The organism is Pseudoclavibacter sp. 8L, assembly GCF_902506465.1.
Lineage (GTDB): Bacteria > Actinomycetota > Actinomycetes > Actinomycetales > Microbacteriaceae > Pseudoclavibacter.
Genome location: NZ_LR733185.1, coordinates 624311 through 678541 on the forward strand (window position 1 = coordinate 624311; position 54231 = coordinate 678541).

Consider the following 54231-nt stretch of genomic DNA (forward strand, 5'->3'; position numbering starts at 1 on the left):
GTTCGGGGCGGAGCCGGGATGCGCGGGGCCGGGCCATCCCGTGCCGCCGAGAGCGGACTTGTGGTCGTTTCCCGCGGGTCTTGACGACCACAACTCAGCTCCCGGCCGCGGCGTTCGCATCGAGGGCCGGGATGAGGTCGGGATGCGCGGGGCGGGGACGGGTTCGGGTTGGAGGTCGGGATGCACGGGGCCGGGCGTGCGAACCTTGCCGCATGCGCGCATCCACCTGGACTCCCCTCGCGATCGTCTACCTCCTGCTCGCCATCGTCGGCGGAGCCGTGACGTGGACGTTCAACGTCATCGCTGGCATGGAGGGCAGCGCCTTCATCGGCGACTACTTCGGCAGCGGGCCCGCCGTCACGTCGATCGTGATCGACGTGCTTGTCGCCGCCACGGTTGGCGTCGTCTTCATCATCGTCGAGGGCCGCCGCCAGGGCATGCGGCGCCTGTGGGTGTACATTCTCTGCTTCGGCGTGGCCTTCGCGTTCGCCCTGCCGCTGTTCCTCGCGATGCGTGAGCGGCACCTGGCATTGGGACGGGCGGTCAGCGAATCGGGCGGGGTCGACGAAGACCCCAGCCACCCATAGCCGATAGCTTCGACCGGTCACGCAAAGGCCACGGAGGTTCTGCTGCTTGGCTCGTCGTGTTCACGGACAAGCGAGACGGAGGAACCGGATGAAGAACGCGCTCTGGTCGATCGGCGGCGTCGCCGGAAGCGTCGCGTACGTGCTGCTCGTCGGGTACCTGACGATCCAGGTGAGCGGACTTGCCGGCGGGGCGGTGTTCGGCCTGGACAACCGGCTCACCGGCGTGACAGAACCCGGCCCGGGACTCCTCCAGCTCGCGCTGATCGCCGGGGTCAGTGGCGTCACGCTCCTCATCCTCACCCGGGCTGTGCGCAATCTGGGCCCTGCCTCTCGCTTCGCGCTGCGACTTGGCTTCGCGGCCGCAACGGCGGTCCAGATCGTTGCGGCGTTCGTCATGCTCTCGCAGCGCTTCGAGGTGCTGGACCTCAACACCGGGCCGGCACCATGGGTCGAGGGCTGGCTGGCCAAGGGCGGCACGGCCTCCGTCGTCCACCTGATGCTGATCGTGGCGGTGGCGCTGCTGGTTGCCGAGCGCGCGCGAGCCGCGGTCACGCCGCCACGCACTGCTCCGCAAGCCAGTTCTGAGCCAGCGCAGGGGCTTCACCCGTGAGCGCGGAAACGTCCGGCTGGATGGGCTCTGGCATGACCGCGCCGGTTCGGTCCGTGTAGCGGGAGGTGGTGAGGAGGATCTCCGATCCGTCGGCGAGCATGAAGCCGTCGACGCCGGTCGCGAGGCCGTTGCTCTTCTCCCCGAAGGTCATCACGTTGCTCTGCCCGGTGAACGCGGCCAGCACCATCTCAGCGGCGGAAGCCGTGTAGAAATCCTGCAGGACGGCGATCGGCTTGCCGGCGAAGACGCTTGTGTCGACGTCCACTTCTGAGTCGAAGCGCAGCTCGTAACCGTCATCTGAAGTCGCGCTCTCCGTAGTCACGGTGATCGCGCCGCGCGTGCCATCCCGATCCACGAACCCCGCGACGGCACTCGTGTCGAAGAGCGGCGAGACTGCGCCGAGCATCGGGAATGCGCTGCCGCCCATGTTGCCGCGCAGGTCCACGACGAAGCCGCACGTCTCCGCGTCCGCGAGCGCGGCCAGCCCCTCGACACCGGCCCGTGCGTACGCTTCAGCTGGAGCACCGTCATGCCCGATGGCCGACACGGTGATCGTGACGGTGCGCCCGTCCGTTGCCTCGACCAGCGGCGGGGCGCTCGGTGCTTCCGCATACAGAGCATCCCGTTCGTCCGCGGGGAGGAACCTCGCGTGCCTTCCCCCGGCATCGCTGGCAGCTGCCGCGATGAGTTCGTACGCCTCCTCGAGGTCTGCAGCCTGCGCGCCCGCCGCGATGAGGGCATCCCGTTCGAGCGACCAATCTCGGCCCGAGTAGAGGCCGTGCTCTTCCAGGATGAGTGCGGCCTCTTCGACGAGCGCGGCGGGGCTCACTGGCATGGGCGGGCTGGGCGTCGGCTCCGGAGCTGCGGAGCACCCGGAGAGCCCCACGGCGAGTGCAGCAACCACGGCAAGCGAGACGCTGGCGCGCAGACTTCGCGTGCCTTGACCTCCGCGGGCGACGCTGCTCATGCATCCACCCTACGATCTCGTTGATTCACGACAGCGGGGCCGCGGCGAGCCACATAAGTCCGGCTTCTCGCGACCCCCCGCTCCTCACTGAGAACGCTTCACTGGTCGATGGAGGCCATGTTCGCGTCGTCGTGCCTCGCGCCCGCCGCGGGCTCGAGCGCGTCGAGGCGGGCGATCTGCGACTCCGTGAGCACAATCGCGTCGGCGGCGGTGTTCTCCTCAACGCGGCTCACGCGGCGTGTGCCCGGAATGGGGGCGATGTCATCGCCGCGCGTGAGGATCCAGGCGAGCGCCGTCTGGGCTGGCGTCGCGCCGATCTCCTCGCCGATCGCACGAACCTCGTCGACGATGCGCAGGTTGCGCTCGAAGTTCTCGCCCGTGAACCGTGGGTTCGTCGTGCGCCAGTCGTCGTCCGCGAAGTCGGCGACCGAACGGATCTGGCCCGTGAGGAGCCCGTGGCCGAGCGGTGAATACGGCACGAAGCCGATGCCGAGCTCGCGGAGCAGCAGAAGGATCTCGGCCTCCACGTCACGCGTCCACAGCGAGTACTCGGTCTGCAGGGCAGAGACGGGATGCACGGCGTGCGCCCGACGGATCGTCTCCGGGGATGCCTCGGACAGCCCGAAGTGCAGGACCTTGCCCTCGGCGACCAGCTCGGAGATGACCCCCGCCGTGTCCTCGATGGGCGTGTTCCGGTCGACGCGGTGCTGGTAGTAGAGGTCGATGTGGTCGGTGCCGAGGCGGCGCAGCGAGCCCTCGACGGCGGCACGGATGTTCGCTGGGCTGCTATCGACACCCGGCTGCCGCCCGGCGTGCGAGTAGAGGCCGAACTTGGTGGCGATCTTGACCTGGTCGCGGCGCCCCTTGATCGCCTCGCCAACGATCTCCTCGCTGAGGAAGGGGCCGTAGATCTCTGCCGTGTCGATGTGGGTCACGCCGAGCTCGAGGGCTCGGTTGATGGTCGCGATCGATTCGGAGCGGTCGAGTTCGCCCTCGCTCGTGTAGGTACCCGCCATGGTCATGGCGCCGAGTCCGATGCGGGAGACCTCGAGGCCTCCAAGAGTGATGTGCTTCATGGAGAGCAGTCAAACCTCATCCATCGACGGCAGCGCGGCCCTGGTGTGAGGTGCACTGACAGGGCCCCTCTGCGCAGCGAGCTGCGGCGTAGGGTCGCTGGCATGGACATCCATGACGACCTGAGCGCGTTCCTCACCTCCAGGCGAGCGAAGCTCACGCCGTCGCAGGCGGGGCTGCCCGACTTCGGTGGTCGACGCCGCGTTCCCGGGCTGCGCCGCGAAGAGGTCGCGCTGCTCGCGGGGATGAGCGCCGAGTACTACAAGCGACTCGAGCGAGGCAACGCGGGCGGTGTCTCCGAGGCCGTGCTCGACAGCGTGAGCCGTGCCCTGCACCTCGACGAGGCCGAGCATGCGCACCTGCACGAACTGGTGAGGGCGGCCAATGAGGGCATGCACCCGCAGCGACAGCGCCGCACCAAGAAGCAGCAGCTCAGCGCAGCCATGCAGCAGACCATCGACGCGATGTCGACGGTGCCCGTGTTCATCCAGAACGGCAGACTCGACGCGATCGCGACCAACACGCTCGGTCGGGCACTGTTCGGCCCGATGTTCGAGGATGCCCGCACGCCTGTCAACGCGGCCCGTTTTCTCTTCCTCGACAGGCGTTCGCATGACTTCTACCGCGACTGGGAGAACAACACGCGTCAGATCGTGGCGCTCCTCCGCTCCGAGGCTGGCCGCTCCCCGCACGACCGCAACCTCAGCAACCTCGTTGGCGAGCTCTGCACTCGCAGCGAGCTCTTCCGCAGGCTCTGGGGAGCTCACGACGTACGCGAGCACCGCGACGGGCTGAAGCGCGTGCACCACCCCGTCGTGGGCGACCTCGACCTCACCTACCAGAGCATGGATCTCGCCTCCGACCGCGGACTGCTCATGCTCGTGTTCTCGGCAGAGCCGGGGAGCGCATCCCACGAGCGCCTGCAGCTGCTGTCGAACTGGGCGGTGACGCATGCGACGGACATAGGCGCGGATTCCTCAGCACGCACAACCTGAACAGGGGGGGTCAGGACCACGACGCTGCCGCGTCGCGCGGCGTCCCAATGAGGCCACCTCCACCGGGGCGTGGCCTGAGCTCGACGCTAGCCCATGGACCATCCTGCTGCCGAGCACCCGGTCTCGCGCATGAGCGCGGGCCTGTGCCAGGATCTGACCATGAAGCACGTGACGAAGCTGTCGGCTGTCGCCGCCGCGATTCTCCTCCCCGCGGCGCTCGCCGGGTGCACCTCTGGCCCCGCGGATGACGCGCAGGCGGCCCCGGACACCGGCACCTCGAACACCGCGGCGCCGACCTTCGCGGACCTCACGGCGAGCCCCGCCAACACGAAGGATCTCCCGGCAGACCTTCCCGACTCCGCGCTCGACGGGGCAGACATCGAGTCGATTCGGTGGGTCGGCGAGCACGAGGGAACCGACGTGTGGCTGGCCGCACCGGTCGACGGCAGCGAGTTCGACGCCTGCATCCTTGCGTTCCCTGACGCGCAGAACTGGACAAGCGGATGCGGCGGCGGCGTCTCGGGGCCCGACCAGCGCTGGTACGTCATCGTCCCCGACGGGGAGGCACCACCCGAGGGCAGCACGGCTCTCTCCGAGAACGTGTACGTGCAGAGCGAGTGAGCGGGCCGGCCCCACGGCCGGATTCTCGGCCGACGTCATCCGCTCTCGCCTGACATTGTCGGTGGTCGCCGTTAGCGTCGCAGCATGAACATCATCCTCATTCCCGGCTTCTGGCTCACGGGCGATTCCTGGGCCCCCGTCACACCGGCCCTCGAAGCGGCTGGCCACGCCGTTCATCCTTTGACCCTGCCTGGCAAGGGCCCCGGCGAGGACCCGGCCGGCGTCGGCCTTCGCACCCACATCGACGCCGTCATCACGCTCGTCGACTCGCTCGACGGCGACGTCGTGCTCGTCGGGCACAGCGGCGGCGGGGCCGTGGCCTACGGCGTTGTGGATGCACGACCCGAGCGCGTCGCGAAGGTCGTGTACGTCGACTCCGGCCCGCTCGCAGACGGTGGCGTCATCAACGACGAACTCGAAGCGTCCGGCGTCACCCTCCTGCTGCCCGACCGCAGCGCCTTCGGAGAACCCGAGCTGGTCGACATGAGCGAGGAGGTCTGGAAGCGGCTCGAGGCCATCGCCGTGCCCGAACCCGCCGGCGTCGCGACCGAGAAGCAGCAGCTGAGCGACGAGCGCCGTTACGACGTGCCAGCAGTCGTCATCACCAGCACCATGCCAGAACCGTTGCTGCGGCAGTTCATGGAGGGCGGACACCCCTACGTGGCGGAACTCGCTCGTGCACGCTCAGTGCGCATCGTCGAACTCCCGACCGGCCACTGGCCCCAGCTCACGAAGCCCGCAGAGCTCGCCGCTGCCGTCGTCGACGCCGTGACGGGCTGACAACGACGAGAAACCGCATCCCGAGCACCGGCGGGTCAACTTCACCGGGTCGATACAGGCGGGTCGACGTGATCGGGCCGAACACGGAGGTGGGGAGAAGAAGACGAGGCTAGAAGAAGATCTGCAGGGCGGCGAGCAGCGCGACTCCGCCCAGGACTGTCACGAGCACGGTGACACCGATGCGCGTCTGCGGACGTCGCCGCGAGCCGATGCTGCTCGATGTCTGCGCGAGCTGCGTCGCGGCTATCAGCTCCGGTGACCCTGCCGGCGGAAGCTGCTCCGTCACACTCGCCGGGTCGGACGCAGGAACGTCGATCGTGTAGTCACTCGGGTCGACCCGCTCCGGCAGACGCTCGAACCTGCCGTTCACTGCACTGCCCATGCCGCTGCCTCCGCTCCATCACCACCCGCGCCGCTTGCCGCGTCCGCCCCACGCTATCGAGCCCAGGTCCGAGAGCCCCGGGAGCTGCCGCTTCTGTCCGGCACCCGAACCTGCGAGAATCCGCGCATGCGCACATGGCTGCTCCTGGCCGCGGCGATCTCGTGCGAGGTCACCGCATCCCTCTCCCTCAAGGGGGCACTGGATGCTCCCGCTCTGTACGCGGTCGTCGTCGCCGGGTACCTGGCTTCGTTCGCGTTCCTCGCACTCGTGCTCCGCGCCGGCTTGCCCCTCGGCGTCGCCTACGGAATCTGGGGCGCCCTCGGGGTCGCCCTGACCGCACTGCTGTCGGCGGCGCTCTTCGCCGAACCGCTCACCGCGCTCATGGGCCTCGGCATCGTGCTCATCATCGGCGGCGTGCTGCTCGTCGAGCTGGGATCGCAGCGCGCGCACGACCGCGCCGAACGACTGAAGGTCCAGACGCAGAGGGCCGATGAGGTGTCCGCGTGACGCTCGGCTGGCTCTTCCTCGCCGGCGCGATCCTCACCGAGGTCGGCGGCACACTCTCCCTGCGGAAGACCGTCGACGGCAGCCGCCTCTGGTACCTGCCCGTCGCCGCCGGCTACGTGACCGCCTTCACACTGCTGTCGCTGACCTTGGCGCAGGGAGTACCGCTCGGCGTCGCCTACGGCATCTGGGCGGCCGTCGGCGTCGCACTCACCGCGGTGCTCAGTCACTTCATGTTCAAGGAGCCGTTCACGTGGATGATGGCGGCCGGCATCGCTCTCATCGGTGCCGGGGTGCTGCTCGTCGAGGTGGGTGGCCAGCACTGAGCACGGGCCACCTCACGCTTCAGCTTCGGGCTGATGCGGCGGCGGCAACCGCTTCGACGGTGAGCGGCGGGCCACCCTGGGATCGGCGCTCCACGATCGGGAATGCCGCGCCGTTCAGCACCACCACGGGGGTGGCGAGCGAGCGGACCCGGGCACGCACGGCCTCGAGATCCACCTTGACGATCACGTCGCCAGCCGCGACCACGTCACCCTCCGCTCGCTTGAGGTCGAACCCCTCACCATGCAGGTCGACGGTGCCGAGGCCGATGTGCACGAGAACCTCGAGCCCCTCGGGCGTCGTCACGCCGAACGCGTGGCCGGTCGGGAACAGTGCCGTGATGGTTCCGGATACGGGACTGCGGAAGTCGCCGGACGTCGGTTCGACCGCGAAGCCGTCACCCATCGTGCCGGCGGAGAACGCTTCGTCCTCGACGTCGGAGAGGCGAATCACCGCTCCTTCGACCGGGGCGAGGACGTCGATGCGCCGGCCTGCCACCCCTGCCCCACCGGTCTGACCAGCCGCGGCCGCGGAGCCCGCGCGTGCTGCCTCGTCGCCGAGCAGCTCAGTCTCCTCGTCGCCCTGACCTGCGTTGTGCTCGGCGAGGAGCGCCGGCGTGAAGCCCCAGAAGTAGGTGATCAGGAAGCCGGAGATGTACCCGGCGAGGAGCCCGACGACGTACGCGAGGATCGCGTATCCCTGCCCGTTGTCGCTCTGCAGCAACGGCAGGAGCGCCCACCCCGACGGGCCGATCGCCGTCGCGCCGAAGGCACCCGCGAACTGGTTGAAGGCTCCGGCGACAGCACCGCCGACCGCGCCGCCGAGGCAGGCAGTGAGGAAGGGGCGACCCAGCGGCAGCGTGACCGCGTAGATCAGCGGCTCCCCGACGCCCAGGATGCCGACTGGGAGGGCACCCTTGATCGTCGTCCGCAGGGACGTGTTCCGGTTCAGCCTGAAGTAGATCGCCAGCGCGGCGCCAACCTGGCCCGCTCCTGCCATGGCGAGGATCGTGAGCAGCGGTGTGAAGCCCACCTGCTCGATGAGCGTCGCGTGGATGGGGATGAGCGCCTGGTGGAGGCCGAGCATCACGAGCGGCAGGAAGAGCCCGCCGAGCACGAAGCCTGCGAGGAGACCGGAGTTGTCGAGCAGCCAGATCGCGCCGGTGCCGATCGCAGTCGCGATGTTGCCCGCGACGAACATGAACACGAAGATCGTTGCGAGCCCTGAGATGAGGAGAGCCAGCGTCGGCGTGACGAGGATGTCGATGGCATCCGGGATCTTCCCGCGCAGACTGCGCTCGATCCAGGCGCAGAGCCCGGCGGCGAAGATAGCCCCGATGACGCCGCCCTGCCCGGGTGCGAGCACGATGTCGCCCAGGACGGGGAGGCTGTACTGCACGTCGCTGATGCCGGCGAAGACGATGATCGCCGCGACGGCGCCACCGAGCGCGGGTGTGCCGCCGAACTCCTTCGCGGCGTTGATGCCGGCGAAGATCGGCAAGAACGCGAAGAACGCTGAGCCGATGACGGTAAGGGCCGGAACCACCGCTTCGACGAACTCCGGGGCCGTCCCGACCGTGACCCAGTTGACGAGGAGCCCGCGGACGGCGGCGACGATGCCGGCTCCGATGAGCGCCGGGATGAGCGGCACGAAGATATTGGCGATCTTGCGGATGAAGTTCTTGAAGGGGGTGTTGTTGCGCTGCTTCTGACCAGCCTTGATCGCCGCGCCACGCGCGGCGAGGGCCTCGGCGTCAGCACCCGAAGCGCCGAGCGCTCGACGGAAGCCGTCGGTCACCTTGGTGACCTTGCCTGGTCCGAGCACAACTTGGTAGGTGTCGTCATCGACAACGCCCAGGACGCCGGAAAGCGACGTGATCGCGCCGTCGTCGACCAGGTCGCGGTCGACGAGGGAGACCCGCATCCTCGTCATGCAGTTCTCGACGCCGGCGATGTTGCCGGGGCCACCGAGCAGCTTCAGCAGCTCGCTGGCGAGATCGTCGTTTGCGCTCATGGGCATCCTCTTCTCGCGACGTTGCTCGAATTTTGAAGAACAGTACCAGGATGAACGAGGAAAAGGTAAAAAAGTTCCCCATCGGTGCGAGCCAGCGCGATCCACCACGGAGCGACGGAGCCCTACGACCTCGCTCACTCTCGTCGAGGGCCCTCAGCCCCGCGGGACCGCCCGATGCGTCTTCTCGATCGCCGCGACAGAACCCTCGTAGTCGACCTGCGCGACCCCGGTGAAGACGCAGTCGACGACCATGAGCTGCGCGATGCGACTGCCGAGCGCTGCGGAACGCAACGGGGTCTCCCGCGCAGCGGTGCGCAGGACGATGTCGGCGAGACCGGCAAGCGATGACCGCTCATGGTTCGTGATCGCGATCGTCGTCGCCCCCGTCGACTTCGCGATGCGGAGGAACTCCACCACCCCCGCGGTCTCGCCTGAGTGCGAGATGGCGATCGCGACGGACCGATCGTCGAGCACAGCCGCGGCAGTCCATGCTGCGTGGGCTTCCGGCCACTCGAGGGCGATGCGCCCGATTCGAGAGAGCTTGCGCTGCAGGTCGACACCGACCACGGAGCTCGCCCCGATCCCGTGGATGTCGACACGGGCGGCACCTGCGATGGCCGCGACGGCAGCCGCCAGGGAGTCGATATCGAGAACCTCGGCGGTGTCCGCGATCGAGAGCGTCTCGTTCATCGCGATCTTGACCACGACGTCGGCGAGCGAATCACTCGGTGAGATGTCTGCCGCCGGGGCAACCCCTCCGCTCGAGGCGAGGCGCTCTCGCAGGTTCTGCTCGGTGAGGTCATGGCGCAGATCGCGGAAGCGCGCGTATCCGGCACGTCGCGTGAACCGCACGACCGTGGTCGTCGAGGTGTCGGCGAGCTCCGCGATCTCTGCCATCGACTTCGACGCGAACCCTTCGGGGTCGGCGAGGAGCGCCTCCGCTATGCGACGCTCCGATGGCCGGAGCGAGGGCAGCAGCGCCCGGAGCTCGACCAGTACGGTGCGAGAGTTCGCTTCAGTGCCTTGGGTGCTCACGATCCACCTGCTTTCCGAGGACAGCGTAGCGAGGCTCGACCGCACCCCGTCGAGGAAGTTTATTTACTTACCTATCGTGCGTCGTGTACTTTCATAACTCAGGGTCGCATGGTGGCGAGCCAAGGATCGGAGACGAGCATGCCAGACACAGAGATCTCGACACTCGCGGCGCTCTCCACAGAGGGGCGCAATCCGCGCAGCATGGAGCTCGACACACTCGAGACCGAGCAGATCCTGCGCCTCATGAACGACGAGGACGCGACCGTCGCCGGCGCTGTCCGCGCAGCACTCCCCGTCATCGCGCAAGCCGCCGATCGCATCGCCGAGGCGCGGCGTGCCGGCGGGCGACTCATCTACCTCGGGGCTGGCACCAGCGGCCGTATCGGCCTTCTCGACGCGGTCGAGTGCCCACCGACCTTCGGCACCTCCCCCGAGGATGTCCTCGGCGTCATGGCCGGCGGGTCGCAAGCGTTCGTGCGCGCCGTCGAGGGCGCCGAGGACGACCCCGAACTGGCTGAGCGGGAACTCGATGCGGTCGCCCTGCGGGCAGAGGATATCGTCGTGGGGCTCGCGGCGAGCGGACGCACGCCGTACGTCATCGGCGGGCTCAGGGCCGCCAGGCGCCGCGGCGCCGCGACCATCTCCATCGCCTGCAACGCAGGTGCGCCCATCAGCGCGGAAGCCGATATCGCGATCGAGGTCGTGACCGGACCTGAGGTCCTCACGGGGTCGACCAGGCTCAAGGCGGGGACCGCCCAGAAGCTCGTGTGCAACATGCTCTCGACGGCCAGCATGGTCCGCGGTGGCAAGGCCTACGGCAACCTCATGGTCGATGTCCGCCCATCCAACGCCAAGCTGGTCGACCGGGCTCAGCGCATCGTCGCCGAGGCGACGGGGGCGTCGCGCGCCGACTCCGACGCTGCGCTCGCATCGGCGAGCGATCACGCGAAGACCGCCGTGGTCATGCTGCTGGCCGACTGCGACGCGCAGAGGGCCGCCGCCCTGCTCACCGAGGCCGAGGGAAGCGTGCGCCAGGCAGTCGAGCTCGCCGCAGGCTGAGCCCGGCGACCGAGAGCTGAGAACCACCGCGCACAGGTCGACGGCCCTACTCGTCACCTGGCGTCGAGGCCCACCAGCTCCGCGCTGCGCTTCCACAGGCCCTCGATGAGGTCCTCGTCGAAGATCTGCGGATTCACGTTGGTCGCGTGGTGCCGCTCGTCGTAGTACTCCCCCGCCTGCCAGGTCACGCCGGGCTGCCCGGCGATGAACCACTCGAGCGTTTCGCCGCCCTTGGCCGCGCTGATCGTGAAGAGCTTCGCGAGCGGTGTGCGATAGAGCAGGCGCATGAGGCTCGTCGAGTCGGAGGAGAAGTTCGTGCCGACGACCCCGGGGTGGAAGGCGACGCTCGCGACAGGCCGCCCTGCCAGGCCTCGGTGCAGCCCCTTGGTGAAGAGGATGTTCGCGAGCTTCGCGTCGCCGTAGGCCTTGTTCGCGCTGAAGCGGGCGTCGTTGTTGAGGTCGTCGAGGTCGATGCGGCCCATGAGCCGTGCCGCGATGCTCGCCGTGTTCACGACGGCCCCCACGGTGACCTGGTCGAGCAGGAGGTTCGTGAGCAGGAACGGCGCCAGATGGTTGACCTGCAGGGTCAGCTCGTGGCCATCGACGGTGCGCGTTCGGTCGCCGAAGATGCCGCCGGCGTTGTTCGCGAGCACGTCGATCGGGCCGACCTGCTCGATGAGTCTCGCCGCGAGCTCCCGCACCTCGTCGAGGTGGGAGAAGTCGGCGACGAAGCGCTCGGCCCCGATCGCGTCGGCGACGGCGGCTGTCTTCTCCGCGTTGCGCCCGACGACGACCACGCGCCACCCCTTGGCCGCGAGGGCCCGCGCCGCCGCAGCTCCGATCCCGTCCGAGCCGCCCGTGATGACGACGGTGCGCGCCTCAGCCACGAGCGTTCGCCTCCAGGACGCTCTCGAGTCGCGTGATGATCGCCTCGAGCCCGAACTGGAAGGCCAGCTCGAGGCGACGCGACGGCTCGAGCGACGTCGTCACGCCGTGGAGGACGGGGTGCGCGACTGGGTCGGCCGACCATGGAATGGCCGGGGAGGCCGCATCCACGACCCGCCCGAACGTGAGCCCTTCGAGCACGGCGATCGCGACGAGCGCCTGCTCGTCGGTGAACCCCACCGAACGGAACGTGATCGCGATGGCCTCGTAGACGTCGAGCGTCTCCTCGTCGCTCACGGGCTCCTGCACCATGATCGGCAGGGCGAGCGGATGCTTCGCGAGGGCCGAGGTGTAGTCCTTCGACCATCGCCTGACCTGGTCCTGCCAGCTCATGGCGGCAAGCGCCGCGAGGTCCTCGTCGGTGGCATCCTCGAGCCCGATCGCGAGCGACAGCTCCGTGCTGATGAGGCTGCGGATGCCGTTGACGATGCCAGCCCGCCCGTGCACGTGGTGATACATCGACGAGGCGCTCACGCCGAGCTCCTTCGCGAGGACCGGGATGGAGAAGTCACCCTTTCGGTCGATCTGGTCGAGCGCAGCCAGACAGATCTTCTCGGGCGACAGGATCGGTACCCGCGGACGCGCCATGGTCACACTCCCAGTTCTCGATCCACGGCAGAGCGTGGAGATGGATCGGTCTAGAAGACTATGACGCTTCGCGCGCGCTCGCCTCTCCGCATCGCATCGAACGCGTCGTTGACGTCGCTCAGCTGGATGCGTTCGCTGATGAGCTTGTCGACGGGCAGGCGTCCGGCGAGGTAGAGCGCGGCGAGCTTCGGGAAGTCGCGGCCGGGCACCGTTGAGCCGTAGTTCGTGCCGATGAGGCGCTTGCCGGTCTCGGCGAGCATCAGGGCGTCGATCGAGACCGGCGCATCGACCGGCGGGAGTCCGACGATGACGGCGGTGCCGCCCGGAGCGATGAGGCTGGGCAGGGACTCGATGGTCTGCACGCGTCCGATCGCCTCGAACGCGTATTCGGCGCCTCCACCCGTGATCTCAGCCACCTGGGCGGCGAGGTCGGGCCCTGGCACGATCGTGTGGGTCGCCCCGAGCTCGCGGGCCGCGGCGAGCTTGTCCTCGTTGAGGTCGATGGCGATGATGGGGTTCGCTCCCACGAGGTGCAGCCCCATGATGATGCTCTGCCCGACGCCACCGGCGCCGATGACAACCGCTGACTCGCCCGCGTCGACGGAGGCGTCGTTGACGACCGTGCCGATGCCGGTGGCGATCGAGCAGCCGATGAGGCTCGCGACGTCGAACGGCACCTCGCGGGGAACCTTGATGGCCGCCGATTCCGGCACCACCGCGTACTCGCTCATCGTGCCGGCCGTGAGGTACGGGTACACGGGTTCGCCGTCGAGCGACAGGGGCGTCGTGCCGTCGGGGAGGAGGCACTCCTCGCTGCGGCTGCCCGTGCACACGTAGGCGCGACCGCTGAGGCAGGCGGTGCACCGGCGGCAGGGGTAGAACCAGCTGAGGATGACGTGGTCGCCCGGCTCGACGTCGATGACGCCCTCGCCGACGGCGATGACCTCGCCCGCGCCCTCGTGCCCCATGACGGTGGGCGATGGCAGCTGCCAGTCGCCGTCGAGCACGTGCCGGTCGGAGCCGCAGACGCCTGACGCGCCGATCTTCACGAGCACGGTGCCCGGCCCCGGCTCAGCGACCTCGATCTCGCGGATCTCGAGCTGGTTGCTTCCCTCGAAGTGAACTGCCGCTTGTGCGCGCATGGTCAGACCCCTTTCCGGGTGGTCGTGTGGTGAGTGGACGTGGCTTCCGTGTCCGAGAACGCGCCGACGCCGCGGCGCCGGTAGAGCAGCTGGGCGAGCAGCAGGTACACCCCGCCCGAGAGCACGGTGGCTGGGGCCGAAGCGGTGAGGATCAGGAACAGCGGATGCGTCTCGAGCGTGACCGGGTTGTAGATCCACAGGTAGAACGCCGCACCGACGACGACCGAGACGATGCCGGCCCAGTTGACGCCGCCCGTGAAGTGGTAGGCGCTCTCGCCTCGGAGCCGGTAGAGGTCGGGGAGGCGAACCCACTGGCGTCGGAGGACGAAGTAGTCGGCGAGGATCGCCCCGCACATGGCGGCCAGGAAGGCTCCGGAGATCGTGACGAACACCATGAACTGCTGATACATGAAGTCGGGGAAGAACGTGAGGATCGCCGGGAGCACGAAGAACGACCCGCAGAGCAGCGGCCAGGGCACACGCCCGAGGAGGTTGCCGCTCGCCTGCCTGATCGCGAGCACCGTCGAGTAGACGATGGAGGACATGCTCGTGATGTTGGCGAACGAGATGAACAGCAGCATGAACGCGCCGAGGATCGGACCGCCGAGGGGGAGCATCCACACCGTCGGGTCAGAGTCGCCGAGGGTGAGCGCCGCGGCCATGCCGACGACCTGGGCGACGAGCGTACCGACGATGAGGCCGGTGAACGCGGGCCAGAGCGCGGCCTTGGGCGAACGGGTCATACGCGCCATGGAGCCCATCACGGGGTACCAGGAGAAGCCGACGGCGACGTTGAACTCGACCGCGAGCATGAAGTTCAGCTGCGATTCCTCGAACGGAGCGAGGGGCTCGGCTGCGAAGAGCGCCTCCCAGGACGTGTTCGAGACGAGGAAGAACAGCATGAAGACCGTGACGAGCACGAGGCCTGGGGCGACGAAGCGGTTGAGCTTGCCGATCGTGACGGGGCCGCGCGACAGGATGAGCCACGCGATGAGGATCGCGACGAGACCGACAACCGTGACGAGGAGGCTGCCCGAGCCGAAGTCGGTGCCGGCGGCACCGTTGGCGACCTGCGTGACGGCGCGGCCGACCATGATGGCGAGGAGCGAGGACCAGCCCATCTCGGTGACGAGGATGACCGTGAAGACGAGCACACCCACGCCGATGAGCCCGAAGACGGGGCGGAGGATCGTGTACTGCTCGACGCCGAAGCGTGCGCTCGCCGCCGTGGCGGCTGGCACCATGATGCCGAGGCCGATCGCGTTGCCGATGACCATCGCGGCGATGCCGTCCTGGAAGCCGACGAGCAGTGCGGTCGAACCGCCGACGAGGAACGCCCAGGTCGCGATCGCGAGGCTCAGGTTCACCCAGCTGTAGTCCCAGCCGGACCAGATGCGCTCCTTCTTGAGGAGCGGGAGCGAGCCGAACGTCGCCGCCTGGTCGAGTTCGGCGGATGCACCCTCGACCTTTCGCCCGACGCCGCCGCTCACAGGATCACCACGAGGGCGCCAGCGGCCACGAGAGCGACGCAGGTGAGCACGAAGAGGCCGATGTCGCGGCCGCTCAGGGGTTCGTGCGCGATGTCGCCGGCTTCGGCGGTCGCGATAGAGTCGAGTCGTCTCGCGAGATCTGCCGTGATCTCCGGGTCGCGCATGTCCATGGGTCCAGCCTTCGTCGTCGAATCCAGAAGAACCGAATTACTTTCGGTTTCGGCTATCCTGAGGCTGCTCCCCCGACCATGTCAAGAACTACTTTTCGAGAGACACGGCACGCTCGAGATCCGAGCGACCACGACGACGATGTGAGGCTGGCAATGGCGCTGATTTCCGTACTGCAGGCACAGGGCGCCGTCGGCGCCGTCGAAGAGAACCTCGAGCTCCTCCGCTCCTTCGCCGGGCGAGCGGCCGAGGCAGGCACCGAGATCCTCGTCACACCCGAGCTCTTCGCCACCGGCTACGCGCCAGAGCGGGTCGCCGGCGAGGACGGCTCGGCCATCCGCGAGCAGATCGCACGGATCGCCGCCGACTCCGGCATCGCGATCGTCGCATCCACGGTCGAGCACACCATCGAGCGCTCAGCCGGGTTCGCCGCCAACGCCACGACCGAGCGACGCTTCATCTCAGCATCGCTCTTCGCGAGCGACGGCAACGAACTCACCCGCTACCGCAAGTCGAACCTCTTCGGCGCTGAGGAGCAGCGGGTCTTCGACCTGGGGGATGCCGCCGCCGAGGTCGTCGAGGTCGCGGGCCTCAGGGTCGCGCTCGCCATCTGCTACGACATCGAGTTCCCCGAGATCGCGCGACGTGCCGCGGTCGCGGGCGCGGAGGCACTGCTCATCCCGACGGCCGTCCCGTCGACGGGCGACGTCGCGGGCGGCCAGCCAGGGCACTCCTACAACGCCGAGGTCATCTCGACGCACATGGTGCCCGTGCGGGCCCTCGAGAACGGGCTGTACATCGCCTACGCGAACCACTCGGGTCCGGGATTCACGGGGCTCAGCTGCATCGCGAGCCCCTACGGCAACACCCTCGCCATGGCCGGCCGCGACGACGCCGAGTTGCTGAGCGCTGAGTTCACCTCCGCTGAGGTGGCGAAGGCCCGCGAGGTCAACACGTACCTGAAAGACCTCCGCGACCTTCGCTAGCCCCGCACTGCTCGGCCAGCTGCACGCCTACCGGTCGCTCGTCGGCCCGATCGGCTCGGACGCCGAGCCGTCCTGGGTGTCGGGCCGCGCCGCATCCCTCGACCGTCGGCGGACCGCCGTCTCGCGGCCCAGCTGCCGCCCGCCGAAGACGACGAGCACGAGGCCGACGACGAGCGACGCGATGCGCACCCAGACGGGAAGATCCGCGATGAGCGCCGGGCCGGCGAAGATGAAGGTGGCGGCAACGAAATACCAGACTGCAACTTGCTGGGGAGCGGCTTCCTGCTGGGGCTTCATGCCCACAACCCTACGAGCGGCAACTGGACGCGACGTCGACGAGTCGGCTGCGGGTGTCGGCCGCGGGTGTCAACCGCGGCCACGGGTTATACGGTCCTAGGTCAGGTGCGGCGCGTTAGCATCGGGGATGCTTCAGCGAACCCTCGGCCGTACCGGCCGCCCCGTGTCCATCGTCGGCCTCGGCACCTGGCAGCTCGGCGCCGACTGGGGTGACGTCGACGAGCACGCAGCGCTCGACGTCCTCAGCGCCGCCGTCGAGAGCGGCGTCACCTTCTTCGACACCGCCGACGTCTACGGTGACGGTCGGAGCGAGACGCTGATCGGGTCGTTCCGACGCGAGAACCCGAACGCCGACGTCTTCGTCGCCACGAAGATGGGACGCAGGGGCCCGCAGGATCCCGCCGAGTTCACGCTCGCCAACTTCCGGGACTGGACGGACCGCTCGCGCAAGAACCTGGGCGTCGACACCCTCGATCTGGTGCAGCTGCACTGCCCGCCGACCCCCGTGTTCTCCAACGACGCCGTCTACGACGCGCTCGACACGCTCGTCGCCGAGGGTGCGATCGCCGCCTACGGTGTCAGCGTCGAGACCGCTGATGAGGCCCTCGCCGCGATCGCCAGGCCGGGAACCGCATCCGTGCAGATCATCTTCAACGCGTTCCGCCTGAAGCCGCTCGACCTCGTGCTGCCCGCAGCGCGCGAGGCTGGCGTCGGCATCATCGCCCGAGTGCCCCTCGCCTCCGGCCTCCTGAGCGGCAAGTACACGAAGGACACGACCTTCTCGGACGACGACCACCGCACCTACAACCGCGACGGCAGCGCGTTCGACGTCGGAGAGACCTTCTCAGGCGTCGACTTCGGCACCGGCGTCGAGGCGGCCCAGGCGTTCGCCGCGGCACTTCCCGAGGGCATCTCCCCCGCCGCGGCGGCCATCGCCTGGGTTGCAGCGCAGGACGGGGTGACGAGTGTCATCCCCGGCGCACGCAACCGAGCGCAGGCGGAGTCGAACGCATCCGCCGCCTCGCTCGAGCTGCCCGCAGATCTCGACGCGAACGTGCACGAGATCTACGACCGGTTCTTCCGCCAGACGGTCCACGCCCGGTGGTGACCCGCCCCGCGGGCGGCTCCACTGCGGGGCCGCCCCGCGCGGGCTAAGCGGACGCCGCAGCTGCAGCCGTGCACTTCGGGCAGAGGCCGAAGATGTCGACCACGTGCCTCGCCTGCGTGTAGCCGTGCTTCGCGGCGACGCTCGACGCCCACTGCTCGACGGGGTCGGCCGTGATCTCGACGGCCGCTCCGCAGTTGCGGCAGATGAGGTGGTGGTGGTGCTCGCCCATGACGCAGGCGCGGTAGACGACCTCCCCCTCGGCGTTCTGCAGCGAGTCGGCTTCCTCGCTCTCGCTCAGCGCGCCAAGCGTGCGGTACACGGTGGCCAGCCCGATGCGCTCGCCAGCCGCCGACAGCCGCTGGTGCAGCACCTGGGCACTCACGAACTCCGACGACTCGGCCAGAGCGCGGCGCACGGCCTCGCGCTGACGAGTGTTCCTCTTGACGGGGGCCGCGGCAGCACCGGCGGTCGCGCCGCCCTCACCGTTCGTCTCGTCGCTCATATCAGCCGACCATACCGGGGGCGGATGCGCGTTGCGAGACGCCCTGCGCGAACCGGTCGACGACGCCCTTCGCGAGGAGCGCGATGACGAAGATCGCGACCGCGGTGAGCGCCATCGACCCGCCGGCCGCGAACGACAGCGACCGAGACACCTGCAGGCCGACCACGGCGGCGGTGACGCCGAACGCGCAGGACAGGGCGAGCATCCACCCGATGCGCTTCGTGAGGAGCCTGGCCGCCGCCGCGGGCGCAGCGATCATGGCGATCGCGAGGATGGAACCGATCGCCGGCATCGCGACGACCACCGTGAGCGTGATGAGCGCCAGCGCCACGAGATCCCAGGCGCCCTCGCGGAAGCCGGCCGCGCGGAAGCCGCGGGCATCGAAGCTCGAGAACAGCAGCTGCTTGCCGAAGAGCGCGTACACACCGAGGACAATCACGAGCGCCCCACCGAGCAGCCACACGTTCGTGGGGTTCATGGCGAGGATCGACCCTGTCAGGTACGAGTCGACCCGCACCGACTGGCCGCGGTTGAGCGACGCGAAGAGCATGCCGAGCGCGTAGCCGAAGCTCAGGATGATGCCGGCCGCCACCTGCTTGCCCTGCCGCGGCACTCGCGAGAGCGCGGCCATGAGCGCCACGAGCAACAGGCTGAAGATGGATGCGCCCGCGACGATGTTGATGCCCGCGACGGCCGCGAAGACACCGCCGGGGAACGTCGCGTGCGTGAGGGCGACGGTGTAGAAGGCACGCTGGCGCAGCAGCACCAGCACGCCGACGAGACCGCTGAGGAGGCCGACCAGCGTGCCCGTGAGCAGCGCGAGAGCGAAGTAGTCCATGGCTACGAGACCACCCCGGCAGCGGATGCGGGGGCACGGTCAGCAGCGGTGGCGGTGCCTCGGCGGCGGGCGGCGGCGGCGAACGCGGTGAGCCTGGTCACGACGACCACCACGAGGTACAGCGCGACGAGCACAAGCACGAGCACGGCGCTCGGGGAAGCCTGGATGCCCGCATCCAGCGACAGCCAGAGGCCAGCCCAGAGGCCGACGAGCCCGCAGCCGACCGACACGAGGAGCGAGACCACGGCGATCGCCCAGACCCGACGCGTGACGAGGCGAGCGACGGCGACCGGCACGATGAGGAGGGCGAGCACAAGCAGGTTGCCGACCGCGCGCGCGGCTGCGACGACCACGAGCGCGATCGCGATGTTCAGCGCCAGCTCGTAGGCGAGCACCCGCATGCCGGAGGCCTGCGCCTGCTTGCGGTCGAAGGAGACGAGCAGCTGCTCCTTCCAGGTGCCGAGGACCAGCAGCACGGCGGCGCCGCCGAGCACGCAGATCGCGACGATGTCGGCGCTCGAGACCGTGAGGAGCTGCCCGAAGAGGAGATGCTCGAGCCCTGACGCGTAGTCGACGCTGCGCGAGACGATGACGATGCCGAGCGAGAACGCACCGGCGAGGACCACCGCGATGGTCGCGTCGGAGCCGATGCCCCGCGCCGAGGCGATGGTCAGTGCAACCGTCGCGATCAGGGCCGCGATGCCGGCGCCGACGTAGACACCGTCGGTGCCGGCCGCGATGAAGCCGATCACGACGCCGGGGAACACCGAATGCACCAGGCCGTCGCTGAGGAACTCGAGGCCGCGGAGTGCCAGGGCCGTGCCGACGATGGCACTCGCGACCGCGAGCACGATGATGGCGACGGCCGCGCTCTGCACGAACGGCAGCTGCAGCAGGACGGAGAGATCGGTCACACCCGGGCCCGCTCGTGGTCGTCGCTGTCGTCGCCGCCCGGCGCGCAGACCGTGCCGTGGGCGCCGCCGTGCGCCTCGGTGTCGGCGGACGTGCCGGAGAACGCCGCCGCGAGCGCCGCGTCCGTCAGCGCCTCCGAGATGGGCCCGCCCGCGATCTGCCTGCCGTTGAGCAGCAGCACGTGGGAGCACACCTCATGCGCGAGCTCGAGGTCGTGCGTGGAGACGACGATGCCGACCCCCGTCTCGCGGAGGCGGCGCAGGGTCGCGATGAGCGCATCCCGGTTGGCACGGTCGAGGCCGTTGAACGGCTCGTCGAGGAGGATGAGCCTCGGCTCGGTGGCGAGCGCCCGAGCGAGCAGGCCGCGCTGCCGCTGGCCACCCGACAGCTCACCGAAGGTCGTGTTGGCGAGCTCGGTCAGCCCGACCGTCTCGATGGCGCGACGCACGATCTCGCGGTCAGCGGCCCGCGGCCACCGGAGCAGCCCGATGCGCCGGTAGCGGCCCATCATCACGACCTGGCGCAACGAGACGGGGAAGTCGGGGTCGATGTGCGTCGACTGCGGCAGGTAGCCGACCTCCGACGCACGAGACCCCGGAGCCGAGCCAAGCACCTCCGCGGTGCCGCTGGTCGACAGGAGACCGAGCAGCGACTGCAGCAGCGTCGACTTGCCTGCGCCGTTCGGGCCGAGCAGCGCGACCGCGTCGCCCTCCCCCAACTCGAAGGACACACCGGTCAACGCAGGCGCCTCCCTGCCATAGGCAATGGAGGCGTCGCGGTACGAGACGAGCGGGGTTGGATGCGTCACTGCTGCGCGAGCACCTCAGGCACGTCGGTCGCGGTGGCGCCCCAGGATTCGATGATCATCTGAGTATTGTGCACCGTCGCACCGACATAGGTGCCCGTCGGGGTTCCCGGCTCGCCGAGCGCATCCGTCGCCAGCGCCTCATCACCCGAGAACACCTTCGCTCCGGTCTGCGCCGCGATGGTCTCCGCGTTCTGCGGGGAGAGCTGCGTCTCGGTGAAGATGGCCTTCACGTTGTGCTCCTTGATCTCGGCAATGAGGGAGTCGATCTCCGCGGCACTCGGCTCTGCACTGTCGTCGAAGCTCGGCATGATCGAGCCGACGAACGTGATGCCGTACTGGTCGAGGTAGTAGTGCAGCGCGTCGTGGTTGGTGACGACGACTCGCTCGGCCTCGGGGACGGCGTCGACGTTCGCTGCGATCCACGTGTCGAGCTCCGTCAGCTCGGCGTCATACGCGTCTGCGTTCGCCTGCACCGTGGCGGCGTCGATGCCGGGGAGCTCCTCGAGGTGCGTGGCGATCTCGGCCGCCATGAGCTTCGCGTTCGCCGGCGAGGTCCACGTGTGCGGGTTGCCCTCGGCGTGCTCATCCTCGGCGTGCGCCTCGCCCTCGGCGTGCGCCTCCTCCTCGTGGCTGTGCTCTTCGCCCTCGGCGTGCGTGTGCTCGTCTTCGGCGTGCTCTTCCTCACCGTGTTCGTGCTCGTGGCTGCCCGAAAGCATGACGTTGGCCGAGGCATCCACGACCTCGCCCGCGTAGCCGCTCGACGAGACGGCCGCGTCGAGCCACTCCTCGAGTCCAGCGCCGCTCGAGACGACAAGATCGGCCGAGCCGAGCGCGACGAGGTCGGCAGGGGTCGGCTCGAAGCTGTGCGCGCTCATGCCGGGCTGCAGCAACTGCGTGACCTCGACGTTCAGGCCCTCGGTGAGCTCGCGAGTGAAGTCGGCGACCTGCGTGGTGGTCGCGACGACGGTGAACGACTCGCCCTCCGCGGTGGGCGCCGCGGTGCTGTCGGTGGCCGCGGTCGGACCGGAGCAGGCCGCGAGCGCGAGAGTGGACAGGCCGGCGAGGGCGATGAGGGCAGGAGAGCGAAGGTTCACCCGTGGAGTGTAATTCGTACTGAGAATCAATGTCAATTGCGCGGGCTGGGAATTGTGGTCGGGCAGTGCGGTGACTCCCGGCAGCTGCCCGTCGGCTCGGCGGCTGGGTGGCTGGGTGCAGAGTTGTGGATAGACGCTGCTACACCCCGCGCCAACAACATCCCGCCACAACTCTGCGCAACTCGATGTGCGTGGACCCCGGTCCGCCCTCACCTCACGGGCCGGCGGGCCCAGCCCGCGCCCCGGCGACTCGGCGGCTCGGCAGCCCGGTGGCCCGGTGGCCCGGTGGCTCGGTGGCTCGCTGGCCGGCGTCCCGGTGCAGAGTTGTGGATAGACGCTGCTGCACCCCGCGCCAACAACATCCCGCCACAACCCTGCGCAACACGATGTGCGCGGACTCCGGTCCGCCCTCACCTCACGGGCCCACGGGCCGGCGAACCCAGCCCGCGCCCCGGCGACTCGGTGGCTGGGTGGCTGGGCGCAGAGTTGTGGATAGACGCTGCTGCACCCCGCGCCAACAACATCCCGCCACAACCCTGCGCAACACGAGGTGCGCGGACCCCGGTCCGCCCTCACCTCACGGGCCGGCTAGCCCAGCCCGCGCCCCGATGGCTCGGCGGCTCGGCAGCCCGGCGGCTCGGCGGCCCGGCGGCTCGGCGGCCCGGCGGCCCGGAGGCTCGGCGGCTGGGTGGCTCGGCAGCCCGGTGCAGAGTTGTGGATAGACGCTGCTGCACCCCGCGCCAACGACACCCCGCCACAACTCTGTGCAACGCGGTGAGCACGCATCCCAGGAGCCAGCGCAACCACTGACCAGAGTTGTGACGAAGTGCGCCTTGGCGGAGGCGGAACTGCGTCCAGCCACAACTCTGGCCGCGGTAGCAGCGGGGGCGGGGACGGGCGCGCGGACGCGCACGACCGGGGCCGAGCGCGGCTCAGTCGAGCAGCAGCGCAGGCTCCTCGACGATCGTCGCGACGTCGGCGAGGAAGCGGCTCGCGACGTCCCCGTCGACCAAGCGGTGGTCGAACGATGCGCCGAGCGTCGTCACCATGCGGGGGCGGACCTCGTCCTCGAACACCCACGGCTTCAGCTTGATCGTGCCGAGCGCGAGGATGCCCACCTCGCCGGGGTTGATGACGGGCGTGCCCGTGTCCATCCCGAACACCCCGATGTTGGTGATCGTGAACGTGCCGTCGCGCATCTCCGTCGGCGGCGTCTTCCCGTCGCGGGCGCGGTAGGTGAGCTGCTCGATGGCCTGCGCCAGCTGGTGCAGGGTCATGGCGTGCGCATCCTTGATGTTCGGCACGATGAGCCCGCGCGGGGTCGCGGCGGCGAGGCCGAGGTTCACGTAGTGCTTGACCGTGTACTCCTCGTCGGTCCACGCGGCGTTGACCATCGGGTTGCGGCGGATCGCCCACATCACGGCGCGCGCCACGATGAGCAACGGCGAGACCTTCACGCCGGCGAAGTCGGGCGACGCCTTGAGGCGCTTCACGAACTCCATCGTGCGTGTCGCGTCGACGTCGGTGAAGAGCGTCACGTGCGGTGCCGTGAACATCGAAGAGACCATTGCGTTCGCTGTGGCCTTGCGCACGCCCTTGACGGGGTGCTTCTCCTCGCGGACCTCGCCCCAGATGGGGGTCTCGAGGTTCTTGAAGACGCTCGCCTGCTGCGCGTGGCGGATGACGTCGTCGCGGGTCGTTTCGCCGGCGAGTCCGGTCGGCTCGACCTGCGACAGGTCGACGGCCAGGTCCTTCGCGAGCTTGCGGATCGGGGGCTTCGCGATGATCGGCGACGCGGATGCGGCGGGCACCGAACCGGGGCGTGCCTGCGTCCGTGCCGCCCCAGATGTAGGGGCGGGAGCCTGCGCGGCTGGGCGGTGCGACGGCTGGGCCGGTGCGGGGATCTGCGCGGGGCGCGTCGGCTGGGCTGGTGCGGCCGACTTCTTACGCCGCCGCGTGGTGGGCGCGTCACCGAGTCCGTAGCCGACGAGCACCGAGTTGGCGCCAGACTCGGCGCCCTCGCTGGAGACGGTGGAAGCCGCATCCGCCTGTGCCGCATCGAACTCGAGGTCGGCAGCCGGGGCCTCAGGAGCCGCGGCGGGCGCCTCGGAGCTACTCGAGACCCCAGCGGTCTCGATGGAGAGGATGTGCTTGCCCACGTCGACGGTCTGGCCCTCGCTCGCGAAGAGCTCGACGACGCGGCCCTCGAAGGGGCTGGGCAGCTCGACGATCGACTTGGCCGTCTCGATCTCGCACAGCGTCTGGTTCAGCTCGACGCTGTCGCCGGCCTTCACGTGCCAGGAGACGATCTCGGCCTCGGTGAGTCCCTCCCCGACGTCGGGGAGTTCGAAGTTCTCGGTGCTCATTGGTGTGCTTGCCTCTATCTGTGCGGGCTTGGTTCAGTACTCGAGCGAGCGGTCGACGGCTTCGAGGATGCGGTCTGCGTCCGGCAGGTAGCTCGCCTCGAGCTTCGCTGGCGGGAAGGGAACGTTGAAGCCCGACACGCGAAGCACGGGCGCCTCGAGCGAGAAGAACACTCGCTCCTGCACGGTCGCGGCGATCTCGGAGCCGATGCTGGCATTCGAGGGGGCTTCCTGCGCGATGACGAGGCGACCCGTCTTGCGGACGGACTCCACGATCGGCGCGTAGTCGATGGGGCTCAGCGAGCGGAGGTCGATGACCTCGAGGCTGATGCCCTCGGCCTCGGCGACCGCTGCCGCCTGCAGCGCTACCGCGGTCATGGCGCCGTGCGCGACGAGCGTCACGTCGGTGCCGACGCGGGCAACTCGGCTCGCGTGCATCCCGGCAGCGGGGGCGGCGAGGCTGACCTCGCCCTTCTGCCAGTACTTGCTTTTGGGCTCGAAGAACATGACGGGGTCGTTGCTCTTGATGGCCTGCTGGATCATCCAGTACGCGTCGTTCGGCGTCGACGGGGAGATGAGACGGAGGCCGGCGGTGTGCGCGAAGTAGGCCTCTGGGCTCTCCTGGTGGTGCTCGACGGCACCGATGTGCCCGCCGTAGGGCACGCGGATGACAACCGGCATCTGCAGGCGGCCCTCGTTGCGGTTCGTGAGCTTCGCGAGCTGCGTCGTGATCTGGTCGAAGCCGGGGAAGATGAAGCCGTCGAACTGGATCTCGCACACGGGCCGGTAGCCGCGCATGGCGAGGCCGATGGCGGTGCCGATGATGCCGGACTCCGCGAGCGGGGTGTCGAGCACGCGGTTCTCGCCGAAGTCGCGCTTCAGGTGCTCGGTGACGCGGAAGACACCGCCGAGCGTGCCGATGTCCTCGCCGAGCTGCACGACCTTGTCGTCGTCCTCCATGGCGCGGCGCAGGCCGGCGTTGATGGCCTTCGCGAGCGGCATGGTGACCGTCTCCGGCGCATCCGTCTCCGACCCGGGCGTTGTGGTGCTCGTGGCGACGTCGGTCATCGGGCTGCCTCCTGGCTCGCGTTGTCGTCGAAGGACGCCTCGTATCGGCGCAGCCACTGCTTCTCTTCCTCGAGCTGCGGATGCGGGTCGCTGTACACGTTCTCGAACATGGAGTCGTTGTCGGGCTCTTCGATCTCGAAGACGCCGCGGCGCACGTCGGCCGCGTAGTCCTTCGCTGCCTCGTCGACGCCGGTGAAGAAGTCCTCGCCCACGTCCTGCGCGCGCAGGTAGGCGCCGAGGCGGGCGATCGGGTCGCGGCGGCGCCACGACTCCTCCTCGTCTCTCGTGCGGTACTTGGTGGGGTCGTCCGTCGTCGTGTGGGCGCCCATCCGGTACGTCTCGGCCTCGATGAAGCCGGGGCCACCCCCGGCGCGCGCCCGCTCGAGGTGCGCGCGTGTCACGGCGAAGCTCGCCATGACGTCGTTGCCGTCGATGTGCGTCGAGGGCATGCCGAAGCCGCCCGCGCGCTTGTAGAGCGGGTTGTTCGCCTGCACCGAGACGGGCACGGAGATGGCCCATTGGTTGTTCTGCAGGAAGAAGACGAGCGGCACCTGATAGCTCGTCGCGAAGATGTAGGCCTCGTTGGTGTCGCCCTGGCTGGTCGCGCCGTCGCCGAAGTACACGACGCTCGCCTCGTCCTTGTCGAGGTCGCCGGTGCCGGTGGCGCCGTCGAACTTCTGGCCGAGCGCGTAGCCCGTCGCGTGGAGGGTCTGCGAGCCGATGACCAGCGTGTAGGGGCGCACGCCGTGGCCTTCCGGCGACCATCCGCTGTGGGTCACGCCGCGCAGCAGGCGCAGCACGTCGACGAGGTCGACGCCGCGCACGAAGGCGACGCCGTGCTCGCGGTAGGAGGGGAAGACAGCATCTTGCGGGCGCATGGCGTAGGCGGAGCCGATCTGGGCGGCCTCCTGCCCCTCGGCCGGGACGTACAGCGACAGCTGTCCTTGGCGCTGCAGCATGGTCGACTCGCGGTCGAATGCCCGCACGTAGCTCATGTCGCGGTAGGCGCGCAGGTAGTCCTCGGTGGTGAGCAGCTCAAGCTGCTCCAGGAAGGGCTCGGCGGCCTTCGTCGGCTTCACCTCTCCCTCTGGAGTGAGGATCTGCACGGTCTCGTCGCCTGGAGTCACGTCGTGTGGCGCCTTCCTGCTGTTCCGATCTCGCAGGCGGTTGCCCGAGATTTCGCCAGTCTAGTTCTCCACCCCATGGCCGTTCAGGAGAAATCCTCCAACAGTTCGGGCCAAGCCTGCACGGCATCGACGACACGAAGCGGGTGAACGCCCCAGCCGCTTCACCGCAGGATTGGGGAGAATGGGGGCATGCGAGCCATTCTGAGCATCCTCATCAACGCCGTGGCCCTCTGGGTCGTGACCCTCATCCTGCAGGCGCATGTCCAGGTCATCCCGTTCGAGGAGTCGACCTGGGGCGTCATCGGCACGCTCGCACTGTTCGGACTGATCTGGGGCGTCGTGAACGCCGTGGTCGGTGGGGTCGTGCGTGTCGTCGCGTTCCCCCTCTACATCCTCACGCTCGGCCTCATCTCGTTCATCGTCAACGGCTTCCTGTTCTGGCTCGTCGGGGTCATCAGCGACAGCATCGGCTTCGGCATCGAGGTCTCCGGTTTCTGGTGGGCGGTGCTCGCAGCGCTCATCATGTCGGTGGTCACCGCGGTGCTCGGCGGCTGGGTGCGCGGTGCCGACTCGAAGCTCAAGAGCGATGAGCGTCGCCGTCGCGAAGCCTGATCGAGGCATTCAGATCTTGATGTCGTCTGGCTTGAGGTTGCTCGTGATGGGCGCGAACTTCTCCTCGATGAGCCGACTCGCCTCGTCGATGGCCTCGCTGGGCTCCGGCAGCGGGTCGAGCCGGTCAACCGTGTAGAGCCTCGACTCGTCGAGCTCGAAGCCGTCGTAGACGTCGAGGAGATCCGTGCGCGCCGCCTCGAGTGAAGGCACCCTGCTCGCGTCGGCGATGCCGGCAGTCTCGAGGTAGCGCGTCTGCGCGTGGGCCGCGAGCGGGTCGTCGTCGAACGGAGTCACCGCATCGGCATCGGCGAGCACGACCGTCGAGTCCTCACCGTCCGGGGCGAGACCCTGCAGGCCGACGATCGGGTCTTCCCGGTGCTGGATCTCGATGATCGGGGCTCGACTTCCCGGCGACCCGCCCTCGCCGCGCCCATCGTCTTGCTGGTGCTGGAGCTGCGCCCTCAGCCGCTCGGCGTCGATGGGACCCCCGATCGAGACGAGGCCCTTCGTGTCGAACTTCCCCAGCCCGGCGATCGACGCCGCGACGAGCGCACCCTGCGAGTAGCCGGCGAACACGACGGCATCGCCCGGCTCGATACCCGCCTCTGCCATCGCCGCGAGGACGGCAGACACCGACTGCGACTCGATCCCCGCATACGCCGCGAGGTTGCCGGCCAGATCGAAGGGGTTCCCCGTCGTGCCGTACGACTGGTTCGAGGTGCCCGTGATCGCGACCTCGTAGAGCTGGGCTCCGGCCGCGTCGACGTAGCTCGTGACGCGGACCTGCGGCCCTCCGTCGACCGAGGGCGGGATCGCGGCGACCAGCGGCTGGAGTCCCGTGGGAGCGGCATCCCGGCCATCGAGCGGAGCACTGGTGCGCCCCACCCGGAAGCGATCGCTGGGGGTCAGCCCGGCCACACCAGCCGCGGCGAGCGCCCACGACACGAGGTTGCTGCCGTCGGCGCCGGGGACCGGCGGGAGACCGAGCATCCCGAGCGCGAAGTCATCGGCGTTCTCGACGGTGACGCGGATGAGCTCCTGCACCCGCGGGTCGCTCAGAGTCGGCGCCTCCCCCGCAAGAGCCGCGAGCGCCGCGATTCCAGCCGCCGGACCGAGCAGCGCGACCGTCAGCGGCAGCGAGCGGCCGAGGAAGTTGGCAGCGCTTGCGCCCGCTGCTTGGACAACGGCCGCAGAGACCGCCTCGGCCCGCTCGTACAGTTCGGCGGCAAGCTGGATGCGCTCGCCGAGTGAGGACAGCTGGGTTTCGAGCGGCGCCCCTCCGAAGAACGCGACCTCGCCCTGTGCCGCTGCTGCGGCGAACGTGAGACCCGAACCGCTCAGCCATGCCGACGGCGGCATCCACTCCTGACCGGCGAGGATCGTGCGGAGCGCTTCGAAGTCGACGGCGAAGAGCCCAGCACGGGCGGCGACGGCGCGGACGTCGCTCGGACCGACGACGACAACCTCGCCGCTCATCGGGCTCCCAGCGCCTCGAGCTCGAGGGTCAATGCCCCATGCGCTCGGCGGTACTCATCCTCGGCGAGCTCGGCAGCGGTCGCGACGAGTCCGATCGCGTCGGCGAGGAGCTCGGCCTCGATGGCAAGGCAGCGCTGGGCTGGCGAGCTCCACGCGTCGGAGACCGCGAGCAGCCTGAGGCCCGTGCAGATGTCGGTGGTGCCCGAGCCGAAGGCGTGCAGGGCGCGAGCGTTGTCGAGGGCGATGAGCTGCAGGGCCCGGATGATCTGCTCCCTCGCGGCATCGACGAACGGCAGCGTCTGGCCGATCGTCGACGGCGTAATGGGAACGAAAGACGTGGTCTCTGGCATTCGCGGTGGTCCTCTCCTGCGTCGATGGCTCCGATCCTGAGGCGGCAGGAGGAGCAGCGACGGATGCACGCCCACGGGTGTGGAGGGACGCGCATCCACAGGCCAGATGCCTGCAGAGTGCGGCTTCGCTCCGACGGGCAGCGAAAGAGCGGGTGAACACGCACGCGAACCGGTGCTGAATGCGTGACAATGGGCGTCATGGCGAAAAACAGCAAGGACGCGGTCTTTCGCATCATCTTCGTCTGCACCGGCAACATCTGCCGCTCCCCGATGGCGGAGGTCATCTTCCGCGACATGGTCGAGCAGATCGGCCTCGGCAGCGCCGTGAGCATCAGCTCGGCGGGAACCGGCGAATGGCACGTGGGCGAGAAGGCGGATCCCCGCACGCAGTCCGCGCTCGAGCGGGCCGGGTTCACGGCCGAGAACCATCGCGCGAAGCAGTTCGAGGTCGACTGGTTCGACACGTTCGACCTCATCATCACCTTCGACCGCGGCCAGCGGCGCATCCTCAAGGCATGGGCCTCCGACGACGAGCAGCGCTCGCTCGTGCAGCCCCTTCTCACCTTCCACCCGGCGCCCCCGGGCGGGATCACGGAAGTCCCAGACCCGTACTATGGCAACGATCAGCTCTTCGACCACGTGCGCGACATGATCACGAGCGCGTGCGAGGAGCTTCTTCGTCAGATCGAGCCGGTCGTCCGGGCTGCGCTGACGGCGCGCGCCGGATCGTCCTCGTCCCAAGGAGCACAATGAGCCCCCTCCCTCCCCAGATGCTGAGCCCCCTCGACTCGCGCTACCGCAAGAGCGTCGAAGGTCTCGGCGAGCACCTCTCCGAGGCCGCGCTGAACCGTGCCCGCGTGCACGTCGAGGTCGAGTGGCTGCTGTTCCTCACCGACCGTGAGATGTTCGGCTCCCACAAGATCGATGCAGACAAGGCCGCAGCTCTGCGTGCCCTCGTCACCGACTTCGGCCAGAAGGACATCGACGAGCTGGCCGAGGTCGAGGCTCGCACCCGTCACGACGTGAAGGCCGTCGAGTACTACGTGCGCGCCCGCCTCGAGGAGCTCGGGCTGAGCGAGCTCGCCGAGCTCACCCACTTCGCCTGCACGAGCGAGGACATCAACAACCTCTCGTACGCGGTCACCATCCGCGACGCCGTCACCGACGTCTGGCTCCCCGCGGCCTCCGGGCTCGCGGACCGCATCGCGGAGCTCGCCGTCGAGCTGCGGGATGTGCCCCTGCTGTCGCTCACGCACGGCCAGCCGGCGACGCCGACCACGCTGGGCAAGGAGCTCGCCGTGTTCACGCACCGGCTCCGCCGCCAGCTGAAGCGCGTCGAGGGAACCTCGTACCTCGGGAAGTTCGCCGGCGCGACGGGCAACTTCGCCGCGCACCAGGCGGCGAGTGCCGACACCGACTGGGAGACGCTCGCCGACGAGTTCGTGAGCGGCCTCGGCCTCACCTGGAACCCGCTGACCACGCAGATCGAGTCGCACGACTGGCAGGCGGAGCTCTACGCCGACGTGTCGCGTTTCAACCGCATCCTGCACAACTTCTGCACCGACGTGTGGACCTACATCTCGCGCGGCGTCTTCCGTCAGATCCCGCAGGCCGGATCGACGGGCTCGTCCACGATGCCGCACAAGATCAACCCGATCCGCTTCGAGAACGCGGAGGCGAACCTCGAGATCTCGAGCGCTCTCCTTGACTCGCTGGGCTCGACGCTCGTCACCTCGCGCCTGCAGCGCGACCTCACCGACTCGAGCGCGCAGCGCAACATCGGTGTCGCGTTCGGCCACTCGCTGCTCGCGCTCGACAACGTGACGCGTGGACTCCGCGAGATCGCCGTCGACGAGGAGCTGCTGGCGAACGAGCTCGACGGCAACTGGGAGGTGCTCGGCGAGGCGATCCAGACCGTCATCCGGGCCGAGATCGTCGCGGGTCGTTCATCCATCGCCGACCCGTACGCCGTGTTGAAGGACCTGACGCGCGGCCGCCGCATCGGCAAGGCCGATCTCGTGGAGTTCGTGACGGGCCTCGACATCGGCCAGGAGGCGAAGGATTCGCTCCTCGCCCTCACGCCCGGCAGCTACACGGGCGCCTCGTCGCGCCTCGTCGACCACCTGAGCTGAGCGGGCGGGCAGAACGCCCGCTGGTTCTCCAGCTACTTGCCGGTGGGGGCCTCGTTCGACGTCGTCTCGTCGAGCGGGGCCTCTTCTGCATCTGCGGGGAGCGCGGATGCGGGTTCCTCGGTCGCCGCTGCCTGCTCAGGTGCGTCGATGCGCTCTGAGGGCTCCGTTCCAGCTGCAGCCTCGTCGACGACGGGTGTCGTCTCGTCTGCGGCCGCCGCCTGCGTGGCCGCGCGGCTCTGCTCGCCTTCGTCGCTGCGGGAGACGCCCTGCTCTGCATTCTCGAAGCGGTCGAGGTAGATCTCGTTCTCGGGGTTCGGCGAGTAGGAGAGCACGAGCATCGCGAGCACGAGGATCGAGACGATGAAGGCGACACCGGCGAAGATGATGCCGAGCAGGAAGTCCTGTGTCGTGAGCAGCAGGATGAGGAGCACGAAGCCCGCCATCACGGCGGAGATGCCGAGCAGCTCGAAGGGCTTCATGAGCGCGCGGCGCTTGGGTTGTGTCACTGGGGAATCAGGCTTTCTTGGTGAGTTCTGGCTTGGCGGCTGGTGCATCCGCGAGGATGCCGCGGAGGGTGATCCCCTCGATGACCAGCAGCACGCCGAGCACTGCGAGGTAGGCGCCGACGTAGCCGACGGTCTGCACGGATGCGGTGAGGGTGCCCTCGACCTGCTCGATTCCGCCGTAGTCGACGCGGAGGTCTGGCGGGATGATCGCGACGAGGAGTCCGAGGAGCACGGTGACGGCGCCGGTGATGAGCACCTCGCGCGAGAAGAACTTGGTGGCGCGTCCGACGCGGGCGCTGATGAGTTCGAGCGCTCCCGTGACGAGGGCCCAGGTGGCGACGGTCGCGATGAAGGCGGCGGCGGTCGCGTGCTCGGTCTCTGCGGTGCCCATGAAGAGGGCGAAGCCTCCGGCGAGCGCCGAGACGACGGTACGCGCGAACGTGAGCGCGCGCGCCGGGTGGTCCTTGAAGCCGACGGCTTCGAAGCCGATGAGCACGCCGGATGCGAGGGCGAATGCTCCGAACGTGATGAACCCGAACGCCGCAGAGTGATCCTGCGAGAAGGTGATGACGGCGGCGATGATGAGCGCGGGCACGGCGCGGGCGATCATCGACATCCACAGGCGTTCCGGGACTGCTGTAGGCCCCACTTGCATCGTCATCGTTCGCTCCTCACGATCTGCCGCCAGTCTACCCAGTCGGTACCGCACGGCTCCCCGGCGCGGGACGACGTCACCGTGTTGCAACCTGGCAGCCGCCAGGGCCACGTCATCTGCGCTCCGCTGCGACCTCGCTCAGCGGACGTCGACGAGTCCGCCGCGGATGCCCCAGAGCACGACCTGCAGGCGGTCCCTTGACGCGGTCTTCTGGAGGAGCCCCGCGAGGTGGTACTTCACCGTGGTGGGTTCGACGAACAGTTCACCGGCGATCTCCGCGTTGGACAGGCCGCGCGCGAGGAGCCGGAGCACGTCGAGCTCCCGCTCCGTCAGCGCGACCTCCGTCGGCGGGGCGGGCTGGGACGCGGGCCGCCGCCGTTCGGCGAATTCGTGGAGGATGCGCCGGGTGAGGCGCTGGTCGAGCGTCCCGTGCCCCGCGGCGACCGAGCGGACCGCGGCGAGCAGCGTCCCCTCATCCGCGCCCTTGAGGAGGAACCCGGCAGCCCCGGCCTCGAGCGCCGCGAACACATCAGCGTCGACGTCGAAGGTCGTGAGGATGAGCACCGCAGCGCCGAGCGAGGGTTCTGCAGCGATCATCCGCGTCGCAGCGATGCCGTCGGTTCCGGGCATGCGGATGTCCATGCAGACCACGTCGGGGCTCAGCTCGCGCGCGAGCCGAGCCGCTTCTGCACCGTCGGCGGCTTCGCCGACGACGTCGAAGTCGGGCTCCGCGCCGAGGATCACCGACAGCCCGGCGCGGACGACCGCCTGGTCGTCGGCGATGAGGATCCGGATCATGAGTTCTCCCCGTCTCGGTTCGCGCTTTGGCCCGCGCCGCGGATCGTGAGCGCATTCCGCCACCCGCCGGCGCTCGTCGGCCCTGCGCTCAGGGCAGCGCCCACGAGCTCGGCTCGTTCGGCCATGCCGGAGAGTCCGTACCCCCGCTGCGCGGGCGCGGGCGGCCCGACCGCATCCGGTACGCGCCCGGTTGGCGCGTTCGCGACGACGATCTCCACCCCGCCGTCATCGAATCGCACGCTGACCTCGCTCCGCGCACCCCGGGCGTGACGTGCCGCGTTCGACAGTGACTCCTGCACCATGCGGTACGCGGTGGCCTCCGTCAGCGGGCCAAGTGGCCGAGACGCACCGGTGACACAGAAGTCGACAGCCTGGCCCCGCTCCCGCGCGGCATCGACGAGCGTCGCGATCCCCTCCAGGTTCGGGGTGGGACTCGGGCGATCAGGGCCGCCTGTGCGCTCATCGTCGTCGCTTCGCAGCAGACCGACGGTCCGCCGGAGATCGACGAGCGTCGTGCGTGCGTCGTCCTGGATGCCCTGCATCATGGCCCTCGCCCGGTCGGGGTCCGAGCGGGTCAGGGTGGTTGCCGCTTGCGCGCTGACGATGATGCCCGACAGGTGGTGGCCGGCGATGTCGTGGAGTTCCCGTGCGAGCGCGGTGCGCTCCGCCCTGAGTTCACCGCGCGCCCGCTCCACCTGTCGCTGCTCGGCCATGCGCGCCTGCTCGCGGAGCGCATCCGTCAACCGCTCCCGCCCGAGCACGTAATCGGCGATACCCGCGGGAAGGACGTAGAGGAGCAGGATGCGCAGGAGGAGCGTTGCGGTGAGGATGAGCGGCGCCTCGCGTGACCCGAGCAGCATCGCGACGCCACCGACCGTGGTCGTCGCGGCTGCCCCCACGCCGAGCGCGATGAGTGCCGTCCTGCGGGGCAGCTGCCGAACGACCCGGTATGAGGCGATGCCCACCGCGAGTGCGCCGATGCCGAGCTCCCCGGCCGTCGTGCCGAGGATCGCGAGATCGATGCCGACGATCGCCCCGAACACGGGCAGCGGGCGGAAGCGGCTCGGCCACAGCAGCAGCGCTTGGACGGCGAGGAGCGCTGCCAGAGGAAGCGGGGACCCGGTGCCGGGGACCGACGCGAAGATCGCGCGATCCCAGGTACCGATCGCGAGGAATCCGAAGGCACCCGCCAGCACGAGGAGACTGGGCGTCGCAGACCAGAGGGCGCCGATCACGGCCGAGTTCCGCGGCGATGAGCGCATGACCCGATTCAACCACGCCGCGTGGTGGCCACGGACGAGGCCACCACCCAACGGTGAACGCGTCATTCGCTACCGCCCGCAGAGCATCTCGTCGAGGGCGTCAGTGATCATCCGGTACTGCGCGAGAAGCTGCTCGTTGTCGACGGGCGACACGACCGCCCAGGGCAGCGCGGTGACGGCGATCGTCACGGCAGTACCGTCCGGGCCGACGGCGTTGCGGGTCTGGGTTCCGGGGATGTCTCCCCCGTGCCCCCAGGCGACTCCGCCGCAGGACAGCGGGTAGCTCTGCATGCCCAAGCCGTACGCGGCGCCAGGGGTCAGTTCGTTGCTGGCGGAAACCGTCGTCTGCATCTCCGCGAGCGCCGCCGCGCTCATGAGCTGGCCGTCGAGGAGGGCGCGCATGAACGTGTTGAGCTCGGACGGCGTCGACACGAGCGCGCCGGCGGCCCAGCCGAACGCGGGGTCCAGGTCGGAGATGTCGCGAAGGTCGCCGGCCGTCTCGGCGTGGTAGCCGCGGGGGTGCTGGCCGCGCAGCTGCCGTTCCCCCGGCGCGGGCAGATAGGTGTGCTCAAGGCCGAGCGGCGCGGCGATGCGGTCGTCGATCTGGGTGGCGAGGGCCCGTTCCGTGACCGCCTCGATCATGAGCCCGAGCACGAGGTAGTTCGTGTTGCTGTACGCCCACCGCTCCCCGGGGGCGAACGCCGCGGGCCTCTCCAAGGCGACGTCGAGCATGGCCCTGGGCGAGATGTACGTCTGCTGCGCGCCGAACGCGTCCGCCGCGATCTTGTCGGCGTACTCGGGCAGGCCTGCGGTGTGCTGGAGGAGCTGGCGCACGGAGATCTTCGTGCCGTCGACCCCATCCCCGGTGATGAGGCCGGGCAGGTACGTGTCGATCGGCTCGTCGAGGGCAACCTGGTCCTCATCGGCGAGCTGGAGGACGATCGTCGAGACGAACATCTTCGTGTTGCTGCCGATGCGCACCTCCCCGTCCACGGGCGGTGTGTCTCCCGTGGCGATGTCCCCCTGTCCGAGGGCGAGGTTCGAGGTCCTGCCCTCGCTGTCGGTGACGGATGCCAGCACGCCGGGGTATCCCGCGTCGACGAGCGCCTGCATGGTCGCCGCATGGGGGTTTGGGCTGGCATCGGCGTTGGCGGCGTTCGACCACGCACCGACGCCGATCGCGCCGGCAGCGAGCACGCCCGCCGCGGCCATGACTGCGGTCACCTTCTTCGGTTTGCCATTCCCGGCCTGGGCTGACGGATCAGTGGGGTGTGCGTCTGCGGTTCGTTGCGTTTCCATGTATCCAGCGTGACGAAACGCATCGCGTCGCACCCCATCCTTGCGAACAGTCGAGCCTGCCCACGCGGCTAGTCAGCGACCTTCGGGGTCGCGAGCAGCGCGACCGTCAGGTCGAGGACAGATCAGGTGCCGGGACCGGAGCTGCATAACCGCTTGCCGCCAGAATCTCGTCGACGAAGCCCTGGGCGGTGGTCGCCACGATCTGGAAGTGGTCGCGCTCCGCGGTGGTGCTCTCCGGGCGCTCGACCTTGTCGAGGGCAGCGTCGGCGTACTCCTGAAGTGCGGTGATGAGGACGGAGTGGCGATCTTCGTCGGTCAGGTCGAGAGTCACGAGATGCGGGGTCTGCTCAGTCATCACGGCAGTGTCTCACCCTCTCCCGACACCAATATGTACCCGTCGACACCCCGCGACGCTCGGTGGCGGCACACCTCCGCCGCTCATCGAGTGGAGAAGGCCTCGAGCGGGCGAGCCCATCGCTGCCCGACGACGTCCCGTTCGAATCGCGGGTCGAGCTCCTGAGAGAGCAGGGAGAAGCCGGCGCTCTGGAGGAAGCCAGCCGCTGCAGTGAACTCACGGGCGCTCCAGACCTCGACACGTGACGCGTTTCGTCTCCGGGCGAAGTCGATACCAGTGTCGACGAGCGCCCGGCCGATGCCGCGGCGCCGCGCGTCGGGTGTGACGATCAGCAGCCGCAAGAGCGCGGCTTCGCCGTCCTCCCCTGCCATGCAGAAGATGCTTCCCACGCGTCTTCCGTCGAGCTCGGCGATCCACGCCCCTTCACGCTCGCGTTCCTCGCCGTCGGCATAGCCCTCGATGGCGTGCGCGACAAGACGTTCGTAGGTACGGCCATCCTCGAAGGAATCCGAGAAGACCTTGTGGGCGAGCAGTACCCAGGCGAGGTCCCCGGGCTGGTCGAGCTGGCGGATCGAGTGCTGCGGAGCGGACGGTGCTTCAGGGGAGGTCATGACAGCTTCCTTCGAGCGCGAAGAAGTGGACGGACTCCGGTCAGTGCGTACATTTCCACGTTAGCGCCGACGATGCCAGGAACGAAGTGTTCAGCCGTGCAGACCGGGCCCGTCGTCGACGTCGTGACCGAAGAAGTACTTGACTCCGGCGCGCCACGGAAGGGCGAGGAGCCGATCGGCGTACGCGGCGAACGCCGCGACGTCATCTGGCCCGATCGTGGGGCCGATGGTGGGGTGTTCGAGGCCCGTCCAGGTGGCGAGAAGCTCAGCGTCCGGTCGGATGAGCACTGGGCCCCCGGCTGCCGCTCGGTCGACGCCTTCCAGGAGCTCATCGATGACGTGCTGCGGGGTGAATGCTGCCCCTCGGAAGACGTAGCTCGCGGCGACGTCGGCCAACGCCGTTGCCATCTCCCGTTCCCACGCGTCGACGGTCGAGTCCTCGTCGTAGAGATCGAACTCGACACCGGACAGGTCGAACCCGCTGTCGGTGGCGAGCTCGAAGGTGATGTCGCGGATCTCGTCGAAGACGCGTGCGAGCTCGACGTAGCGGACCGTGGCTGCGCGGGCCAGGAGGCTCCGGCCGGAACCGGCGAGGCGGAGGTAGATGGAACCGTCGTCGTGATCGGGCAAGACGAACAGGCGGTCGTCCGTTGCCTCGCGTTCTGTTGCGGTGGCGATGAGCAGGTCGAGGAGCTGGAGCTTCTCCTCGCGCTCGAGCGAAGAGGTGTCGCCGCTGTAGGTGTCGAGCAGTTCAGCACGGACCGTGAAGTCGCCGAGTTGCGCGAGACCAACACCGAGCGCAATCTTCGTCGCTGGGGACGTCGCATCGGCCCAGTCACGGAGCAGCGCGTCGAGCTGAGCGGCGTCTGGGGCAGGTCCGAACATGCGATCAGGCTAATGGGGACGCGTCTGAGCACTGCGGTGGGCGCACAACCCTCATGACGCGCTCGGGGTCACTCGGCATCTGCCAGCTTCGAGACCGACCGAACCGTCGCGGCCAGGATCGTCTGCCGCGCACGTCCCTGCGGGAGACGAGGCGCGCACTGCCAGATGGTCAACCAGGCATGGGTGGTGGCTTCTTGCGCTCGATCTTCTCGATTGAGGAGTCTGAGCGCCAGCGCGAACATCGTCGGGCTCAGGGCATCGTAGAGACGAGACAGCGCTGCACGGTCTCCGGATCCCACGAGCACGAGGTCGGCATTCAGCGTGTCGTCTCCTGGCTCCGATGCCCCGTCGGCACGTGGCTGTTCTGTGACGACCGTGCTCATCGCGCGCCACCTCGCATCGGGCCACGGCTCAACGTGCACCGACCTGAGTGCGTCATGGTGACCCTCTCTCCGTGAGGGGGTCGGAGCTGGCCGCTCTCCCTCGAGCCCTGCAAATATTTATCTAGTTAACCTAGCTAAATGAGAGGCGGGGTGCCCGCGAGTTTGCTGAGACCGTGACGTGCCACCGGTCGCGAGGAGCCGCAGTTCAACCCCTGGTTGGCATCCGCCACCACCCCCTCGTCCGTAGCGTCGTGAGCACGAGACAACCGCTATGACGAGGAGCGCGACGAGATGACGATCGAAGTTGAGGCCCTGACCAAGACCTACAAGGGAAAGCACGCGGTGCGGGATGTGAGCTTCACCGTCCAGCCGGGCAAGGTCACCGGGTTCCTTGGGCCGAATGGAGCAGGAAAGTCGACGACGATGCGCTCGATCGTCGGCCTCGACCACCCCACCTCCGGGCGTGCACGCATCGACGGCACCGAGTACCGGGCCTTCGCGGCACCGCTGCGCGAGGTCGGCGCCCTGCTCGACGCGAAGGCGGCGCACAAGTCCCGCACGGCACTGAACTACCTCACCTCGATCGCAGCGACGCACCGGATTCCGCGCTCGCGCGTCGACGAGGTCCTCGAGGCAACCGGCCTCAGCGCAGTCGCTCGCAAGAAGGTCGGTGGATTCTCCCTCGGCATGGGTCAGCGCCTCGGCATCGCCGCGGCGCTGCTGGGCGACCCAGGCACGCTCATCCTCGACGAGCCGGTCAACGGCCTGGACCCCGAGGGCGTGACCTGGGTCCGCGAGCTCCTGGCTCGGCTGGCGGCCGAGGGGAGAACGGTCTTCCTCTCATCGCACCTGCTGAGCGAGCTGGCCCTCATCGCGGACCACGTCATCATCATCGGCCGCGGCGAGATCATCGCGGACTCACCGCTCAGCGCACTTACCGAGCAGAAGGGCCTCCGCGTCCGCGTGCGCACCTCGGATGCGCTCACGCTCACTCGCCGAATGACGAGCACGGGGGTGAGGATCGTCTCGAGCGAGCCCGAGCTGCTGGAGGTGGAGGGCCTCACCACCGAGCAGATCGCCCGCGCCGCCCACGAGACGGGGGTGCTCATCACCGAGTTGACGCCCCTACGGCAAACCCTCGAAGAGGCCTACAACCACCTCACCCGCGACTCCGTCGAGTACGCCTCGTCCTGATCTCGCTTGCTCCACGAAAGGACCATTCTCATGGGCACCACCACCACCGCCGCCACTCCTTCCCGCATCGTGCGCCAGTTCCCCGTCCGGAACGTCAGCCTGCGTGGCGCAGTCCGCTCCGAATGGATCAAGTTCCGCGGACTGGCCTCGAACAACGTGCTTGCCGGGTTCACGTTCCTCCTCCTGGTCGCCAACGGAATCGCGATGCCATGGGCGTACGTCTTCCGCGACCGCGGCTCCGCCCAGGCGAACTACGACGCGTACCCCGAGATGATCGTCGACAAGACCGGCTACGTCGGCATCGTGCTCGCCGTGCTCGCGGTACTGATGGTCACGAACGAGTATCGCTCCGGGCAGATCAGTACCACGCTGCTCTCGGTTCCGCGCCGAACGCCGGCACTGCTCGCGAAGGCGGCGATCATCGTGAGCATCGCCTTCGTCATCGGAGTCGTCAGCTCGGCGATCGGGTTCGCGGTCGCACCGCCCATCCTCGCCGGCGGTGGGTACAGCTACGTCCTCGAGACACCCGACCTGCTCCGGCTGGTCGTCGGCTCGGGCTTCTACCTCGCTGCCATCAGCGTCATCGGCATCGCGCTCGGCGCGATCATCCGCAACGTCATCGCCGCGGTACTCGCGACGATCGTGTTCCTCATCATCGTGCCCGTGATCCCGCAGATGTTCTCCGAGTACGGCACTGAGATCATGCGCTTCTTCCCGATCCCAGCTGGCTCGCTGCTCCTGGCGCCCGCCGGCACTGACCCAATGGGACCGTGGGGCGGCTCCGCCGTCCTGCTGCTCTGGACGCTGGCGCTGTTCGTGAGCGCAGCGGTCGTGCTCAAGCGCCGCGACGCCTGAGCACGCTCATGGTCGGGCTGGCAGCGAGAATGGGAGCACAGCTCGGGATGGAGGTCGGGGTATGAGTGCTCGCTCATCACCGCCAGGGGTGGATGCCGCGGAGGTCGACCGCGTCCTCAGCACACGGCTCCTGCTCTGGTTCGGCGCTCACCCCAGGACGGTCGACGGGGTCGTCGCCCTGCTGTGCCTGGGAGCCCAGATGCTCGTCCTCGTGCTCCCAGGTGCACAGGAGCCTTGGCCGGGCCTGCTCCTCGTGCCACTCTCCTGCGGCCTCCTCCTGTGGCGGCGACAATTTCCCCGCACCATCCTCGTGGCAGTCGCCTCGGTGAGCACGACGGGCTTGCTCCTCCCCACCCCGGTCGCGCTCCTCGGACTGCCCGCGGCAGTCGCGCTGTACACCCTGGCCTCGTTGGCTCCCGTCGCGACCGCGCTCCTGGGGTACGCAGTCATCGTGGGATTGCCCGCAGCAGGCATGCTCCTCATGTTCCTGGCGACGGGCGTCCCCCGTGCACCGTCACTCCTCGACCCCCTGGCGCTGATCGCTCTGGCTCTGGGTATCGCCGTCCGCAGCGCAGCGCGGCGCCGAGAGGCGCTCACGGAGTTGGTGAACCAACGGCTCAGTACGGCGCGGGTCGTGGAGCGGCAGCGCATCTCGGCAGAGATGCACGACATCGTCGCCCACTCGCTCTCGACGATGATCGCCCTCGGTGACGGCGCATCGAAAGGGTGGGAATCGCACCCAGAGCGGTCCGCCCTCGCGCTCGGCAGACTCGGCGACGTCGGGCGAAGCGCCCTGGCTGACATGAACAGGGTCCTGCACGTGCTTCGCGAGGAAGACCCGGTCTTGGACGAGAGCCTCCATCGTTCGGGACACAACGTCCCAGAGCTGGAAGAGGTGGTCGAGGTCTTTCGCGGCACCGGCATGCCCGTCACCCTCATCCGCTCCGGCGCGACGATGCCCGAGAATCCGGCACTCTCGACGACGGTGTACCGGATCGTCCAGGAGTCGCTCACCAACGTGCTTCGATACGCGGAAGCAGCCACACGAGTGGAGGTCAGCATCGCCGTCGCAGATGGCACGGTCACGGTGCAGGTCACCGACGACGGTCGCGCCGGCCCGCACGCGGGCCAGGCCCGGAGCCAGGGGGCCGGCCGGGGTCTGCTCGGTATCGCCGAGCGCGCTGCGACGTATGGCGGAATGAGCACAGCTGGCCCGCGCCCGGGCGGGGGCTGGATGACAAGAACCACCCTGTTGGCCGACGGGGCAGCCAGAACATGACCGTGCCCGGTTCACCGAAGATCAGAGTCCTGCTGGTCGACGACCAGGAACTCGTTCGGATGGGCACCGCGCTGACCCTGGACACTGCCGACGACATCGAGGTCGTCGGAGACGCAGGCACGGGTGAGGAAGCGATCGGCCGCACCAGGGAGCTGAAGCCCGACGTCGTGATCATGGATGTGCGGATGCCAGGCATAGGGGGCATCGAGGCAACCAGGATCATCACGACCGCGCACCCCACCACGAAGGTGCTTGTGCTCACCACCTTCGATATCGACGAATACGCCTTCGGTGGCCTGGACGCGGGAGCAAGCGCCTTCCTCCTCAAGAGCACCCCGCCGGATCGGCTCCGTGAGGCGGTCAGGACAGTCCATTCTGGCGAGGCCGTGGTCGAACCCAGAATCACGAGACAATTGATCGATCACTACGCCTCTGGCCGGTCGCCGCTTGGACGATCACGGGGTTCCGAGAACACCGACGCGCTCAGCCAGCTCAGCCCGCGCGAGCGTGACGTGTTCGGGTGCATGGTCGCCGGACTCTCCAACAGCGAGATCGGTGAGACGCTCCACCTCTCTCCCGCCACGGTGAAATCTCACGTGAACCGCATCTTCGCCAAGCTGCACCTGCGCGACAGGGTTCACGCGGTGATCCTGGGGCACGAGCTCCGCGGGCGGTAGCGGGGCGGCAGCGATCGTGGCGTTGCGGCACGGGGGTGGAGTGAAGTCAGGTGCCTCGTGCGCCGAGCGTTCTGTGGCTCACCGCCGAACACGCTGGGTCAGCTTGGCCTCGTGAAGGTGACAACGGGGGTCTGCCGGCAGGCGTCGACAGAGACTTCGGCGGTCACGCCGTAGACGTCTTCGATGAGCTCAGGAGTGAGCACCTCGGTCGGAGTGCCTGCGGCGACCACGGCTCCGTCGCGCAGAACGACGAGGACGTCGCAGTACATGGCCGCGAGGTTGAGGTCGTGGATGGCGATGATGGTCGTGACCGGCAGCGCGCGTATGAGTTCCAGCAGCTCCAGCTGGTGCCGGATATCGAGGTGGTTGGTCGGCTCGTCGAGGAGCAGTTCGTGGGGCTCCTGGGCGAGGGCGCGGGCGATCTGGGCGCGCTGGCGCTCTCCGCCCGAGAGGGTGTGCCAGAAGCGGTTGGCCTGCTCGAGCAGCCCGACATGGGCGAGGGCACGGTCGACCGCGTGGGCGTCAGCGGCAGTGTCTCCTCCGAGTCCTGAGCGGTGCGGGATCCGTCCGAGGCGCGCGATGTCGCGCACGGTGATGTCCACGTCAGTGTCCGCATGCTGGGTCACCGACGCCACGGACCGGGCGATATGACGACGCCCGACGGTGCTGATGTCGACGCCGTCGAGGGTCACGAGGCCAGCGCTTGGTTTCACGAACCCGTGCAGCACTCGGAGCAACGACGATTTGCCGGACCCGTTCGGTCCGAGCAGGCCGACGGTCTGGCCCGGCTTGGGGTGCAGGCTGACGCCGTCCACGACGAGCACTCCGCCTCGGCTCCACGAGACGTTCTCCGCGTTGATCGTCACGTGCGCTTCCTCTTCCGGGCGAGGAGTGCGATGAAGACGGGCACCCCGACGAGAGCCGTGCCGACACCGACGGGCAGCGGGGTGGGCGAGAACGCGACTCGCGATCCGGCGTCGACCCAGACCATGAAGATCGCTCCGATGATCGCGGTCGCGGGGATGAGGCGTGAGTGTCGCGGGCCGACGAGCAGCCGGGCGGCGTGCGGCAGCACGAGGCCGACGAAACCGATGGCTCCCGCGACGCTGACCAGCGTGGCGGTGATGAGGGCGGTCGCGATGAGGAGGATGGCTCGAGTACGCGCGACGTGGATACCGAGGGACGCAGCGACGTCTGGGCCGAACGCGAAGGCGTCGAGGGCGTGGGCGTACCTCGCGCAGAGCACGGTCCCGGCGCCGACGACGACGACGCAGAGCACGACGTCATCCCACCTCACCCCTTCCAGGGAGCCCAGCATCCAGAACATGACGCCCCTCGTCTCGTCGGAATCCGCGAAGGCGAAGATGATCAGCGACGTCAAGGCGGAGAACAGCTGCGTGCTCGCGACCCCCGCGAGGACAACTCTGTCGGTCCCGCCGCCGGAGAGCTGAGAGAGCAGGAGGACAAGCCCGAACGCGACAAGTGCGCCGATGAAGGCGCCACCGGAGAGCCCGATCGCGGCACCGCCGAGCCCGAGGACACCGATTGCGACGGCACCCGTCGATGCACCGGATGAGATGCCGAGGATGAAGGGATCGGCGAGCGGGTTGCGCAGGAGCGACTGCATGACCACGCCGCAGAGCCCGAGGCCGACTCCGCACGCGGCGGCCACGAAGGCGCGCGGGAGTCGCTCCTCCCAGACGATCGCGTCCTTCGACAGCTTCACCGGGATGTCGGTCAGGCCGAGGTGGTTCGTGACGATGTCACGGACGTTGACGGGCAGGATATCCGCCGGCCCGAGCGTGATCGCAGCCCCGACCGACACGAGCAGCAGAAGCAGACCGGCAAGCACCAGGGCGCACGCGATCAGCACGCGTCGCGGCCGGGGCGCGCGGGGAGATTCGGGGCTCACGCGTTCAACGGAACGCTGGCCCGTGGCGGAGCTCAGAGTTCCTCCCCGTGCTCGTCCCACCACGCCTTGATCTTCTCGAGGCCGTCGACGAAGCGTATGGACGGGTTGAGTTCCGCCCCGTGCAAGTCGATGTAGCGCTTGTTCTGCACGGCATCCATCGTCTTGGTCAGCGGGTCGGATTCCAGGAACGCGACCTTCTCGTCCAGGCGGTCGCCAGGGAAACGGTCTCGCTGCAGGTCGCCCAGGATGAGCACCTGCGGGTTCCGATCGACGATGTCCTCCCAGGTCGTCGCGGGCCAGTCGTCGTCGAGGTCCGCGAAGACATTCGTGAGCCCCGTGGACGATCCGAGCATGGCGGCAGAACCCAGGCCACCCGCGACGTAGGGCGTCTTGGTGTCTGCGAACCAGTACGCGGCTGTCGCGCCGTCGAAGTCGACGCCCTCGGTTGCCGCTGCCGCGCGCGTCTGCAGATCGCTCACGAGCTCGGCCGCGCGATCCGAGACGTCGAAGATCTCACCGAGCTCCGTGATCTCCGCGTACAGCGCATCGACCTCGAGCGGCGTCGTCCGAGTCCCTCCGCCGTTGATACTGGTCCCGTTGTCGCAGTCCGTCGGCGAGAGGTAGCTGTCGACGCCCGTCTCAGCGAATCGTTCGCGCGAGGTGACCCCGCCTTCAGCGAAGTGCCGGCCGAAGGAGGCGGTCACGAAGTCCGGGTCCGCGCCGAGAACAACCTCGTAGGTGGGGGCGTTGTCGGCCAGCCTCGGGACGGCGGCGTTGGCGTCAGCCAGCGACTCGAGGACCGGGTCGGTCCAGGATGCCGTGCCGACCATGCGGTCCTGGAGCCCGAGCGACAGGAGGATCTCCGTCGAGTTCTGGTCGAGCGAGACGACCCTTTCCGGGGCCGCGTCGATCGTCACCTGCGTTCCGCAGTTGTCGAGTGTCAGCGGGTACTGCGTCGCCCCATCTCCCGCACTCGCAGCCGAGTTGGTCTCAACCGCCTCCGACGCTCCGCATCCGGAGAGCCCGAGGACCACTGCGGCGGTGAGGACGAGGCTGAAGGTGGCGCGCTGACGCACATGGGCTCCCTGGATCGAGTCGAGTCTGCCGACTGGCTCGCTAAGGATAGCCTTACCTGCGCGCTCGGGCGCGCGTCGGGCGCGCCAGGGAAGAGCGCGGAGGTCCGAGAACGCGGCGATGCGCTTGAGCTGCAGACAACCCGGACAGCGACGGGCACACGCGTTCATCACTCAGGGATGATCGGAGCTCCGAGACGCTCTTCGACCTGCTGCCAGACACTTCGACCGAGTTCAGAGCTGAGGCTTGTCGGCACCGGGGTCGTGAGGATCGGCGCACCGGTGGCTCCCGTCCGGGGGCCGAAGTAAGCGGCAGCTGGGAGCATGGGTGTCGTCATCGCGGCGATCGCCGGCTGCGCAGCCGCATCCTTGCCCTGCACCACCCTCGAGAACACTGGCGCAACGGCCGCCGCGAGCGTGCGGACGAGCGCGGAGCGCTGATGCAGTGGGGGCCGGTCCGGCGTCAACGCGTCGATCGCGGAACCGGGGTGACTGACGACCGATCTCACGCGAGAACCACTCGCGACGAGACGTCGGTCGAGCTCGAATCCGACGATCTCCGCGGCATGCTTCGACATCGCGTAGGCGGCGCGAGGACGATACGCGGACGGAGCGAGCCAGCCGTCCGCATCGAACGGGATCTTCTTCGTGAGGAAACTGCCTGTGCTGATGACCCGCGCCTCAGTCGCGTGCGTGAGCGCAGGAAAGCTCAACCTCAGGAACTCGAGGTGCGCGAGGACGTTGACTCCGACCGTGGACTCGACCCCGAACGGACCTTCGCTGTAGGTGGGGTGAGCGGCGATGACGCCGGCGTTCATCACGAGACCGTGGACCGGCGGACCCGCGCCGATGCGCGACCCGGCCCCGCGAACGGATTCGAGGTCCGCGAGGTCGAGTTCGAGGTGGCGGTGGCGGGTGGGTTCCGCGAGGAGCGCGATGGCGCTCTGCGCTTTCTCCGCGGAGCGGGCCGCGACGATGATCTGCGCACCGAGGCGAGCGAGCCCTTCCGCGACGAAGAAGCCGATGCCGCTGGTTGCGCCGGTGACGATGATCGACTGTCCATCGAGTCGTGGTGTGTCCATTGATCAGGCTTTCCGTTCAGGCGCGGGGGCGCGGGGCTGTTGCGTTCGCGGGGAAGCCAAGCGGCAGCCGCACGTCGACCGCCCACTTCCTTCAAGTTCTGAAGTGACTGTAGCAGAAGCTTCAAGTCTTGTAGCAAGTGCTAGGGTGTGCGCATGGGAGACGAACGCGCACAGAAGCTCTCTGAGGCCCTCTTCGCCGCATACGACGTCGTCGCGCGCACCAACGACGCGCTCGAGCCGGCACTTGCAGAGTTCGGACTCACCGCAGTCACCGCTCACCTGCTCTGGGTGATCGACCCCGACGCGCCCGCACCGTCGATGCGCACGGCCGCCGAACGAACGCACTGCACCCCGCAGAACGTGACCTTCATGTGCCACCAGCTCGAGGCCAAGGGTCTCGTCACTCGAAAGCCGTCCCCCACCGACCTCCGACAGCGCGTCATCGAGCTCACCCCTGAGGGCCGTGCAGCTCGCGACGCGATCGTCGAGCTCGCCTCGACCAGCTCGCCGTTCGCCAACATCGACGAGTCCGACCTCGCGCGAATCACCGAGCTCCTCGGAAGCGCACCGTCGCGCCTGGCCTGAACACCCTCGGGCACGCGGATACCCCCTCTCCTACTGACTCCCGATGAGTCGAGCTGAGCCCCGCCTGGCGTGCCCACAGCGCACGACTCAGCCCCCGACTTGGCAGTCAGGGGCTGAGTTCAGTGCGCGTGGAGTTGGGCGATCGACTACCCGTCGAGCTCCGCAACCGCGAGGCCGTAGGTGACGTTCGCGGCGTTGTTGACGCCCGCGTAGATGAAGCCGAACGGGTTCTCTCCGCCGGTGATGGCGTTGTACACGCCGTCTACGCTGAACGCGCCCGTGGTCGGGTTGATCGGCACGAGAAGGCCGGCGTCGCGGCGCAGATCCACGCGCCCCTCGCTGACATCGGAGAAGCTGAGGATGACCTCGGCCGGGAGCGCACCGCGATTGACGGTGACGACGCCGGTGAGCGTCGGGAAGATCGTGACCCCGTCGACCTCGCTGCCCCGGTACTGGTTGGGGGAGAAGTTGATGGTGCCGGTCGTCTCTCCGGGTGCGGTGCGCGGGGCGATGACCTCCACCGTCACCGATACCGACGTGCCGCCGGTGATCGAAGCGGAGACGGTGCCCGTGAATTCCTGGCCCGAGCTCGCCCCGGCATAGAAGCCGCTCACGTTGACCGTGACTTCGAACTCGCCCGTCTCGGAATCGACGGCGGCGCTCGATGGGCCCGTGATCGGCGAGGAGTACGCCAGCTGCACGGTCTGCGGACGGGACCCCGCCTCGGTCGTGGCCGCGAACCCGCGCAGCGAGATCGTGGATTCACCATCAGAGACGACCGCCCCATCAGGACCCAGCGTGAGGGGCTCTGGGGCCGGCGCGGTCGAGGCGACCGCGAGGGGCGCGGCGAGTGCTGCACTGACAGTCGGCAACACCCAGGCGGCGGTGGTGACGACGGCCCGACGACTCGGTCCTGAAGATGGCTGGGAACTCATGAACATCCTTCGAATGGGGGAATCGCGGAAAGGTCGGCAACACGCAGAGAGGCCCAACCGCTTCAAGCAGAGTACCCGCGAGGCATGAACGAGCGGCGAAACCCGGTGGCGGCTTGACCCGGGTGGCCGCCTCGGAGTATGGGCCCCAGCTGCACCCCCCCTGTACAACTGGGATCCCAGTTGTACACTAGGCCCATGAAGACGCCACTGCCTCCCACCGCGACCGAGGTGGCCTACCAGCAGCTGCTCGCGTGGCTGCGCGACGGCACATTCCCGCAAGGCAGCATGCTGAGCGAGAACGACCTGTCGAAGCGCTTGGCGGTCAGTCGGACTCCGGTGCGAGGTGCCCTCCGTCGCCTGGAGTCAGATGGACTGGTGACGATCTTCCCGCAGCGTGGGGCGCTGGTCCGCACCCTCACGGCCGAGGAAGCGAGAGCCGTCGCGGACGCGAGGCAGGTACTGGAGTCTGCCGCCTTGGATTCCCTGTCCGTCGAGGCACGGCAGCGGTTGTGCATCCGACTCGAGGAGTCCATCCAGGATCAGCTGACCGAGCTCGAGCAGGGCAGCTACGAACGCGTCGTGCAGCTCACGATCGACTTCCACCGCATCTTCGTCGAGGCAGGGGGGAACCCGATCCTGTTGGAGTTCTACGACAAGCTCCGACAGCGTCAGGCGGCGATGACGCTCCGAACCTACGACGACGTCGCTGGCCGGTGGTCGGAGTTCATCGCGGAGCACCGACGCCTCGTCGAGCACGTGCGCACCGGGGATCGAGGCGCGTTCCTCGCCGAGCTCCGCTCGCACATCCATCACACGCACGGGTCCCTCATGGGATCTCTGTGACCCACATCACCGAACCAACGCGCACCCGCGGAAAGGCATGACCATGACGCTCCCCTCCCCACTGGACACGCTCAGGTCCGTTGCCGTCGCACCCATGGCCGGCGGCCCGAGCAGCCCTGGCCTCGTCATCGCCGCGGCCCGCGCAGGACACTTCGCGCAGCTCGCCGGCGGGTACAAGACCGCGGCGGCGCTGAACGCGCAGATCGCCGAGGTGACCGAGGCCGGGGTGTCGGCATTCGGCGTCAATCTCTTCGTCCCCAACCCCCACCCCATCGACGAGGCGGGATACGTCGCGTACTGGGAGAGCATCCGCGAGCACGCGTCGACGCACGATGATGCCGCGACCATGGCCGCCAGGCTGGAAGACGACGACGAGTGGTCGGAGAAGCTGGATGCGGTCATCCTCAGCCGGACGCCGGTGGTGAGCTTCACGTTCGGGCTGCCCTCGGCGGTTACGTTTCGGAGGCTGCAGGCGGCAGGGGTTCTCACGATCCAGACGGTGACCTCCGTCGATGAGGCCCGACAGGCCGCGGCAGCCGGCGCCGACGCCCTCACCGTTCAGGGGCACGACGCCGGCGGACACAGCGGTGTGTGGAATCCCGACACCTTCCCTGAGAACATCGCGCTCGCGACGCTCATCGAGCGCGTCCGGACGGTCACGGACCTGCCCCTGATCGCGTCGGGTGGGATCACGCGTCGCGATCAGGTGCTCGAGCTCCTCGGCGCAGGCGCTGACATGGTCGCGGTCGGCACCGCGGTGCTTCGGTCAGAGGAGAGCGGAGCGTCTGCAGTGCACAAGGCCGCGCTCGCAGATGAGCAGTACACCGAGACGGCCTTCACGCGGGCCTTCACGGGTCGTCCCGCACGTGCGCTCGTCAACGCCTTCGTCGCGAGCCACGTGGATGCCCCGGTCGGGTACCCAGCGCTGCATCACCTGACCCGGACCATGCGAGCGAAAGCCACGGCCGCGGGCGACAGCACGCTCGTCAACCTCTGGGCAGGACAGGGCTGGCGAGAGGCGAAAGAGGGCCCCATCGCCGCGATCCTCGATGCTCTGGAACCGTGAGGCTGTCGGGGTCCTTTTGCACCGACGGACATCGTCGCGCCTGCGTGGTGGCGCTCAGACCCTCGGACGAGCTCCCGATTCGCACATCGACGTTCGAGAGGTGGCTCACGCGAGGATGGACCGAGCAGCCTCCTCGCCCATGCGTATCGCGCCTTCGATATGCGTGAACCCAAGTCCGGCGATGTCGGAGCTCGCGAAGCGGATCCTCCCGACTGCGGCCTTGGACGCCTCGCCGTATCGCACGGTGCCACCGACGTCGAAACTTGCCCCGTACGCGCCTCGCGTGTAGCGCTCGTTGACCCAATCGCTCTCGAAATACGTTCGTGGATGCAGGGCGGCGTCACCGAAGTACGCAGCGAACGACCCGAGAACGGCACTGCGTCGTGCCTCCTCGGAGAGGCCGTAGAGACGATCGGCCACCCGGTCCGAGACGAACCCGACGAGCGTGCCACCACGGTCGCCGGGCACCGTGTTGTCGTACGCCTCGTGCACGTCCTGGTAAGGACTGAAGGCCGTGCCGGAAAGACCGTTGTTGCGCCAGAACGGCTCGTCGTACCAAGCCTGCACTTTGATCACCTGACCGCTGGAAAGGTGCTGATATGCCTGCTGCTTGATCGGCGGGAGGGCAGGCTCGAAGTCGATCCGCGAGATGAGCTGCGGTGGAACGGCGACGATCACGTCCGAGGCCAGGAAATCGGCATCGTCCGTGCGCACGAGAATGCGATCGCCGGAGTGCGCGATGGTGCGAACATCCGTACTGAGCCGCATCGCATGCTCGCCGACCCTCTTGGCGAGGGCGAGTGGCACCTGGTGCATGCCACCGCTGACTCGACGATCGAGAATGAAGTCGGGGTCCACGAGATCATCGAATCCGCCAGCACTCGCGCACATGACGAGGGCCTGGAGCATCGAGAAGGCATCGGCCGGTTTGGTGAGCATGGCCCCGGCGATGAAGAGCGCGACGTTGTCAACCGCCTCGTCATCAGTGGAACGGGCGCGGAGCCAACCGTCCAAGGTCACCGAGTCCAGTTCGGCAGCCCGAGGATGCAGCCACGGTGTCGATGGGTCGATCTCGAGCGACAATGTCTGCAGCTCGGCCATGAGTCGCTCTGCCTCAGCGACGGTTGCCGGGGGCATCGGGAACATCTCGCCGACGTAGGTGCGCACGACGCCATCGGGCCCGATGTAGACGTTCTCCCCCGTCCTGTAGCGCTGGAACGTCTGCAGGCCCAACTCCTCGATGACCGCGATCAACCTCGTCTGGTCTGGCGCGATCCACTGCCCGCCGACCTCGACGAGCGTCTCGCCGTGGTGCTCCGACTTCACCCGCCCGCCGACACGATCCCGCGCCTCGAGCACGAGCACGGAGCGCCCGGCGTCCTGCAGCATCCGAGCCGCAGACAACCCGGCCATGCCTGCGCCGATGATGACCACGTCCGCGTCTTGGGTCCGATCAGTGCGGCCAGTCTCAGTTCTCGTCATCTCGCATCTCCTCGTCTCCGGCGCTCGGCGCCGTTTCCATCGAACCCGGACCGTACGACCCGGAACAGACTGCTGTCACGGGTGACCGCGCCGCGAATGAACCCTCCGTGGCTGCGCGCCGTGTCGCGGAGGAAGTGCACGACCTCCTCGGTGATCTCCTCGCCCGGCAGGACGTTCGGGATGCCGGGCGGGTAGGCCGCGAGCGTGTCCGAGGACACCCGCCCCACCGCCAGCGCGGCCGGCACCAGCTCACTCGGAGCGAGGAATGCGGCTCGGGGCGTGAGCACGCTCCGGCCTGCCGGCGGCAGCGTCCGCTGCAGCACACTTGGCGGCGTGGCCGCGTCGGTGAGACCCTCCCCTGCGATCCTGGCCGCCTCCTCGAGACTCGACACGATCCTTTCGACATCGGGTTCGGCCCCCGCCCCGAGCAAGGCGATCACGGCATGCGAGGTCGCGGCTTCGAAGTAGACGCCGAGGCTGTTCGCGCAGATCTCCTTGAGCTCGTACCCGGAGATGCCGAGGGCTGAGACGTCGATGGGCACGTGCAGCGGATCCATCGCCACGATGTCGGGGAACTGGCTGAAGCTGTCCTCGACGAGCGTCAGCGCGCTGCTCGCACGCACTGCCGCACGCAGCGCATCCGCCGAGCGCACCGACCTGGCGATGGCCTCGGCCCCCGTGCTCAGGTGGTGGCGAGCGATGTCGAGGGACGCCAGCAGCCACGTGTTCTCGCTCGTGGACTGCTCGAGGTTGAAGGTGCGCTCGACAAGCGGTTCGAGCAGGTCTGCGAACGGTCCCTCCGCCAAATGCAGCATCGCCGATTGTGTGAGGCTCTGGCCGAGCTTGTGCGTGCTGGAGACAACCAGATCGGCGCCTTGACGCAACGGGTTCTCCGGAACGAGCGGGCTGAAGCCGAAGTGTGCACCCCAGGCCGCATCCACCACAAGGGGAAGCCCGTGCCGGTGAGCGACGGACGCGAGCCCCTCGACATCGGCTACTGCCCCGAAATAGCTCGGGCTGATGATGTAGACCCCGGCCACGTCGTCACCGGCCGCCGCGCTCGCTGCGATCACGTCCTCCAGGTCGGCCGGGGAGACGCCGTGCGCGATGCCGCGCTGCACGTCGATCCCTGGGAGCACGAAGCGCGGCGAGAGGCCCGAGAGGATGAGACCGTCGACGAAGGAGCTGTGCGAGCTGCGCTGGGAGATCATTCCGGATGCCAGGCAGCCGAGGGCGAGCGCGGCAACGCGGTTGCCCTGCGAGGCGCCGTTTGTGAGGAACCAGACCCGGCGGGCTCCCCATGCGTCCGCAGCGAGTGCTTTCGCGCGATCCAGGGGGTTGTCATCGCCCTTGTCGAGCCCGGTGAGGAGTGGCGTCCAGTCTTTCGCGAACGGGCGATCGGACATGAACCGGTCGAGGCGCTCTGGCACGGCACCGGCCTGAGCGCTGTGACCGGGCACGATCACTCGGACGAGATCTCGCTGCGCGAACGCGTCGAGCGCGTCCGCATACGGGGTCCGATCCTGGCTGTGCACATCTGAGGATGCTGCGGAGTCTTTGGTCATCGTTCAGTACCTCCAGCGGACCCGCGCCGCCACATCGTCGCCGTCGAGGTCGCGGTGGACCTCCCAGTCACGAGCACGTACCACGCGGTAGGAGTCGAAGAGCTCGGGCCCGAGCAGGTCACGGAAGAACGTGCTCGCGGAGTAGCGTTCGAGTGCGTTCCCGAGGTCGGTGGGGAAGCGCTCCACCCCCAGGCGCGTCCGTTCGGCATCAGAGAGTTCGGCAGGATCTGCGCGGACGGCGGGCGGCAGCGGCGTGCGCCTCCGGACGCCCTCAGTAGCCGCCCCGATCAAAGCGGCCACTGCCAGGTAGTGGTTGGCGGCGGGGTCAGCGCACTTCACTTCGATGTTCGACTGCTCGGCACCGTACCCCGCGAAGCCACCCATGTACCGGACCGCCGCTTCGCGGTTGCTCGGCCCCCAGCAGGCGTATGCCCCTGCCCAGTGGTGGGGTTTCAGTCGCTCGAAGCTCAGCGTGGATCCTCCGAGCAGCACCAGGCCGTCGACGAGGTTGCTGACGATCCCGCCGACCATGTGCTCCGCGTCCTCCGCCATGCCTGACTCGCGCTCGGGATCGAAGAAGATGTTCGACCCGCTGGCCGACGCCGACAGGTGGATGTGGCATCCGTTCGATACGCCGCCAAGCACGGCAACGGGGGCGAAGGAGACCAGGAACCCGTGTCGAAGGGCAACGCGGGTCACGATCATGCGGGCGAGGACGTAGTCGTCGACAGCACGCACCGGGGCGCGCGGCGCTAGGGACAGCTCAATCTGCCCGGACTCGTACTCGGGGTGCAGCTGCTCGACGGGGACACCGGCGACACGGAGGGCGTCGAGCAGCTCAAGGTGCCAGGCCTCGAGCTCCAGGAACGGCAGGGTGCCGTACCCCGGTCCCGAGTGGGCGAGTTCGGGCGCATCCTTCGTGCCCCGGAAGAGGGTGAACTCCAGCTCCATGCCGACGAGGAACTCGTAGTCGGAGTCATTCGCGATGCGATTGAGGGCCGAACGCTGACAGGTGGGGTGGGGCATGCCGTCCAGGGCGAAGAGGTCGCTTGGCGCCCACGCGAGGCCGAGCTCTTCGTCGATCCAGGCCAGGGCGCTCGAGTCGGGAATGCCACGCAGGTCGCCGATGGTGGGATCGATCGCCGTGGTCGAGGTAGCGAAATCGTCAACCGCCAGGAGCATGCCCACGCTCAAGGAGATCGTCGATCCCTTCGTGAGAGCCGAGGGCACCCGGTCTTGCGGGATGACCTTGAGCCGGCTGATTCCGGCGTTGTCGATGTGCGAGATCATCAGCGCACGGATGTCCCGGATGTCGACGTTCTGCGGTGCGTCAGGCATGGAGCTCCTTCTGGTCGAACATGAGCTGGGGGTTGTTTCGCACGACGGCGAAGTAAGCGCGGAGCATCATCCGCGCCAGCACCTCGACGAGGTCGTCATCTGGTGCAAACGCCGGATTGTGCAGTCCGGGCGAGTCGGCGTGGCCATCACCGACGCCGACGAAGATCATGAGCGAGGGGAAGAGCTCGCAGTAGAACGCGAAGTCATCTGACCCACACGATCGGAAGGGTTCCGCCTGCACGGCACCGTCGTCCTCGAGTGCGGCAGCGATGGCTGCCGTCAGCTCCGGATCGTTGTGCAGCACGGGCTCGCCCTGGCTGAAGACCACTTCGGCCTCGCATCCGTACGCCCCCGCGACTGAACGCGCGACTTGGCCGAGCTCGGCTTGGAGGAACCTCCGGTCGCCCTCGTGATAGCTGCGCACCGTTCCGCCGAGCGTTGCTTCGCCGGGGATCTGATTGTTGGAGTCGCCGGCGCGGAGACGGCCGATCGTCACGACCGCGGGCGTCATCGGATCGATTCGCCGGGAAACCAGCTGCTGGACCGCTTGGACGATGGCCGCGGCCGCCACGATCGGATCGTTGCCACGGTGCGGATAGGCGCCGTGGGCGGCCCGGCCCGTGATCCGGACCTC

At 68.5% G+C, this 54231-nt stretch carries 59 protein-coding genes (1 of these 59 running past the window's edge); 20 read left to right on the plus strand and 39 right to left on the minus strand.

Annotation, left to right across the window (positions count from 1 at the left end; translation table 11 throughout):
* Positions 1 to 212: 212 nt before the first annotated feature.
* Positions 213 to 587 carry a DUF2834 domain-containing protein gene (locus GV007_RS02960; protein WP_160070925.1) on the plus strand — a complete coding sequence of 125 codons (375 nt, stop codon included), beginning with the start codon at positions 213 to 215 and terminating at the stop codon, positions 585 to 587.
* Between the two features lie 88 nt (positions 588 to 675).
* Positions 676 to 1197 (plus strand): hypothetical protein, encoded by a 522-nt coding sequence (locus GV007_RS02965; protein WP_160070926.1) that lies wholly within the window; start codon positions 676 to 678, stop codon positions 1195 to 1197.
* Here GV007_RS02965 and GV007_RS02970 read toward each other — a convergent pair.
* Positions 1136 to 2164 (minus strand): S41 family peptidase, encoded by a 1029-nt coding sequence (locus GV007_RS02970; RefSeq protein WP_160070927.1) that lies wholly within the window; start codon positions 2162 to 2164, stop codon positions 1136 to 1138. The genes GV007_RS02965 and GV007_RS02970 overlap by 62 nt on opposite strands.
* A 98-nt stretch (positions 2165 to 2262) precedes the next feature.
* Complete coding sequence (locus GV007_RS02975; protein WP_160070928.1) at positions 2263 to 3240, minus strand: aldo/keto reductase; 978 nt, start codon at positions 3238 to 3240, stop codon at positions 2263 to 2265.
* A gap of 102 nt (positions 3241 to 3342) precedes the next feature.
* Here GV007_RS02975 and GV007_RS02980 point away from each other — a divergent pair, with 102 nt between their 5' ends.
* The 3 genes from GV007_RS02980 to GV007_RS02990 all read left to right on the plus strand — a co-directional run bounded on the left by GV007_RS02980 (position 3343) and on the right by GV007_RS02990 (position 5634).
* Positions 3343 to 4233 carry a helix-turn-helix transcriptional regulator gene (locus tag GV007_RS02980; RefSeq protein ID WP_160070929.1) on the plus strand — a complete coding sequence of 297 codons (891 nt, stop codon included), beginning with the start codon at positions 3343 to 3345 and terminating at the stop codon, positions 4231 to 4233.
* Between the two features lie 159 nt (positions 4234 to 4392).
* Positions 4393 to 4854 carry a hypothetical protein gene (locus GV007_RS02985; RefSeq protein WP_160070930.1) on the plus strand — a complete coding sequence of 154 codons (462 nt, stop codon included), beginning with the start codon at positions 4393 to 4395 and terminating at the stop codon, positions 4852 to 4854.
* 84 nt (positions 4855 to 4938) lie between these two features.
* Positions 4939 to 5634: an alpha/beta fold hydrolase gene (locus GV007_RS02990; RefSeq protein WP_160070931.1), complete on the plus strand. Its 696-nt coding sequence runs from the start codon at positions 4939 to 4941 to the stop codon at positions 5632 to 5634.
* A gap of 109 nt (positions 5635 to 5743) precedes the next feature.
* Here the strand turns inward: GV007_RS02990 and GV007_RS02995 are convergent, their stop codons facing one another.
* Positions 5744 to 6016: a hypothetical protein gene (locus GV007_RS02995; RefSeq protein ID WP_160070932.1), complete on the minus strand. Its 273-nt coding sequence runs from the start codon at positions 6014 to 6016 to the stop codon at positions 5744 to 5746.
* Between the two features lie 126 nt (positions 6017 to 6142).
* Here GV007_RS02995 and GV007_RS03000 point away from each other — a divergent pair, with 126 nt between their 5' ends.
* Both GV007_RS03000 and GV007_RS03005 read left to right on the plus strand, forming a co-directional pair.
* Positions 6143 to 6523, plus strand: coding sequence for a DMT family transporter (locus GV007_RS03000; protein ID WP_160070933.1), 381 nt, complete (start codon positions 6143 to 6145; stop codon positions 6521 to 6523).
* Positions 6520 to 6846 (plus strand): DMT family transporter, encoded by a 327-nt coding sequence (locus GV007_RS03005; protein WP_160070934.1) that lies wholly within the window; start codon positions 6520 to 6522, stop codon positions 6844 to 6846. Before GV007_RS03000 ends, GV007_RS03005 begins: the two co-directional genes overlap by 4 nt.
* Positions 6847 to 6865: 19 nt before the next feature.
* On the opposite strand, the gene GV007_RS03010 is transcribed toward GV007_RS03005, so the two are convergent.
* A complete protein-coding gene (locus GV007_RS03010) occupies positions 6866 to 8857 on the minus strand; it encodes a glucose PTS transporter subunit IIA (RefSeq protein ID WP_236558274.1) in 1992 nt (663 codons plus the stop codon).
* Between the two features lie 153 nt (positions 8858 to 9010).
* Positions 9011 to 9892, minus strand: a complete 882-nt coding sequence (locus tag GV007_RS03015) for a MurR/RpiR family transcriptional regulator (RefSeq protein ID WP_160070936.1) — start codon at positions 9890 to 9892, stop codon at positions 9011 to 9013.
* A 138-nt stretch (positions 9893 to 10030) separates the two neighbouring features.
* Between GV007_RS03015 and murQ the strand changes: the two genes are divergently transcribed.
* The gene (gene murQ / locus GV007_RS03020; protein WP_160070937.1) at positions 10031 to 10951 is read left to right on the plus strand and encodes an N-acetylmuramic acid 6-phosphate etherase; all 921 of its coding nucleotides are present in this window, start codon (positions 10031 to 10033) and stop codon (positions 10949 to 10951) included.
* Between the two features lie 53 nt (positions 10952 to 11004).
* On the opposite strand, the gene GV007_RS03025 is transcribed toward murQ, so the two are convergent.
* Genes GV007_RS03025 through GV007_RS03045 form a run of 5 tightly spaced genes read right to left on the minus strand, consistent with a single transcriptional unit; the run spans position 11005 to position 15286 of the window.
* A complete protein-coding gene (locus tag GV007_RS03025; RefSeq protein ID WP_160070938.1) occupies positions 11005 to 11838 on the minus strand; it encodes an SDR family NAD(P)-dependent oxidoreductase in 834 nt (277 codons plus the stop codon).
* Positions 11831 to 12484, minus strand: coding sequence for a TetR/AcrR family transcriptional regulator (locus GV007_RS03030; RefSeq protein WP_160070939.1), 654 nt, complete (start codon positions 12482 to 12484; stop codon positions 11831 to 11833). Before GV007_RS03030 ends, GV007_RS03025 begins: the two co-directional genes overlap by 8 nt.
* 50 nt (positions 12485 to 12534) lie before the next feature.
* The gene (locus GV007_RS03035; protein WP_160070940.1) at positions 12535 to 13626 is read right to left on the minus strand and encodes an alcohol dehydrogenase catalytic domain-containing protein; all 1092 of its coding nucleotides are present in this window, start codon (positions 13624 to 13626) and stop codon (positions 12535 to 12537) included.
* A 2-nt stretch (positions 13627 to 13628) separates the two neighbouring features.
* Positions 13629 to 15116 (minus strand): purine-cytosine permease family protein, encoded by a 1488-nt coding sequence (locus GV007_RS03040; RefSeq protein WP_194677602.1) that lies wholly within the window; start codon positions 15114 to 15116, stop codon positions 13629 to 13631.
* Positions 15113 to 15286 (minus strand): hypothetical protein, encoded by a 174-nt coding sequence (locus tag GV007_RS03045; RefSeq protein ID WP_160070941.1) that lies wholly within the window; start codon positions 15284 to 15286, stop codon positions 15113 to 15115. Before GV007_RS03045 ends, GV007_RS03040 begins: the two co-directional genes overlap by 4 nt.
* A 153-nt stretch (positions 15287 to 15439) precedes the next feature.
* On the opposite strand from GV007_RS03045, the gene GV007_RS03050 reads away from it, so the two are divergent.
* Positions 15440 to 16270, plus strand: coding sequence for a nitrilase-related carbon-nitrogen hydrolase (locus GV007_RS03050; RefSeq protein WP_160070942.1), 831 nt, complete (start codon positions 15440 to 15442; stop codon positions 16268 to 16270).
* Positions 16271 to 16297: 27 nt separating this feature from the next.
* On the opposite strand, the gene GV007_RS03055 is transcribed toward GV007_RS03050, so the two are convergent.
* Positions 16298 to 16567: a hypothetical protein gene (locus GV007_RS03055; RefSeq protein WP_160070943.1), complete on the minus strand. Its 270-nt coding sequence runs from the start codon at positions 16565 to 16567 to the stop codon at positions 16298 to 16300.
* A gap of 127 nt (positions 16568 to 16694) precedes the next feature.
* On the opposite strand from GV007_RS03055, the gene GV007_RS03060 reads away from it, so the two are divergent.
* The gene (locus tag GV007_RS03060) at positions 16695 to 17675 is read left to right on the plus strand and encodes an aldo/keto reductase (protein WP_160070944.1); all 981 of its coding nucleotides are present in this window, start codon (positions 16695 to 16697) and stop codon (positions 17673 to 17675) included.
* Between the two features lie 43 nt (positions 17676 to 17718).
* On the opposite strand, the gene GV007_RS03065 is transcribed toward GV007_RS03060, so the two are convergent.
* The 8 genes from GV007_RS03065 to GV007_RS03100 form a co-directional block, all read right to left on the minus strand.
* Positions 17719 to 18177 (minus strand): Fur family transcriptional regulator, encoded by a 459-nt coding sequence (locus GV007_RS03065; protein WP_104243879.1) that lies wholly within the window; start codon positions 18175 to 18177, stop codon positions 17719 to 17721.
* Between the two features lies 1 nt (position 18178).
* Positions 18179 to 19015: a metal ABC transporter permease gene (locus GV007_RS03070; protein ID WP_160070945.1), complete on the minus strand. Its 837-nt coding sequence runs from the start codon at positions 19013 to 19015 to the stop codon at positions 18179 to 18181.
* Between the two features lie 2 nt (positions 19016 to 19017).
* A complete protein-coding gene (locus tag GV007_RS03075; protein WP_160070946.1) occupies positions 19018 to 19929 on the minus strand; it encodes a metal ABC transporter permease in 912 nt (303 codons plus the stop codon).
* Positions 19926 to 20735 (minus strand): metal ABC transporter ATP-binding protein, encoded by an 810-nt coding sequence (locus GV007_RS03080; protein WP_104243885.1) that lies wholly within the window; start codon positions 20733 to 20735, stop codon positions 19926 to 19928. Before GV007_RS03080 ends, GV007_RS03075 begins: the two co-directional genes overlap by 4 nt.
* Positions 20732 to 21829 (minus strand): metal ABC transporter substrate-binding protein, encoded by a 1098-nt coding sequence (locus GV007_RS03085; RefSeq protein ID WP_160070947.1) that lies wholly within the window; start codon positions 21827 to 21829, stop codon positions 20732 to 20734. Before GV007_RS03085 ends, GV007_RS03080 begins: the two co-directional genes overlap by 4 nt.
* Before the next feature lie 932 nt (positions 21830 to 22761).
* The gene (locus tag GV007_RS03090) at positions 22762 to 24195 is read right to left on the minus strand and encodes a dihydrolipoamide acetyltransferase family protein (protein WP_160070948.1); all 1434 of its coding nucleotides are present in this window, start codon (positions 24193 to 24195) and stop codon (positions 22762 to 22764) included.
* Positions 24196 to 24228: 33 nt separating this feature from the next.
* Positions 24229 to 25194, minus strand: coding sequence for an alpha-ketoacid dehydrogenase subunit beta (locus GV007_RS03095; RefSeq protein WP_104244172.1), 966 nt, complete (start codon positions 25192 to 25194; stop codon positions 24229 to 24231).
* A 62-nt stretch (positions 25195 to 25256) separates the two neighbouring features.
* Positions 25257 to 26387, minus strand: coding sequence for a thiamine pyrophosphate-dependent dehydrogenase E1 component subunit alpha (locus GV007_RS03100; RefSeq protein ID WP_160070949.1), 1131 nt, complete (start codon positions 26385 to 26387; stop codon positions 25257 to 25259).
* 189 nt (positions 26388 to 26576) lie between these two features.
* Here GV007_RS03100 and GV007_RS03105 point away from each other — a divergent pair, with 189 nt between their 5' ends.
* Positions 26577 to 26999, plus strand: coding sequence for a phage holin family protein (locus GV007_RS03105; RefSeq protein ID WP_104243893.1), 423 nt, complete (start codon positions 26577 to 26579; stop codon positions 26997 to 26999).
* A 9-nt stretch (positions 27000 to 27008) separates the two neighbouring features.
* Here GV007_RS03105 and GV007_RS03110 read toward each other — a convergent pair whose 3' ends face one another.
* The gene (locus GV007_RS03110) at positions 27009 to 28475 is read right to left on the minus strand and encodes a hypothetical protein (RefSeq protein ID WP_160070950.1); all 1467 of its coding nucleotides are present in this window, start codon (positions 28473 to 28475) and stop codon (positions 27009 to 27011) included.
* On the minus strand, positions 28472 to 28825 hold the full coding sequence (locus tag GV007_RS03115; RefSeq protein WP_160070951.1) for a hypothetical protein: 354 nt from the start codon (positions 28823 to 28825) through the stop codon (positions 28472 to 28474). The genes GV007_RS03110 and GV007_RS03115 overlap by 4 nt, the downstream gene beginning before the upstream one ends.
* A gap of 198 nt (positions 28826 to 29023) precedes the next feature.
* Between GV007_RS03115 and GV007_RS03120 the strand changes: the two genes are divergently transcribed.
* A complete protein-coding gene (locus tag GV007_RS03120) occupies positions 29024 to 29578 on the plus strand; it encodes a low molecular weight protein-tyrosine-phosphatase (RefSeq protein ID WP_308471370.1) in 555 nt (184 codons plus the stop codon).
* Positions 29575 to 30957: an adenylosuccinate lyase gene (gene purB / locus GV007_RS03125; protein WP_160070952.1), complete on the plus strand. Its 1383-nt coding sequence runs from the start codon at positions 29575 to 29577 to the stop codon at positions 30955 to 30957. The genes GV007_RS03120 and purB overlap by 4 nt, the downstream gene beginning before the upstream one ends.
* A gap of 32 nt (positions 30958 to 30989) precedes the next feature.
* On the opposite strand, the gene GV007_RS19010 is transcribed toward purB, so the two are convergent.
* The 9 genes from GV007_RS19010 to GV007_RS03170 form a co-directional block, all read right to left on the minus strand.
* The gene (locus tag GV007_RS19010) at positions 30990 to 31463 is read right to left on the minus strand and encodes a hypothetical protein (RefSeq protein ID WP_201297550.1); all 474 of its coding nucleotides are present in this window, start codon (positions 31461 to 31463) and stop codon (positions 30990 to 30992) included.
* A gap of 7 nt (positions 31464 to 31470) precedes the next feature.
* Positions 31471 to 32124, minus strand: coding sequence for a hypothetical protein (locus tag GV007_RS03135; RefSeq protein ID WP_160070953.1), 654 nt, complete (start codon positions 32122 to 32124; stop codon positions 31471 to 31473).
* Between the two features lie 132 nt (positions 32125 to 32256).
* The gene (locus GV007_RS03140; RefSeq protein WP_160070954.1) at positions 32257 to 32916 is read right to left on the minus strand and encodes a response regulator; all 660 of its coding nucleotides are present in this window, start codon (positions 32914 to 32916) and stop codon (positions 32257 to 32259) included.
* Positions 32913 to 34178 (minus strand): sensor histidine kinase, encoded by a 1266-nt coding sequence (locus GV007_RS03145; protein ID WP_160070955.1) that lies wholly within the window; start codon positions 34176 to 34178, stop codon positions 32913 to 32915. Before GV007_RS03145 ends, GV007_RS03140 begins: the two co-directional genes overlap by 4 nt.
* Before the next feature lie 69 nt (positions 34179 to 34247).
* Entirely contained in the window at positions 34248 to 35477 is a 1230-nt protein-coding gene (locus tag GV007_RS03150) for a serine hydrolase domain-containing protein (protein WP_160070956.1), read from the minus strand.
* Between the two features lie 106 nt (positions 35478 to 35583).
* Positions 35584 to 35832: a hypothetical protein gene (locus GV007_RS03155; protein ID WP_160070957.1), complete on the minus strand. Its 249-nt coding sequence runs from the start codon at positions 35830 to 35832 to the stop codon at positions 35584 to 35586.
* Between the two features lie 83 nt (positions 35833 to 35915).
* On the minus strand, positions 35916 to 36443 hold the full coding sequence (locus GV007_RS03160) for a GNAT family N-acetyltransferase (RefSeq protein ID WP_160070958.1): 528 nt from the start codon (positions 36441 to 36443) through the stop codon (positions 35916 to 35918).
* 90 nt (positions 36444 to 36533) lie between these two features.
* Complete coding sequence (locus GV007_RS03165) at positions 36534 to 37328, minus strand: hypothetical protein (protein WP_160070959.1); 795 nt, start codon at positions 37326 to 37328, stop codon at positions 36534 to 36536.
* A gap of 68 nt (positions 37329 to 37396) precedes the next feature.
* On the minus strand, positions 37397 to 37711 hold the full coding sequence (locus tag GV007_RS03170; protein ID WP_160070960.1) for a hypothetical protein: 315 nt from the start codon (positions 37709 to 37711) through the stop codon (positions 37397 to 37399).
* Between the two features lie 291 nt (positions 37712 to 38002).
* Between GV007_RS03170 and GV007_RS03175 the strand changes: the two genes are divergently transcribed.
* From GV007_RS03175 to GV007_RS03190, 4 genes are all read left to right on the plus strand, one after another.
* A complete protein-coding gene (locus tag GV007_RS03175; protein ID WP_160070961.1) occupies positions 38003 to 38905 on the plus strand; it encodes an ATP-binding cassette domain-containing protein in 903 nt (300 codons plus the stop codon).
* A 30-nt stretch (positions 38906 to 38935) separates the two neighbouring features.
* Complete coding sequence (locus GV007_RS03180; RefSeq protein WP_160070962.1) at positions 38936 to 39760, plus strand: ABC transporter permease; 825 nt, start codon at positions 38936 to 38938, stop codon at positions 39758 to 39760.
* Between the two features lie 61 nt (positions 39761 to 39821).
* The gene (locus GV007_RS03185; protein ID WP_160070963.1) at positions 39822 to 41039 is read left to right on the plus strand and encodes a sensor histidine kinase; all 1218 of its coding nucleotides are present in this window, start codon (positions 39822 to 39824) and stop codon (positions 41037 to 41039) included.
* Positions 41036 to 41716 carry a response regulator transcription factor gene (locus GV007_RS03190; RefSeq protein ID WP_160070964.1) on the plus strand — a complete coding sequence of 227 codons (681 nt, stop codon included), beginning with the start codon at positions 41036 to 41038 and terminating at the stop codon, positions 41714 to 41716. The genes GV007_RS03185 and GV007_RS03190 overlap by 4 nt, the downstream gene beginning before the upstream one ends.
* Positions 41717 to 41814: 98 nt before the next feature.
* On the opposite strand, the gene GV007_RS03195 is transcribed toward GV007_RS03190, so the two are convergent.
* The 4 genes from GV007_RS03195 to GV007_RS03210 form a co-directional block, all read right to left on the minus strand.
* Positions 41815 to 42582 (minus strand): ABC transporter ATP-binding protein, encoded by a 768-nt coding sequence (locus GV007_RS03195; protein WP_160070965.1) that lies wholly within the window; start codon positions 42580 to 42582, stop codon positions 41815 to 41817.
* Positions 42579 to 43586, minus strand: coding sequence for an iron chelate uptake ABC transporter family permease subunit (locus GV007_RS03200; RefSeq protein WP_228502646.1), 1008 nt, complete (start codon positions 43584 to 43586; stop codon positions 42579 to 42581). The genes GV007_RS03195 and GV007_RS03200 overlap by 4 nt, the downstream gene beginning before the upstream one ends.
* Before the next feature lie 74 nt (positions 43587 to 43660).
* Complete coding sequence (locus tag GV007_RS03205; protein WP_236558275.1) at positions 43661 to 44704, minus strand: ABC transporter substrate-binding protein; 1044 nt, start codon at positions 44702 to 44704, stop codon at positions 43661 to 43663.
* 167 nt (positions 44705 to 44871) lie between these two features.
* Complete coding sequence (locus GV007_RS03210) at positions 44872 to 45783, minus strand: SDR family NAD(P)-dependent oxidoreductase (RefSeq protein WP_160070967.1); 912 nt, start codon at positions 45781 to 45783, stop codon at positions 44872 to 44874.
* A gap of 153 nt (positions 45784 to 45936) precedes the next feature.
* Between GV007_RS03210 and GV007_RS03215 the strand changes: the two genes are divergently transcribed.
* On the plus strand, positions 45937 to 46368 hold the full coding sequence (locus GV007_RS03215; protein WP_104300286.1) for a MarR family winged helix-turn-helix transcriptional regulator: 432 nt from the start codon (positions 45937 to 45939) through the stop codon (positions 46366 to 46368).
* Between the two features lie 146 nt (positions 46369 to 46514).
* Here GV007_RS03215 and GV007_RS03220 read toward each other — a convergent pair whose 3' ends face one another.
* Positions 46515 to 47303, minus strand: a complete 789-nt coding sequence (locus GV007_RS03220) for a hypothetical protein (RefSeq protein ID WP_160070968.1) — start codon at positions 47301 to 47303, stop codon at positions 46515 to 46517.
* A 195-nt stretch (positions 47304 to 47498) separates the two neighbouring features.
* Between GV007_RS03220 and GV007_RS03225 the strand changes: the two genes are divergently transcribed.
* The gene (locus tag GV007_RS03225; RefSeq protein WP_160070969.1) at positions 47499 to 48146 is read left to right on the plus strand and encodes a GntR family transcriptional regulator; all 648 of its coding nucleotides are present in this window, start codon (positions 47499 to 47501) and stop codon (positions 48144 to 48146) included.
* Between the two features lie 43 nt (positions 48147 to 48189).
* Positions 48190 to 49212 carry an NAD(P)H-dependent flavin oxidoreductase gene (locus tag GV007_RS03230; protein WP_160070970.1) on the plus strand — a complete coding sequence of 341 codons (1023 nt, stop codon included), beginning with the start codon at positions 48190 to 48192 and terminating at the stop codon, positions 49210 to 49212.
* A gap of 105 nt (positions 49213 to 49317) precedes the next feature.
* On the opposite strand, the gene GV007_RS03235 is transcribed toward GV007_RS03230, so the two are convergent.
* The 4 genes in view from GV007_RS03235 to GV007_RS03250 are tightly spaced (at most 3 nt apart) and all read right to left on the minus strand, a layout consistent with a single transcriptional unit that may run on beyond the window.
* Positions 49318 to 50694 (minus strand): flavin monoamine oxidase family protein, encoded by a 1377-nt coding sequence (locus GV007_RS03235; protein WP_160070971.1) that lies wholly within the window; start codon positions 50692 to 50694, stop codon positions 49318 to 49320.
* Positions 50691 to 52259, minus strand: a complete 1569-nt coding sequence (locus GV007_RS03240) for an aminotransferase class I/II-fold pyridoxal phosphate-dependent enzyme (RefSeq protein WP_160070972.1) — start codon at positions 52257 to 52259, stop codon at positions 50691 to 50693. Before GV007_RS03240 ends, GV007_RS03235 begins: the two co-directional genes overlap by 4 nt.
* 3 nt (positions 52260 to 52262) lie before the next feature.
* On the minus strand, positions 52263 to 53597 hold the full coding sequence (locus GV007_RS03245; protein ID WP_160070973.1) for a hypothetical protein: 1335 nt from the start codon (positions 53595 to 53597) through the stop codon (positions 52263 to 52265).
* Positions 53590 to 54231, minus strand: partial view of a M20 metallopeptidase family protein gene (locus tag GV007_RS03250; RefSeq protein ID WP_160070974.1) — the 3' portion only. Its footprint extends 570 nt past the window's final position; only the last 642 of its 1212 coding nucleotides appear in the window; its start codon lies off the right edge, out of view — the gene reads right to left on this strand; the stop codon is at positions 53590 to 53592. The genes GV007_RS03245 and GV007_RS03250 overlap by 8 nt, the downstream gene beginning before the upstream one ends.

What these genes read in the sequence shown, in the direction of transcription:
- GV007_RS02960 (WP_160070925.1), top strand. Translation starts at nt 213, where the DNA reads ATGCGCGCATCCACCTGGACTCCCCTCGCGATCGTCTACCTCCTGCTC.
- GV007_RS02965 (WP_160070926.1), top strand. Translation starts at nt 676, where the DNA reads ATGAAGAACGCGCTCTGGTCGATCGGCGGCGTCGCCGGAAGCGTCGCG.
- GV007_RS02970 (WP_160070927.1), bottom strand. Translation starts at nt 2,164, where the DNA reads ATGAGCAGCGTCGCCCGCGGAGGTCAAGGCACGCGAAGTCTGCGCGCC.
- GV007_RS02975 (WP_160070928.1), bottom strand. Translation starts at nt 3,240, where the DNA reads ATGAAGCACATCACTCTTGGAGGCCTCGAGGTCTCCCGCATCGGACTC.
- GV007_RS02980 (WP_160070929.1), top strand. Translation starts at nt 3,343, where the DNA reads ATGGACATCCATGACGACCTGAGCGCGTTCCTCACCTCCAGGCGAGCG.
- GV007_RS02985 (WP_160070930.1), top strand. Translation starts at nt 4,393, where the DNA reads ATGAAGCACGTGACGAAGCTGTCGGCTGTCGCCGCCGCGATTCTCCTC.
- GV007_RS02990 (WP_160070931.1), top strand. Translation starts at nt 4,939, where the DNA reads ATGAACATCATCCTCATTCCCGGCTTCTGGCTCACGGGCGATTCCTGG.
- GV007_RS02995 (WP_160070932.1), bottom strand. Translation starts at nt 6,016, where the DNA reads ATGGGCAGTGCAGTGAACGGCAGGTTCGAGCGTCTGCCGGAGCGGGTC.
- GV007_RS03000 (WP_160070933.1), top strand. Translation starts at nt 6,143, where the DNA reads ATGCGCACATGGCTGCTCCTGGCCGCGGCGATCTCGTGCGAGGTCACC.
- GV007_RS03010 (WP_236558274.1), bottom strand. Translation starts at nt 8,857, where the DNA reads ATGAGCGCAAACGACGATCTCGCCAGCGAGCTGCTGAAGCTGCTCGGT.
- murQ (WP_160070937.1), top strand. Translation starts at nt 10,031, where the DNA reads ATGCCAGACACAGAGATCTCGACACTCGCGGCGCTCTCCACAGAGGGG.
- GV007_RS03030 (WP_160070939.1), bottom strand. Translation starts at nt 12,484, where the DNA reads ATGGCGCGTCCGCGGGTACCGATCCTGTCGCCCGAGAAGATCTGTCTG.
- GV007_RS03035 (WP_160070940.1), bottom strand. Translation starts at nt 13,626, where the DNA reads ATGCGCGCACAAGCGGCAGTTCACTTCGAGGGAAGCAACCAGCTCGAG.
- GV007_RS03045 (WP_160070941.1), bottom strand. Translation starts at nt 15,286, where the DNA reads ATGGACATGCGCGACCCGGAGATCACGGCAGATCTCGCGAGACGACTC.
- GV007_RS03050 (WP_160070942.1), top strand. Translation starts at nt 15,440, where the DNA reads ATGGCGCTGATTTCCGTACTGCAGGCACAGGGCGCCGTCGGCGCCGTC.
- GV007_RS03055 (WP_160070943.1), bottom strand. Translation starts at nt 16,567, where the DNA reads ATGAAGCCCCAGCAGGAAGCCGCTCCCCAGCAAGTTGCAGTCTGGTAT.
- GV007_RS03060 (WP_160070944.1), top strand. Translation starts at nt 16,695, where the DNA reads ATGCTTCAGCGAACCCTCGGCCGTACCGGCCGCCCCGTGTCCATCGTC.
- GV007_RS03065 (WP_104243879.1), bottom strand. Translation starts at nt 18,177, where the DNA reads ATGAGCGACGAGACGAACGGTGAGGGCGGCGCGACCGCCGGTGCTGCC.
- GV007_RS03070 (WP_160070945.1), bottom strand. Translation starts at nt 19,015, where the DNA reads ATGGACTACTTCGCTCTCGCGCTGCTCACGGGCACGCTGGTCGGCCTC.
- GV007_RS03090 (WP_160070948.1), bottom strand. Translation starts at nt 24,195, where the DNA reads ATGAGCACCGAGAACTTCGAACTCCCCGACGTCGGGGAGGGACTCACC.
- GV007_RS03095 (WP_104244172.1), bottom strand. Translation starts at nt 25,194, where the DNA reads ATGCCGCTCGCGAAGGCCATCAACGCCGGCCTGCGCCGCGCCATGGAG.
- GV007_RS03105 (WP_104243893.1), top strand. Translation starts at nt 26,577, where the DNA reads ATGCGAGCCATTCTGAGCATCCTCATCAACGCCGTGGCCCTCTGGGTC.
- GV007_RS03110 (WP_160070950.1), bottom strand. Translation starts at nt 28,475, where the DNA reads ATGAGCGGCGAGGTTGTCGTCGTCGGTCCGAGCGACGTCCGCGCCGTC.
- GV007_RS03115 (WP_160070951.1), bottom strand. Translation starts at nt 28,825, where the DNA reads ATGCCAGAGACCACGTCTTTCGTTCCCATTACGCCGTCGACGATCGGC.
- GV007_RS03120 (WP_308471370.1), top strand. Translation starts at nt 29,024, where the DNA reads ATGGCGAAAAACAGCAAGGACGCGGTCTTTCGCATCATCTTCGTCTGC.
- purB (WP_160070952.1), top strand. Translation starts at nt 29,575, where the DNA reads ATGAGCCCCCTCCCTCCCCAGATGCTGAGCCCCCTCGACTCGCGCTAC.
- GV007_RS03135 (WP_160070953.1), bottom strand. Translation starts at nt 32,124, where the DNA reads ATGACGATGCAAGTGGGGCCTACAGCAGTCCCGGAACGCCTGTGGATG.
- GV007_RS03140 (WP_160070954.1), bottom strand. Translation starts at nt 32,916, where the DNA reads ATGATCCGGATCCTCATCGCCGACGACCAGGCGGTCGTCCGCGCCGGG.
- GV007_RS03145 (WP_160070955.1), bottom strand. Translation starts at nt 34,178, where the DNA reads ATGCGCTCATCGCCGCGGAACTCGGCCGTGATCGGCGCCCTCTGGTCT.
- GV007_RS03150 (WP_160070956.1), bottom strand. Translation starts at nt 35,477, where the DNA reads ATGGAAACGCAACGAACCGCAGACGCACACCCCACTGATCCGTCAGCC.
- GV007_RS03155 (WP_160070957.1), bottom strand. Translation starts at nt 35,832, where the DNA reads ATGACTGAGCAGACCCCGCATCTCGTGACTCTCGACCTGACCGACGAA.
- GV007_RS03160 (WP_160070958.1), bottom strand. Translation starts at nt 36,443, where the DNA reads ATGACCTCCCCTGAAGCACCGTCCGCTCCGCAGCACTCGATCCGCCAG.
- GV007_RS03165 (WP_160070959.1), bottom strand. Translation starts at nt 37,328, where the DNA reads ATGTTCGGACCTGCCCCAGACGCCGCTCAGCTCGACGCGCTGCTCCGT.
- GV007_RS03170 (WP_160070960.1), bottom strand. Translation starts at nt 37,711, where the DNA reads ATGAGCACGGTCGTCACAGAACAGCCACGTGCCGACGGGGCATCGGAG.
- GV007_RS03175 (WP_160070961.1), top strand. Translation starts at nt 38,003, where the DNA reads ATGACGATCGAAGTTGAGGCCCTGACCAAGACCTACAAGGGAAAGCAC.
- GV007_RS03180 (WP_160070962.1), top strand. Translation starts at nt 38,936, where the DNA reads ATGGGCACCACCACCACCGCCGCCACTCCTTCCCGCATCGTGCGCCAG.
- GV007_RS03185 (WP_160070963.1), top strand. Translation starts at nt 39,822, where the DNA reads ATGAGTGCTCGCTCATCACCGCCAGGGGTGGATGCCGCGGAGGTCGAC.
- GV007_RS03190 (WP_160070964.1), top strand. Translation starts at nt 41,036, where the DNA reads ATGACCGTGCCCGGTTCACCGAAGATCAGAGTCCTGCTGGTCGACGAC.
- GV007_RS03210 (WP_160070967.1), bottom strand. Translation starts at nt 45,783, where the DNA reads ATGGACACACCACGACTCGATGGACAGTCGATCATCGTCACCGGCGCA.
- GV007_RS03215 (WP_104300286.1), top strand. Translation starts at nt 45,937, where the DNA reads ATGGGAGACGAACGCGCACAGAAGCTCTCTGAGGCCCTCTTCGCCGCA.
- GV007_RS03220 (WP_160070968.1), bottom strand. Translation starts at nt 47,303, where the DNA reads ATGAGTTCCCAGCCATCTTCAGGACCGAGTCGTCGGGCCGTCGTCACC.
- GV007_RS03225 (WP_160070969.1), top strand. Translation starts at nt 47,499, where the DNA reads ATGAAGACGCCACTGCCTCCCACCGCGACCGAGGTGGCCTACCAGCAG.
- GV007_RS03230 (WP_160070970.1), top strand. Translation starts at nt 48,190, where the DNA reads ATGACGCTCCCCTCCCCACTGGACACGCTCAGGTCCGTTGCCGTCGCA.
- GV007_RS03235 (WP_160070971.1), bottom strand. Translation starts at nt 50,694, where the DNA reads ATGACGAGAACTGAGACTGGCCGCACTGATCGGACCCAAGACGCGGAC.
- GV007_RS03240 (WP_160070972.1), bottom strand. Translation starts at nt 52,259, where the DNA reads ATGACCAAAGACTCCGCAGCATCCTCAGATGTGCACAGCCAGGATCGG.
- GV007_RS03245 (WP_160070973.1), bottom strand. Translation starts at nt 53,597, where the DNA reads ATGCCTGACGCACCGCAGAACGTCGACATCCGGGACATCCGTGCGCTG.